This window comes from Pseudomonas cerasi (assembly GCF_900074915.1).
GTDB lineage: Bacteria > Pseudomonadota > Gammaproteobacteria > Pseudomonadales > Pseudomonadaceae > Aquipseudomonas > Aquipseudomonas cerasi.
The window spans coordinates 171,066-227,015 of the sequence record NZ_LT222319.1; the positions used below are offsets into that span (position 1 = coordinate 171,066).

Consider the following 55,950-nt stretch of genomic DNA (forward strand, 5'->3'; position numbering starts at 1 on the left):
TCTTTCAACTGATTCTTGAGCATGATCGAGTCCTGTTCCGGGATGACTGCCAGTCTAGGCAGACGCCACAGTCCAGGATGCTGAAAGCAGGATAACGGCAGCGTCCGATGCTGAAATTTGCCTGCGGACGGCAGCCTCTACTGCTTCAACGACCCCAGCAGGCTCTGCAGAAACCGCTCGCCCGCGTCCATCTGGCTCTCGTCGATAAACTCGTCCGGCTTGTGTGCCTGCTCGATGGAGCCTGGCCCGCAGACCACCACCGGCACATTCAGGCGCCCGGCGAACAGGCCGCCCTCGGTGCCATAAGAGACCTTGATGTGCTGTGTGCCCGGTTCGGCAAACGCATGCAGCATGCGCACCGCCTCAACGCTCGGATGGGTCTCCAGCGCCGGGTATTCGTTCATCACCTCGATCTCGATGTCCGCCACTCCCGACAGCTGTCGCGCTTCACGTACCAGCACTTCGGCACGCTCGCGCAGCTGCTCCAGCAATAGATCGGGGTTGTCGCCCGGCAGGTTGCGGAACTCGAATTCCATGGTGCACAGGTTGGGCACGATGTTCAGCGCCTTGCCGCCATCGATACGGCCGATGTGCAGGGTGCTGTAGGGAATGTCGTAGCCCTCGTCACGCGCGCCCTGCTGTTCGATCTGCTTCTGGCTCTTGCGCAGCTCGGCGATGAAATCGCTGGCCAGATGAATCGCGTTGACCGCTCTTGGGGCCAGCGAGGAATGCGCTTCCTGGCCTCGACAGAAGGTGCGATAGGACGCCTTGCCCTTGTGACCGACAGCGAACTGCATCAGGGTCGGCTCGCCAACCACGCACAGGAACGGGCGTACCGGTGCCAGATGCAGGACGTCGAGCAGACGCCGCACACCGACACAGCCGATCTCTTCGTCGTGGGACAGCGCCAATTGCAGCGGTCGCATCAGGGGCATGTCCGCGGCATTGAGCATCGCGTCGATAGCCAGGGCGATAAAGCCCTTCATGTCGCAGGTGCCACGGCCGTAGATGCGCCCGTCACGCAGGGTGGCCTGAAACGGCGGCATCGTCCACGCCTGACCGGCCGCAGGAACCACGTCGGTGTGGCCGGACAGCAGCACGCCGGGTACATCACGCGGGCCGGTGCTGGCGAACAGGTTGGCCTTCTTGCCGGTCTCGTCCTTGACGATCAGCGACTCGATGCCTTTGCTGGCCAACAGTTCACGGACGTATTCGATCAGCGCCATGTTCGGCTCCGACGACACGGTGTCGAAGGCGATCAGGCGCTTGAGGATTTCCAGTGCGCGTGGGCTCATGAGGCTTTACTCGTCTGTTCAGTGAGGTTGTCCACAAGGCTGACATCAAACCGGCGAATGTCGAACGGGCTGATCGAGGTGCTGGTCGCGCCGGTGCTGATCAGCTCAGCCATCACGTCGCCCACGCCCGGACCGAGCTGGAAGCCGTGGCCGCAGAAGCCGAACGCATAGAACAGGCCGTCGACCTTGCCGCTGCGACCCATCACCGGCAGCGAATCCGGCGTGTAGCCTTCGATGCCGCTCCACACGCGGATGATGTTCAGGTTGCCGACGCCGGGCAACAGGCGACGCATTTGCTGCACCTGATTGATGATGCTGCGCGGCTCGACGTAGGCGCGGCGGTTGATCATGTCCGGCTTGCTGCGAAAACCACCACCGATGACGATGTTGCCGCGTGCGATCTGCCGGAAGTAGATCACTTCGTGAGGGATTTTGGTGAACACACCGATCACTGTCGGCAATGCATACGGCACCGGCTCGGTCACGGCCATCTGCGGACCGTGGGTGTCCAGCGGCACGGACTCACCAAACTGCGTGGAGAGTTTCTGTCCCCAGGCGCCAGCGGTGATCAGCAACTGATCGGCGGTGAATATGCGCCCGTCAGTGGTGGTGACTTCGAATTCGTGACCGACCTTTTCCACATGGGCCACTTCGGTACGCTCTTCGATCCGCGCCCCGGCCCGAATCGCCGCGCGGGCGAAAGCCGGTGCTGCCAGACGCGGGTTGGCGTGGCCATCGTGTGGCGCGTAGGAGCCGCCCTTCACGTCCGGCCCGAGAAACGGAAAGCGCTCGTGCAGTGCTTTCCCGCTATAGATTTTCAGGTCCAGCTCACGGGCTTCCGGGGCCGCTGCGTAGGCTTCCAGTTCGGCGATTTCGTCCTCGCGATAGCAGACGCGCATGTGGCCGCTGGGTAGGAATTCCAGGTCTTCACCGATCAGCTCCGGCAGCCGCTGCCATAACGCTCTGGAACGGTTGGCGAGTTCCAGCTGGCCAAGATGCCGCCCCTGACGGCGCACGTTGCCGAAGTTCACGCCGCTGGCGTACTGGCCGATCACGTCGCGCTCCAGCAGCGTCACCGACTTGCCGCGCTGGCGCAGAAAGAAGGCTGACGCCGAGCCCATGAAGCCACCGCCGACAATCAGCACATCGACTCTCGGCTGCCTCATGACACCACCTCGTCGATCAGCATCGACAACGGTTTGACCGGCGCCTGACCGCGCTGGCGACCGACCTGTTCGACCGGCACACCGGCTTCGGCCGCGATCACCTCGGCCCCGGCCTGCGAGCAGTAGCGGCCCTGGCAGCGGCCCATGCCGACGCGACTGAAAGCCTTGGCGCGATTGACTTCGCAGGCGCCCTTTTCACGTACGACGCCGCGCAACTCACCGGCGCTGATCATCTCGCAGCGGCAGACAATGGCGTCATCGGGCAAGGCAGCGGCCTGGGCCGCAGGCCACGGAAACGCCTCGGCCAGCCCGACCCGAAAGCGATCCATTGCCACCAGGCTCTTGCGTACTTCTTCCTGACGCGAGTTATCCACAGGTCGCCCGAGGTCCTCCAGCAGTGCCATCGCCACCAGTCGACCGGCCTGTTCAGCGGCATCGGCGCCACGAATCTTCGCGCCGTCGCCTGCGGCGTAAAAACCTTTGACCGAAGTACGCCCCTCCTCATCGACTGCCAGCACCCATTGCCCGGACGCTTCGTCGAAGCGTAACTGGCAGCCGGCCAGATCAGCCAGTTGGGTTTCCGGACGCAGGTGGTAACCCAGCGCCAGAGCATCGCAATCGACGTTCAGCGAGGTGCCATTGGCCAGCTGCACGCGCACGCCGACCACGCCGTCCTGTTCGCTGCCGATGATTTCCTCGGGCTGCACGCCCAGATGCACCGGCACCCCGGCGCTGTACAGTTGGCCCAGCAGTTTCATGCCGTTGAACAGCAGACCGGGACGCGCCAGCAATTTGGGCATCGCACCGACGCGTTTGCCGAACGGTGAGGTGTCGAGCACCGCAGCGACATCGGCACCGGCTTTGACGTACTGGCTGGCGACCAGGTACAGCAGCGGGCCGCTGCCCATGAACACCACGCGACTGCCAATCGAGACCGATTGCGACTTGAGCGCAATCTGCGAGCCGCCGAGGCTGTAGGTGCCTGCCAGCTGCCAGCCCTTGATCGGCATCAGGCGGTCGGTGGCCCCGGCACACAGGATCAGTGCGTCGTATTCGACCACGGTGTGCACGCCCTGACTGGCGCAGCACAGTTCGCCGTGGGTCAGGTTCCAGGCCAGCGTGTCAGGGCGGTAGTCGATCTGCATGCGCAGGCGATCGAAGCTTTCATGCAGGTCACGCGCCTTGGCCGCTTCGGTGCCATACAGCGCTGAATAATCGCGCTTGAAGCCCTCTGGCTGACGGCGATAGATCTGCCCGCCGTCACGCCGGTTTTCGTCGATCAAAATCGGTTTGATGCCTGCAGCCAGCAAGGTTTCGGCGCAACGGGTACCTGCCGGGCCGGCGCCGATGATGACGACTCTCGGGCTACCAGGGTTGCGAACGTCTAACCGTGAAGAAGTGGCCATTTCGCCTCCGGTTGGGTGGTGACGATGTCGAGTCCGTCGCGGACCTCGTTGGAGCAGGCGCGCAGCCGCTCGCCGCTGCGGGTCCAGACCCAGCAGTCCTGGCAGGCGCCCATCAGGCAGAAACCTGCACGGCGCCCGGTGTCGAACTCGGACTGGCGTAATGTGGCCTTGCGGGTCAGCAACGCCACCATCAGGGTATCGCCCTGCAATGCCTCGATGGGCGCGCCATCGACCATCAGGCTCACGACCGGGCGTTCGCGTTCGCCCAGTCTCACAAAACGGCCATTCATGCGTAAGCTCCGACGGTTTCAGGGTTCAGGTTTTCTTGCACGGCTTGCAGCTCGTCGCTGTCGCGGTGGCAAAGGATCTCGCTGCCACCTGCGATCAGGCGACGACCCGGCGCGGTCTTGTTGCACAGGCCTTCGATGCGGGCCGGGCAGCGATTGAGGAAGGTGCACAGCTCCGGATTGTTGGCCGGTGCGCTGATGGGCGGCAGCTTGCCGCTGGTCACACCGCAGGTTTCCAGCCAGCCCTGACGCAATTCCGGCACCGAATGCACCAGCAGATCGGTGTAAGGATGGAACGGCACTCGGCTGAAGGCTTCGCGGCTGCCCTCTTCAACCTTGTGGCCGCTGTACATCACCACGATGTCGTCGGACAGCGCGCGAACGGTGGAGATGTCGTGGCTGATGAACAGGTAGGAAACCCCCAGCTTGCGGCGCAGTTCGCCGAGCAGTTCGAGGATGCATGCACCGACCACGGTATCCAGCGCCGAGGTCACTTCATCACAGAGGATCAGGTCCGGCTTGGCCGCCAGGGCGCGGGCCAGGTTGACGCGCTGTTTCTGCCCGCCCGAGAGTTCGTTGGGGCGCCGCTCGGCCAGCTCGCGAGGCAGGCGCACCAGGTCCATCAGCTCATCGATGCGCTCGCGCAGGGCCTTGCCCTTCAGGCCGAAATACATCTTCAGCGGGCGGGCCAGAATCGCGCTGATGCTGTGCATCGGGTTGAGCGCGGTATCGGCGTTCTGAAACACCATCTGAATGCGCCGGAACTGTTCTTCGGTACGACCCGCCAGGGTGCCGGACAAGTCGGCACCGTCGAACGTCAGGCTGCCATGCGCCGGGTCCAGAAGACCGGCGACCACACGGGCCAGCGTCGATTTGCCCGAGCCCGACTCACCGATCACGCCGATGGCCTGACCACGGCGGATGGTCAGGTCGATGTCTTCCAGCACGCGAATCATCGGCATGCCTTGCAGATCTTTTTTGCCATACCCCGCCGTCAGGCCTTTGATGGTCAGCAGCGTGCTGTCCTTGACCACTTCGCTGGCCGGACTCAGTACTTTATCCGGACGCGCCGCCGCCAGCAGGCTGCGGCTGTAGGCATCCGCCGGGCCTTTGAGCAGCTCGGCGGTGCTGCTCTGTTCGATGATCCGCCCGCCATTGAGCACCACGATCTGATCGGCCATCTGCGCCACCACCGCAAGGTCGTGGGAGACATAGACTGCCGTGGCACCCCGGTCGCGGACGACTCGCTTGAATGCGCGCAGCACGTCGATCTGCGTGGTGACGTCCAGTGCGGTGGTCGGCTCGTCGAGGATCACCAGCAACGGATCACTGATCAGCGCCATGGCCGCCATGACGCGCTGCAACTGGCCACCCGAGACCTGATGCGGGTAACGCCGGCCGATGCTTTCCGGATTGGGCAGGGCCAGGTCGCGGAATAGCTCGACAGCCTTGGCTTCCAGTTCCGCGCGGCTGCCCAGGCCATGAATCAGCGCACCTTCGATCACTTGATCGATCAGCTTTTTCGCCGGGTTGAAGGCGGCTGCGGCGCTTTGTGCAATGTAGGAAACGCGGTTGCCACGCAGGCCCTGCAATTGGCTTTCGGGCAGGCTGAGCATGTCGTGCTCGCCCACTTGAACCACCCCGCCAGCCAGCTTGCAACCGCGTCGGGCGTAACCGAGCAGGGCCAGCGCGATGGTGGTCTTGCCGGAGCCCGACTCGCCGATCAGTGCCAGCACTTCACCTTTTTCCAGCGAGAAGCTGACGCCTTTGACGATCTCCAGCTCGCCATGGTCGCCCTCGGCAACCACACGCAGGTCTTGCACACGAATCAACTGGCTCATCTCAATGCCCTCCCGAACGACGGCCGCGCCGCGAGGCCAGCCGGTCGATGAACAGGTTGACGCCGATGGTCAGGGTGCCGATGGCCAGTGCCGGGATCACGATAGCCGGAGCGCCCTGGCTGAGGCCGCCGATGTTCTCGCGTACCAGCGAGCCAAGGTCGGCGTCAGGCGGTTGTACACCGAGCCCCAGAAAGCTCATGCCGCTGAGCAGCAAGACGATGAAGCCGAAGCGCAGGCCCAGGTCGGTCATGACCGGGTTGAGCATGTTCGGCAGGATTTCCCGGCAGGCAATGTAGATACGGCCCTCGCCGCGTGTGCGCGCCACTTGCACGTACTCCAGCGCCTCAATGTTCACCGCCAGGCTGCGGGCGATCCGAAACGCGCCTGGCGTGTAGCTCAGTACCGCCGTGCAGATGAGCAACACTTCGGACGAGCCGAACGCCGAGACCATGATCAGTGCCAGCATTTTGCTGGGGATCGAGATGAACGCGTCCATCAGGCGGCTGATGATTTCGTCCAGCCATTTTGGCGCGACCACCGACAGCAGCGCACACAGGGTGCCGATGCCGCTGGCCAGCACGGCAGAAATCAATGCCAGACCGACGGTGAAGCGCGCACCGACCAGCACGCGGCTGAGCATGTCGCGGCCCAGGTAATCAGTGCCGAACGGGTAGGCTGCGCTCATGTTTTCGAACATGTTGTCGGAGACCACTTCGCCCACCGGATGCGGCGCGAGCCAGGGGCCGAACAGGGCGACCATCAACCAGATGAAGCACACCGTAGCGCCCAGCAGGCCAAGCCATGAGGTCGGACGGGACGCCTTTTTGCGCAGCACCGGTTGCGGCGCCGCAGGCGTCGATTTCGCAATGAATTGAGTCATTGGGTTCTCAGCCTCGGATTGGAAAGAATTGCACATAGGTCGGCCATCAGCACCAACCCAAGGTAAGCGGAGCAGAACAGCATTGTGCAGCCCTGCACCAGGGCCATGTCACGGTTGGTCACGGCATCGACCATCAGGCTGGCGATGCCGGGATAGTTGAAGATGGTCTCGACGATAACCACCCCGCCGAGCAGGTACGACAGGCTCAGTGCCACGGCGTTGACGATCGGCCCGATGGCGTTCGGCAAGGCATGGCGCAAGACGACGCGCACCGGGCTGACGCCCTTGAGGCGCGCCATTTCCACATACGGGCTGTCCAGCTGGTCGATGACCGCAGCGCGGGTCATGCGCGCCATCTGCGCCACGATCACGCAACACAGGGTCATCACCGGCAATGCATACGTGCGCATGAACTGCCACGGCGAGCTGACATCGGCGCCATAGGACAGCGCGGACAGCCAGCCCAGGTTGACGGCGAAAATCAGCACCGCCAGCGTCGCCACCAGAAACTCGGGCACCGCGACCAGTGACAGGGTGATGAAATTCAGCGCGCCATCGAGGCGACCGCCACGGCCCATTGCGGCGCCGATGCCCAGTGCCAGCGCGACCGGCACCGATACCAGCGCGGTGGTGGCCGAGAGCATCAGGGTTTTCGGGAAGCGTCCGGCAATCAGCTCGGAAACCGGCATCGCGTTGGAGACCGATTCGCCGAGGTTGCCGCCGAGCAGGTTGGTCAACCAATGCAGGTAACGCACCACACCTGGCTGATCGAGGCCCAGTTGGGTACGCAATGCCGCGACCTGTTCAGGCGTCGCGAATTGCCCAAGGGCCTGTTGCGCTGCGTCTCCGGGCAACACCGCCGTGATGGCGAAGACCACGATGGAAACGATCAACAACGTCACGATCGCCGCGCCGAAGCGCTGCACGATCAACCAGAGTGTGTTGCTATTCATCTGCATCCTCCTGCTCGGTTCAGCGTTGCATTTATGCGTCCAGCCACACCTGCTCGCTGAACATGTAGCCCATGAAGCCGCCCAGCGGGTTGCTGGAGTAGCCCTGGATACGCTTGTCCACACCGTCGATGTTGCTGATGAACACGGGGATGCCGATGCCGCAGTTCTGGCTCACCAGAGCCTGCATGTCGCCATACATTTTGGCGCGCTTGGCGTCGTCGGTTTCGCCACGGGCCAGCAACAGCAACTGGTCGAACTGGTCGTTTTTCCAGCCGGATTCGTTCCATGGCGCTGTGGACTGGAAGAACTGCGAGAAGATCACGTCGGCATTCGGGCGCGGGTTGATGTTGCCGAAGCTCAGCGGGTGTTTCATCCAGTGGTTGGACCAGTAGCCGTCGCTTGGCAAACGGTTGACGTTGAGGGTCAGCCCGGCCTGTTTGGCGGACTGTTGCAGCAGCACGGCGATGTCCACCGAACCCGTGGCGGCAGGCGATGCCGCGACGGCCATGGTGATCTTTTCCATGCCGGCTTTCTTGAGCAGGAATTTGGCTTTTTCCGGGTCGTAGGCGCGCTGTGGCAGGTCGGCGTTGAAGTAGCGCGAGCCTGGCGAGATCGGATGGTCATTACCCACGCGCGCGTAGCCACGGAACACCGCCGATTTGACCTGTTCACGGTCCAGCAGGTACTTCATGGCCTCGGTGAATTCCGGGCTCTTGCCGGGCATCTGGTCCTGACGAATGATCAGGTCGGTGTAGTTGCCGGACGGTGCATCGACCACGCGGTGTTTGGCGCTGGCGGCAATGCGTGTGGTGGAGCGCGGATTGACCTCGTTGATCATGTGTACGTCGCCGGAAAGCAGCGCGTTGACCCGCGATGGCTCGTCGCTGATGGCGATGAATTCGATCTCGTCCAGGTACGGCAGGCCCGGCTTCCAGTAGTTGGGGTTGCGTGCACTGACCGAGCGCACGCCAGGGTTGAATTCCTTGACGGTGAATGGCCCGGTGCCGATGCCTTTGCTGAAGTCGGTGGTGCCTTCGGGCACGATCAGCAGGTGTGAAACGGCGAGGATCGACGGCAGCTCGGCGTTGGGCGAACTGAGGGTGATCTGCACTTCCAGCGGGCCGGTGGCCTTGATCTCGGAAAACTGTGCCATCAGTGGCAGGACTTTCGAGCCGGTGGCCGGGTCCTTGTGGCGCGACAGGGAGAACACCACGTCGCCAGCGGTCAGCGCCTTGCCGTTGTGGAAGGTCACGCCTTGGCGCAGGGTCACGGTCCAGACGGTCGCGTTGTCGCTTTCGATCTTCTCGGCCAGCTCCATGTGCGGGACCAGATGGCTGTCGAAACGGGTCAGGCCGTTGTAGAACATGAAATGACGCACGTAGTCGGTAGACAGCGCGCCTTTGGCCGGATCCAGCGTGTCGGCGGTAGAACTGGACATGCCGGCAACGCGAATGCGGCCGCCCGGCTTGCCTTTGACAGGGGCATCCGCGTCATCGGCAAAGACCTTGCCGGCCGCGCCGAACAGGCTGGTGGAGCCCGCCGCAACCACACCTGCAACACCCAGCATGCGCAACGCATCGCGCCGCGACAGGCCACGATTGAGACCTTCGAAAACCCGCAGGCTGTCTTGGCCTGTGATCAACGCGGAGTCGGTTTTGTTATCAGCCATATCAGTTCTACCTGTCGAAAAGGGGAAATTCCGAATTGCTCACGGTTGGCCGGAGCGTCCTTCAAACACACACGACGACGGTCAAACAAACACTCAGTGGCGGCTGTCCTGGTAGCGGTAATACGCGCCTACCAGCGGCAGAAACCATGGCTTGCCGAAGTGGCCGGGAATGGCTGGCCAGCTCAAGTCCTTCCACGGATTGGCCTGTGCCTTGCCTTCCATGACGTCGGCCATCATCCGCCCCATGTGCACTGACATCTGTACACCGTGGCCGCTGTAACCCATCGAGTAGAAGACCCCGTTGTGTTCGCCTGCACGCGGCAGACGGTCCGAGGTCATGTCCACCAGTCCGCCCCAGCAGTAGTCGACCTTGACGTGTGCCAGTTGCGGAAACATCTGCACCATGGCCGCCTGCAGTACCTTGCCGCTCTTGGCGTCGGAGCTGCTGTTGGACATGGCGAAGCGCGCCCGCCCGCCGAACAGCAGGCGGTTGTCCGGCGTGAGGCGGAAATAATTGCCGATCAAACGGCTGGTCACGTAAGCGCGCTGGTGGGGGAACAGTTGGTCGATCAGCGCTTGCGGCAACACTTCAGTGACGATGACGAAACTGCCGACCGGCACGATGCGCCGGCGATACCAGCCCAGTCCGCCATGCTGGCAGGCACCGGTCGCCAGCAGCAGCTGGCCGGCCTGGATCGAGCCCTTCGAGGTGTTGACCACAAAGCCGCCACGGTTGGCCTTCCAGTCCTTTACCGTTGCGTTCTGATAGACCCTTGCGCCATGACGCACCGCCGCGTCGGCGAGACCCAGACCGAAACGTCCGACATGCATCTGTATGCCGTTGCGCTGCAGCAGGCCGCCGTGAAACTCGTTCGAATCGATTTCGGCGCGCACGTCCTGGGCGGACAGCAGCTCGACGTCAGCATCGACTTCACGGCGGATCAGCTCGCAGGTGCGCGCCAGTCCTTCGTAATGCCCTGGCTTGGCCGCCAGCTTGAGCTTGCCGTTACGCTTGATGTCGCAGGCGATGTTTTCCTGCTCGATCACGGTCACGACGCTCTGCACCGCGCTTTCGTAAGCCTTGTAATACTCGCGTGCCTGATCGGCACCCAGGGTTGCGCTCAGCGACGCATAGTCCTGGGCCACGCCGGTATTGCACTGTCCGCCGTTGCGGCCCGACGCTTCGCCGATCACCCGGCCTGCTTCCAGAACCACCACGCTGGCACCTTTCAAGGCCAATGCACGCGCCGCCGCAAGGCCGGTGAAACCGCCACCGACCACTACCACGTCAGCCTGCCCCTCCACTGCGCCGTCCTGCGCGCCGGTAAAGCCTGGAGCCGTATCGAGCCAGTAAGACTCACTGCGCATCTCGTTCCCCTTGTCACTCATCGAAGAGCACCTTGAAAAATGCCGGTGCCAGGCGCCGGGCCTGGCTTACAAGCCGACCAGCCCGGCCAGTCCGCCGATATCGGGAATCTGGTGGTATTCGAAGCTGCTGTTGGCTGGCTGCTCATGACCACGCGCCACGAATGCCTTGTTCCTGATCTTCATGTCATGCGCCGAGAACAGGTCGTAACGGAAGCTTGAGGACACATGCAAGATGTCTTCCGGGCCGCAACCCAGGTTGTCGAGCATGAACTCGAAAGCAGCCAGACGCGGTTTGTAGGCCTTGGCCTGTTCAGCGGTGAACACCTTGTGGAACGGCGCGCCGAGCTTTTCGACGTTGGACATGATCTGGCTGTCGCTGGCGTTGGAGAAAATCACCAGCGGGATCTTGTCGGCGATTTTCGACAGGCCGGCGGGCACATCGGCGTGCGGGCCCCAGGTCGGCACGGCGTCGTAATACAGTTGGCCTTCTTCGCGGTATTCAACGTTCCAGCGCTTGCAGGTGCGAGCCAGTGCGACCTTGAGGATTTCGTCGTACGGCATCCAGTCACCCATGACCTGATCCAGACGATACGCCGAAAAATCCTTGACGAACTGATCCATCTGTTCAGCCGCAACGCGGTCGGCAAACAGCTCGCGCGTCATGGCGCCCATGTGGAAATTGGTCAAGGTGCCGTAGCAGTCGAACGTAATGAATTTTGGTCGAAGAAAGCTCATTGTGTGCGGTCCTGAAAGTTCGTTGAGGTCATGGCATGACGAGCAATCCGGCCTGATGTCCAGGGGCGGTGATGCACGCTGCAGCACAACCTCATTACAACACCGTGAAATCAGCAGATGGCGTTAAAAGTGATGGCTGCTTGATAGAAACCACCGTTTTGAGGTGCGCGCTCAGCAGACTTTGCGGGGCGCTCCAGCCTTGGGCAGACCCCGGTTTTCGGCGCTTTTATGACCCTTTTCAGGGCGCTCGGGCTCAAACCCGCGGGTTTGCGCCGCAGAAACTGCGCCGCGCCAGCGCTTGGCGGGCGACAAACTCCGAGCCCTATATAAAAGGCTTGAACACGGGGTGAAAACCCTAAGCATTTGCTGCCGGAGGCCGCGCCGATTTAAGCAGTAACTGTGGTCTGGCGAACGGCACTTCGTGGAATCTGCCGAATGCGTGCAGCCCTCTTGTCACCGTCCGCAGCAGGTGGGATACAACATGCCTGACGCATCCTTTTATTGCCTGTGCATCCTTCTGGACGGAGACACGTCATGCTCGCTCAGCAACGCCTCGATTTTGAATTTCGCCCCATGACCGCAGCCGATGTGGGCAACGCGCATGAGTTATCCATCGCCTTGAAGTGGCCGCATCGGCTTGAGGACTGGGCCATGCTGCAACGTGTCGCCCAAGGCTTTGTCGCGGTACACAACGGGCGGTTGATCGGCAGTGCCTTTGCCTGCCATCAGGGCGAGTTTTCCACCATTGGTCTGGTGATCGTCAGCGACGACTATCAGGGCAAGGGCATTGGTCGCAAGTTGATGGAGCTGGCCGTAGGCTGCGTCGCGCCCCGCACGGCGGTCCTCAACGCCACACTGGCGGGTGCGCCGCTCTACGCGAAGATGGGGTTTGTCAGTTTTGGCGAGATCCAGCAGCGTCAGGGGCAGGCACAACCGACCGGAACCACCGAATTGAAGGCACACGAACGTTGCCGGGGGCTGAGCGAGGCTGACCACCCTCGCGTGCTGGAACTGGCCAACGCCGGTTCGGGCATGGACCGCTCGGTGACGCTGGGCGATGTGCTGAACAACCTTGAGCACGCCGTCGGCATCGAGCACGACGGCCAGTTACAGGCCTTTGCTCTGCTGCGCCCGTTCGGCCGCGGCCTGTGCCTCGGCCCTGTCGTCGCCCAGAGCGTCGACCAGGCCAAACACATGATCGGAGAACTGCTGGCCCGCGTGCCTTATGCCTTCGTACGTATCGACATCCCGACCGACAGCGGCCTGGCCGACTGGCTGGAGGACGCCGGCCTCAAGCGCGTCGATAGCGTGACCTGCATGAGCATGGGCGCAGTCCCGCAAGCCAGTCAGGGTGTGCGCCAGTTTGCGCTGATTACCCAGGCGATCGGCTGATCGCCCGGAAGAACATCATCGTGCCAATGCTCTGCGTTGGCATGCAGTTCTGGACGCTCTGCGTCCGGTCTTGAGCATGTGACGCAGAGCGTCACGAAAGGCATTACCACGCAGAGCGTGGGAACGATCAGCCACTCTTCAACTTCAGGAGCCCGACTCAATGCCCCACCCCACAGTCCTGCTATTGGCCCGCGCTGACCTCAGCCCGGTAGATACCGAATTCACCACCGGCCCCATTGATGCGCATGACCCGTTCGACAGTGGCCGCCGCACGGCATTTGTCGATGAACAGGGTATTGCGGCTGGCATCGTTCACTTCGGCATGTCACTGTCCTTGGCAGCCTACCCCTACACCGAAATGCTGGTGATGCATCGCGGGTCCGCCACTCTGACCTCCGGCACCGAGAGCATCACGATCAAGACCGGCGAAAGTGCCGTGATCGGGCGCGGCACTCAAGTACGTATCGAAGCGCAACCGGACAGCCTCTGGGCGTTCTGCGCGTCCACCCAGGCCAGCGGGCCAGACAAACCCGGCATCACCGCGCTCGACCGCCTCGCCATGCTCACACCGTCCTCACCGCCAGACCCGGCGATCATGATCAGCGCGCTGCCGCAGTGCCGCAGCAACAACCTGTTTGAAGACACCGCAAGCACTTTGCGCATCGGCGTCTGGGACTCCACACCCTACGAGCGCATCTCGCGGCCGCACAAGATCCATGAACTGATGAACCTGATCGAAGGCAGCGTAGTGTTGAGCCTGGAAAACGGCCCGAGCCTGAGTGTGAATACCGGCGATACCGTATTCGTCGCCCAGGGCGCGCCCTGCAAATGGACCAGCACGGGGTATGTGCGCAAGTTTTATGCGGTGACGTGAAGAAAGTTATTGCGCCCTTCAGCCTTGTAGGGCGCAATATACTTACATGTTTAGCTCTCGCCAGCGCAGTTAATCCAATGCAGCGCTAAAAGACAAGAATTAAAAATTTCTTTCGCCAATGCACGAAGAATCAGAAGTTTCCTACTTGCCTTCCGTGTCGCTTGTGTTAAAAAACAATAACTAATTTCAGCAAGTTAAAATTTGCTCCTGACGGGCCCATCAAGGCAGTCATGCGCTTTATGCATCGCTTAACCTTTATCTATCATGTTGACGGGAGATACTTTATCTGACCGACGCATTCACTGTGCGCACGACTTACTAACCCTCCGCGACACGCTATAAGCTGAACGATCCGTATGGGCACGAACGACCGCTACCCCGTTTCGTCTCGCGTTTACCTTATTCAAAATCAATATGAAATTACTCATTTAACTCAAGGATTATTCCCTATGAAAACCAACAAGACCTTATTGGCTTCCCTTGCTTTTGCAACACTGTGCACCAGCGTTACGGCGCAAGCGGGGCCAGCAGTTACTGTTACATTTAAAAACCTGGGCTCCGAGGTGGCGGAGTATAAACCCGTTACGCGTAATGAGATATCTGCCCGGCTGAATGCTAAATCACCGATTAACTCTGCAGTCCCCCCGGGAGGTTCAGATACTTACTCGATGCAAAGCACTCTCTCGCCGGATACCAGCTACGCCAGTGTTCGCTACGTCATGGGGTCCAAGATTTGCGTATTCTCGACCACCTTTATAAAGCTTCCCGGTGCAGGCGGGGCCAAGGTGCCGAAATGGAACCGGACTGCAAATTCTGAAGGCGGCGCTGTCTGCGCGGCGACGTCTCGCGCCACCAATCTGTCCACCTACGCGTGGGCTGCTGAATTCACCATGAAATAAGCCCCCGGAGCGTGCGTGTCGCATTTTGATACGCACGCTTTTCAGCGGAAAACTAAAGCGGTGTCTGGCTGGGCCGATATAAAGAGTGAATATAAAGCCATGGATTGGCCCCTGCCGCGAGGACGCAGCATGATTGATACAACATCCCTCACACACCTCACCCATAAAACTGCACTAACGACTGTCGAGAAAAGCACCTCCGCCACGACTTTAAACTCCAGCCTGAAAGAACTTGATTCTGCATCTGCTATTGACGGTGCCACCTTCTCGACATTGTCCCGTCAATTAAGTAGTAGTGCCGCACGAGCTCAGGCTCGCGACAGCAGTCTTGACTTCAAAAGCCTGGGGGGCTTGGCAAAAAATATTAGTGATAAAGTTGCAGGCAACAGCTATTACGCCAATAGAAAACTGCACGACGCAGAGATTCCGGATACGGACGACCCTGCATTGCTCGAAAGAGCCGTGCAAGCGACTTCGTTCAACAACGGGGCAGGAAAAAACCCATTCGCGGGTTTATCTCAGGATCAACTGAGGTTGATTATTTATGACGAGGGTGGCGACTTCACAATAAACGAAAGAAATGCTGCTTACTCCGAAAACTACTCTCAAGAGCAAGTATGGAAAAGGGGCATATGCCAAAGGTATACCGACGAATACAACGAAACCGGCAAAAGTACTCAAACGCTGGTCATGCTTCTCGCCCATTACGATCAGCTGCCACCCATAGAAAAAGCCCAATACCCCGCCCATTACGCCGCCAACATTACATCGGGGGACAGCTCGGCGATGGACATTTTCAACACGCTGAAAAGCCAGTCAGGCACTCAGGGGACTTGAGCGCCTGTGACGGAGCACGCGGGTTCGCGTGCCCTCTATGGCTGTCCGCGTTCTGCTGCATTGCGGTTCGCCGACACCGCTGCGGTGTAGCCACGTCATTGTTCTTTCAGGCCCAGCACATAGAACTTGCTGTCCACCGCGATCAACGGAAAGCTCGCAGGCAGGTCCTCCTTCGTGATCTCTCTAAAGCCGTGCTTTTCATAGAAGCGATGCGCAGCGTGAAACTTGTCGGTCGTGCCCAGGAATACTTCGGTGACGCCTTTGCGAGTTGATTCCTCGATCAGGCGCTCGAGCAGTCTGGCTGCAACGGAGAATTCCCGGCCGCGAAACGGCGCGGCGACAAACATCTTGCGCAGTGCTGCCTGGCCTGCGCCGATGTCCCTGAGGCCGATGCTGCCGATGACCTGATCGTCTTGTACCGCGACCCAGAAATCCCCTGTGCCGGTCTGGTAAAAGTCCGGAATCGCTTTCAGGTCAGGCTGGTCTTCGGCGGTGATGGGAATACCGAACTCTTCGCGCTGGATGGGCAGAATCATCGCCGATACACCTTGCTCGTCGCTCGGCACGAAACGCCGTATCTGAATCCCGGTTACCCCCACAACACACCTCCTGGCCATCGTTCTCAGTGGAAATCAGTATTCCAGACAAGCAAACGCCCCGACAAGTCGAGGCGTTTGCTTGAGCATTTTCGAGGGTCACACGGGCGTGTGACCCTGAAGATGTTTAATTACAACTTCGGACCCGCAGCCTTGATGGCGTCGCTCACGTCGAACTTCTTGAAGTTCTCCACGAACAGGCCAGCCAGTGCTTTTGCTGCTTCGTCGTAGGCGGCTTTGTCAGCCCAGGTGTTACGTGGGTTGAGCAGGCCGGTATCGACGCCGGGTACTGACTTCGGTACGTCGAGGTTGATGGTGTCGAGGTGCTCGGTTTCGGCACCGATCAGTGCACCGCTCTGGATCGCTGCGATCACGCCACGGGTGGTCGGGATGTTGAAGCGCTTGCCGACGCCGTAGCCGCCGCCGGTCCAGCCGGTGTTGACCAGGTAGACCTTGGATTTGAAGCCACGGATGCGCTTGATCAGCAGTTCTGCGTATTCGCCAGCCGGACGCGGGAAGAACGGTGCGCCGAAGCAGGTGGAGAAGGTGGACTTGATGCCCGAACCCGAACCCATTTCAGTCGAGCCAACCAGTGCGGTGTAACCCGACAGGAAGTGGTAGGCGGCCTGTTCTTCGCTGAGGATCGACACAGGTGGCAGTACGCCGGTCAGGTCGCAGGTCAGGAAGATAACGGCGTTCGGCTCGCCACCGAGGTTTTTCGGTGCGCGTTTTTCGATCAGTTCGCGCGGGTAGGCCGCACGGCTGTTCTGGGTCAGGCTGCTGTCGGCGTAATCGGCTTTTTTGGTAACCGGGTCGAGTACGACGTTTTCCAGTACCGCGCCGTGCTGGATGGCTTTCCAGATGACCGGCTCGTTCTTCTCGGACAGGTCGATGCACTTGGCATAGCAACCGCCTTCGATGTTGAACACCACGCCTTCGCCCCAGCCGTGTTCGTCGTCACCGATCAGGTAACGGCTTTCGTCGGCGGACAGGGTGGTTTTGCCGGTGCCGGACAGGCCGAAGAACAGGGTTACATCGCCCTCTTCGCCCATGTTGGCTGCGCAGTGCATCGGCAGAACGTCGGAAGCCGGGAGCAGGAAGTTCTGCACCGAGAACATGGCTTTCTTCATTTCGCCGGCATAACGCATGCCTGCGATCAGCACCTTGCGGGCTGCGAAGTTGATGATCACGGTGCCGTCGGAGTTGGTGCCGTCACGCTCAGGGTCGCAAACGAACCATGGCGCGTTCTGGATTTCCCACTCGTCCTTGCCAGCCGGGTTGTACTGTTCAGGGTTGATGAACAGGCAACGGCCGAACAGATTGTGCCACGCAGTCTCGGTGGTCATCTTGACGGGCAGGTAGTGCGCAGGATCGGAGCCTACATGAACATGGGAAACGAAGCGCTCGCGCTCGGCGAGGTACGCACCGACACGGTTCCACAGGGCGTCGAATTTCTCGGCCGGGAACTTGCGGTTGATCGGGCCCCAGGCGATGGCGTCCTGAGTGCTCGGCTCTTCAACGATGAAACGATCGACCGGCGAACGGCCAGTACGATGGCCTGTCTCCACAACCAGTGCGCCAGTATCGGAAAGTACGCCTTCTTTGCGGGCAAGGGCTTCCTTGACCAGTTCGTCGGTGCTCAGATCGGTGTACACAGCGTTGTTGGTTTGCGTCATGAGGTTCCCCGTCGGCCTGTGGCCGAGTGCTCCAAACGGTTTTGTAGTAAAAAAACAACCACTACTACAGCGTAAAAGTGGGCCGGATTATGCCAGAAATGCCCGGAAATGGTAGGACCCTCCTGTCAGAACAGCATTACAGGGGCCCACACCGTATTCTGAGGCCCTTTACGCGATGATTAATGGCGCGTGTCAGATGGCGAATCGACACCGCCGCCAGCAAACAGCTGCGCGACGTCAGTGGCATCGAACAGATAGCGTTCGTTGCAGAACTGGCAGTCGATCTCGATCGTACCGCTGTGCTCGATAACCAATTGCTGCGCGTCCTCCAGCCCGAGACTGACCAGCGCATTGGCAGATCGTTCGCGAGAGCAACTGCAACGGAAGCAGATCGGTTGAATATCGAACAGGCGAACCGGGTCTTCGTGAAACAGGCGATGCAGGATGGTCTGGTTATCCAGACTCAGCATTTCTTCGGCCGTGAGGGTGTTGGCCAGGGTGATGACATGCTCCCAGTTGGCATCACGCTCTTCAGCGTCGGTGATCTGCGCGGCAGGCAATTGTTGCAGCAGCAAGCCACGCGCACGGTGACTGTCAGCCTTGAGCCAGAAACGCGAACCCAACTGCTCGGACATCACGAAGTAGTTGGAGAGGCTTTCCGACAAGTCGACCCCGTCCAGCGCCACGATGCCCTGATAACGCTGGCCCTGGCGCGGGTCGACGGTCAGCGCCAGCGATCCGTCAGGCATCATGTCCTGAAGGCCCGCGCCGGGGTTGATCAGCGATTCGTCGTAGCGAGCGATGCCACGCAACTCACGCTCGCTGGAGCACTCGACCATCAGCAATGGCACTGCGCCGCTGGAGCGAGCCTGCAGGATCAACAGGCCGTCGAATTTGAGGGTGCCGACGAGCAGCGCAGCCGCCGCCATCAGTTCGCCGAGCAACTGCGCGACCGGCTCCGGATAGGGATGCTTGGCGAGCACTTCGGCGTAACTGCGCTCCAGAGCAACCAGTTCTCCGCGAACGTCGCTTTCGTCGAAGATGAAGCGCTGGGTGAAATCGATGTCCGGGAAATCATGCATAGGTAGGAAAGGTATCTGAAGTAATGACAATGGATGGCACGCGGCTGAGCAAACGCCGTCCGGCACTCGAAAGCGCCGTGGGCCATGCGGATTGACCGGCATTTTAGGAGCTATCCGGTGCGCTTCCAAGCTGGATGGCACTTCGGACTGATAGCCGGAGCTGCCCGGTGCAGTGTTTCAGTCGTTGCTCTGGCTGGCGCGGAAACCGAAAAGTTCCCGGCGTTGCTTCTTGGTCGGCTTTCCGTCGGTGGTTACTCCCAGGTTGCCGGCCTTGCGCTGAGCCGCCGCGTTCTCGCGTCTGGCGATGCTATCGGGCGTCTCGTGATACAGCGTTTGAGCCTCTGGCGCGCCACGCCGAACGATGGATAATGCCTCGACCACCACCGTGCGGTCGTCGAAGCCCATGCGAATCTGAAACTCGTCACCGATACGCGGCTCTTGCCGGGCTTGCAACGTTCGCCGCGACAGTGCACCTTGCCGCTTTCAATAGCCGCTTTGGCCAGCGCACGTGTTTTGAAAAAGCGCGCGGCCCAGAGCCATTTATCCAGGCGGACCTTATCGTCTTCTTCTGGCTTTTGCGCCATTTGAATTCCTCATCAATGTGACAGTCTGAACTTTACCAGGCCAGATAAACAAAGCGACGGCACACGCTGGCCCCCTTTTTCTGCGCCGCCATGAACATGAAGTAACCGATATGTACTTGTCAAAAACAGCTATTCATCTTTTTATTGCCCCACACCTAAATGGAGCGCGACGTGACCGATTTTCCAACTTCGTTGACCGCCCCTAGAAAAGGGTGTGCTGGATGCACTGGCAGTCCAGAGCTGGATTTCTCGTTTGACTACGCCTATCAGCCGATCGTGAACCTTCACGACCAGTCGATTTTCGCTCATGAGGCGCTGGTTCGCGGGCCTAATGGCGAGGGCGCAATGTCAGTCCTGAGTCAGGTCACCGACCAGAACCGCTATCGATTCGATCAAAGCTGTCGCACCACCGCCATTGCTGGTGCCGCGAAACTGGGCATGACCGAGCGTCTCTCGATCAACTTCTTGCCCAACGCCGTGTATCGTCCCGAGCTGTGCATCCGCAGTACGCTGGAGGCCGCCAGGCAACACAACTTCCCTATCGAGCGTTTGATTTTCGAAACCATCGAAAGCGAACATGTGAACAACAACGGTCATTTGAGCAACATTCTGCGCGAGTATCGCGAGTTCGGCTTCATGACCGCCATCGATGATTTCGGGGCCGGGTATTCCGGGCTGACGCTGCTCGCGGATTTTCAACCCGACCTGATAAAGCTCGACATGAACCTGATCCGCGACATTCACCGCAATCGCGCGCGTCAGTCCATTGTTCGTGGGGTTGTCACAATGTGTTCGGACTTGGGGATTAAGCTGATTGCCGAAGGTATAGAGCAGGTGGAGGAGCGGGACTTTCTCGCCGACTGCGGCATTTCCCTGATGCAGGGTTATCTGTTTGCAAAACCTGCATTCAAAGCCCTGGCCCGGATAAGTCCCGAGGCCTGGCAGAAGTCTTGAGAAGTACGGAATCACATTGAAGACATTCGATCATCTGACAGTCATCGGCCTGCGCGAGTGGGTGGCGCTCCCCGATCTGGGGGTGGCAGGCCTGCGGGCAAAAATCGATACCGGTGCGAGCACGTCGAGTCTGCATGCCACGGAAATCGAACCTTTTGAACGCGATGGCCAGAAATGGGTGCGCTTTAACGCGCATCTTGGCACGGTGGTGCAGTTGCGCCATCGTCGCTGCGAGGCGCAACTGGTTGCCATGAAAACCATTAAAAGCTCCAACGGTCAGGCGCAGGTGCGTTATGTCATTCGCACCACGCTGGCGCTTGGTGATCGTATCTGGCCGGTGGAATTCACACTGGCCTGCCGCAAGTCGATGCGTTATCGACTGCTGCTGGGTTCCAAGGCTCTGATCGACGGCCAGCTGGTGGTCAATCCGGGCATAACTTACGTACAAGACAAGCCGGTGTTCCCGGCCTCTACTTCCTCAGGTGTTGCATGAAGATCGCTGTGCTTTCGCGTAATCCGCGTCTGTATTCCACCCGTCGTCTGGTCGAAGCTGGCATTGAGCGTGGCCATGAGATGGTGGTGATCGACACCCTGCGCGCCTATATGAACATCGCCAGCCACAAGCCGCAGATCCATTACCGCGGCAAACCTCTGGAGGGCTTCGATGCGGTGATCCCGCGCATCGGTGCTTCGGTGACTTTCTATGGCTGTGCGGTGTTGCGTCAGTTTGAAATGATGGGCGTGTTTCCGCTCAATGAATCGGTCGCCATTGCCCGTTCGCGGGACAAGCTGCGCTCGTTGCAACTCCTGTCACGCCGGGGGATCGGCTTGCCGGTCACCGGTTTCGCTCACTCGCCCGACGACATTCCCGACCTGATCCAGATGGTCAACGGCGCGCCGCTGGTCATCAAGGTGCTTGAAGGCACTCAGGGGATCGGCGTGGTGCTGTGCGAAACGGCCACGGCGGCCGAATCGGTGATCGAAGCCTTCATGGGCCTCAAGCAGGACATCATGGTTCAGGAGTACATCAAGGAAGCGGGCGGCGCCGACATTCGCTGCTTCGTGGTCGGTGACAAGGTCATTGCCTCGATGAAGCGTCAGGCCAAACCGGGCGAGTTTCGCTCCAACCTGCACCGCGGTGGCAGCGCCAGCCTGATCAAGATCACGCCTGAAGAGCGCATGACCGCGTTGCGTGCAGCCAAGGTCATGGGGCTGAGCGTGGCGGGTGTGGATATCCTGCGTTCCAATCACGGCCCTCTGGTGATGGAGGTCAACTCCTCGCCTGGCCTGGAAGGCATTGAAGTGACCACCAGCAAGGACGTGGCCGGGATGATCATCGAGTACCTCGAGAAAAACAGCGGCCCGCACATGACCCGTACCAAAGGTAAGGGCTGACGGGTCCCGCACCCGTTCAGATTGCTCGGGCCGGCGTTCTGTCTGCGGACAGACTGGCCTGGGCTCTCAGCTACCGTACATCAGGTAAATAGGCCTGGTAGTCGAGTCCGGGTCTTTGCATCGCGTCTTTGTATCCGTATTCCCCTGTTCAGCTTAAGGCGACGTAATAGCCAGCTTCGCGCCGAATAGCCATCCTCCCGCGTGACATAAATCAACACATTTCTCCCGTATTTGTATGCCGATCATGCATGAGGTAGTCGTTTACGGCATTAGACGTATACGCGCGCCATGGGAATAGTTGCGACGTTTTTCGCCTGCTACAGAGCTGGGATGCTCGTCTGCGGTGACCTTCTCGGGACATTTCCAAAGGGAGCTTCTGCCCCGAAACTGCTGTGAAAAAGCAGCTCGGCGCATTGGTTTTGGACGTGCCCAAGCCACTTTGAACAAGGGTAATAATATGAAGAAGGCAAAGCTGAGTCTGGCCTGGCAGATTCTGATCGGACTGGTACTGGGTATCGCTGTGGGGGCGTTACTCAATCATTTCAGCGCAGAAAAGGCCTGGTGGATCACCAACATCCTGCAGCCCGCAGGCGATATCTTCATTCGTCTGATCAAGATGATCGTTATCCCTATCGTTGTTGCCTCGCTGATCGTCGGCATCGCGGGTGTGGGCGATGCCAAGAAGTTGGGGCGTATCGGTCTCAAGACCATCCTCTATTTCGAAGTCGTCACCACTATCGCGATTCTGGTGGGCCTGGTGCTGGCCAACGTGTTCCATCCGGGCACCGGCATCGACATGAGCACCCTGGGCACCGTTGATATCTCCAAGTATCAGCAGACTACGGCCGAGGTTCAGCACGATCACGCATTTATCGCGACCATTCTCAACCTGATCCCATCCAACATCTTCGCTGCCATGGCGCGTGGCGAGATGCTGCCGATCATCTTCTTCTCAGTGCTGTTCGGTTTGGGGCTTTCCAGCCTGCAGGCCGAGGTCCGTGAGCCGCTGGTGAAACTGTTTCAGGGTGTCTCGGAAACCATGTTCAAGGTCACTCACATGATCATGAACTACGCGCCGATCGGCGTGTTTGCCCTGATTGCGGTGACTGTCGCCAACTTCGGCTTCGCCTCCCTGTTGCCGCTCGCCAAGCTGGTGATTCTGGTTTATGTGGCCATCGCCTTCTTCGCCTTTGTGGTGCTGGGGTTGATCGCTCGTGCATTCGGCTTTTCGGTCATCAAGCTGATGCGCATCTTCAAGGACGAGCTGATTCTGTCCTACTCCACCGCCAGCTCCGAAACCGTGCTGCCACGCGTGATCCAGAAGATGGAAGCGTATGGCTCGCCGAAGGCGATCTGCAGCTTCGTGGTGCCTACGGGCTACTCGTTCAACCTCGACGGCTCGACGCTCTATCAGAGCATCGCAGCGATCTTCATCGCTCAGTTGTACGGCATCGACCTGTCGATTGGCGCGCAGTTGATGCTGGTACTGACCCTGATGGTCACCTCCAAAGGCATCGCGGGTGTGCCAGGCGTTTCCTTCGTCGTGCTGCTGGCGACCCTGGGCAGTGCCGGTATTCCACTGGAAGGCCTGGCATTCATCGCCGGTGTCGACCGGATCATGGACATGGCGCGTACCGCCTTGAACGTGATCGGCAATGCGCTGGCAGTGCTGGTCATTTCGCGCTGGGAAGGCATGTACGACGATGCCAAGGGCGAACGCTACTGGGAATCCCTGCCGCACTGGCGCAGCAAAGAGCCTGTACCGATGGGCCAGCCGACAGCGGACTGATCTTCGCCAATGTACTGACAAACCCCGGACCTCCGGGGTTTGTTGTTTTCAGGTCGCCGGTTAGACTGCCTGCCTTACCTGAGGAGTGACCATGACCGACGACATCGATAATGACGAAGAAGACTTTGCTGCCTCGACCCTGATCGAAGCCATCGAAAACCAGATCGAAGCCGGTAATCCGCCTGCAGCCAGAGCGGTCTTCAACATGCTGACCCTGGTGAACTATGAGCGTGAGGATATTCTGGAGATGATGGCCCACGTGCTGGCTATCGAGATCGATGCCTTGCTGGAGCAGGACCGTCCGTTCGACACTCAATGGTATGAAGCAGCGCTGCGCGCCCTGCCCGACCTGCCGCCGGAAAAGTAATCCTGCGCTCAGAGCATGCCAGCAAGATATATGCTGCAAACACCTCAGACGCTGACTACACTGCAAATGCCCCGCTGCCGCTTGATCCTCCGGGGCCACACGCCAAACCGGCTTTAACGGTCATCCAGAACCGACGAGCGCAGATCGGACACGTCGATTCCAGAGCACACCCACCAGCCGGTGAGGTCGTACTACTACAAAAAGTCTGGAGTACCTATGTCGTATACCCCTGAGTTGGTTGCCGAACTGGAAATCCTTGCACTGTTCAATCTGGGAAACACCCAGGAAGGCCTCAAAGTCCACCATGTAGCGGCACCCACGGCCGTCGCAGCAGCACAAAGACTCTTCGATAAAGGGCTGACGACCCAGGTCGATGGCGGTTATCTGACCAGCCTCGGGCTCGAGGCCGCCCAGCATGCCCAATCATTGCTGACCATCCTCAACGTCTCTAAACAAGCTGCCTGACAGGCGCAGGGCCTGCGCACAAAAAAGCGTGGCAGGCCCTTCACTTATTCGAGCGCCAGTCGATACAGGACGTTGGCGCCAGAATAACCATCCGACCGGATCCGCTTCCCTCGGCTGCAAACCTTCTCCGCCATCTTTCTCGGTAATTCACGCCTGCACAGGCCAGATGCCTTGAGTTGCGATGACGCGTAATCCTGAAATTCGCCCCGACCTGGATGAGGGCATCGACCGCAAGGTTCTCAGCCAGCTGCGTAACCGTTTCCTGTCGCTCAACGACGGGCGATACTCGCGTGCGCTGGAAGGTATGTCGACTCGCCAGCAAAGCGTTCTGACCCTGCTGCCGCTGTTCTTTCACGTCAATCATCCGCTGTTGCCCGGTTATGTTTCCGGCAGCACGCCTGCTGGCGTTTCGCATTACGAGCCGGACACGCTGGCCCTGGCCGAGGCGCAGCGGCTGACACGCTCCTTTTCCTACAAGGCCCGGCACGGCAACCCGCCCCAGCCGATTCATGGCCTGTTTCTGATGGGCAGCCTCGGCACACTGGCTCAGGCTGAACAAAGCGATATGGATGTCTGGGTCTGCCACGACAGCGAGCTGGACCCGGAAGCTATCGTCGAACTGCGCAAGAAATGCCAGGCACTTGAAGCCTGGGCTGCGACGATGGGCGCAGAGGCGCATTTCTTTCTGATCAACCCACAGCGTTTCAAGAGTGGCGAGCGCGATTCGCAGCTCAGCTCGGACGATTGCGGGACTACTCAGCATTACCTGTTGCTCGACGAGTTTTATCGCACGGCGATCTGGCTCGCCGGGCGCACCCCGATGTGGTGGCTGGTGCCGGTCTATGAGGAGCAGAATTACGAGGATTACACCCATACCCTGCTGAGCAAGCGCTTCATCCGCGCCAGCGAGGTGCTCGATCTCGGTCCGATGTCGCACATTCCTCCGGCCGAGTTCATCGGTGCCGGATTGTGGCAGTTGTTCAAAGGCATCGAGTCGCCCTACAAGTCTGTGCTCAAGCTGCTGTTGATCGAGGTCTATTCCAGCGAGCATCCTCGCGTGCAGTGCCTGAGTCTGCGTTTCAAGCAAGCGGTGTTCGCCAATCAACTGGACCCGGATGAGCTGGACCCTTACGTGGTCGTGTACCGACGTATCGAGGAGCACCTGCAGGCACGCAACGAGCCGGAGCGCCTGGAGTTGGTGCGGCGCAGCCTGTACCTGAAGGTCAACAAGAAGCTCACCGGGTCGACCCGCATGCGCAACGTCGGTTGGCAGCGTCAACTGCTGGAACGCCTGACGACGGAGTGGGGGTGGGACGAGCGACAACTGGCGCTGCTCGACAGCCGCAGCCAGTGGAAAGTCCGCCAGGTGGCCGGCGAGCGCCGCGCACTGGTCAACGAGTTGAATTACAGCTACCGCTTTCAGAGCCGATTCGCCAAAACGCAAAGCACTGCCGATGCGCTCAACGCCCGCGACCTGACCATTCTGGGGCGGCGCCTTTATGCGGCTTTTGAGCGCAAGGCGGGCAAGGTCGAGTTCATCAACCCGGGCATCGCCCCTGACCTTGCCGAAGATACGCTGACGCTGGTGCATTCCCCCGATAAGCGCGAGCCCGGCAAGCATCAGTGGGCCTTGTTCAACGGCAATCTGGGCATTCATGAGTGGCCGAATTTCTCACCCATCAAACGCAGCCGTGAATTGCTTGACCTGCTGACCTGGTGCCACCGCAATACCGTGATCGACAGCACCACCCGCGTGGCATTGCACCCGGGCGCCAGTGACCTGAGCGAGTTCGAGCTGTTCAACCTGATGGGCGCCTTGCAGCAGAGCATTCAACTGCCACTGCCCGAAGTCAGCGATGAGGCGTTGCTGATGCCCAGTACGCCCAGTGAGATCCTGCTGTTGATCAATGTCGGCGTCGATCCGCTCAGGCATCACCGCGACCTGAATATTCTGATGACCACCGAGCGCACCGACTCGCTCAGTTATGCGGGTGTCCGGGAAAATCTGGTGCTGACGCTGGACCAGATCACCCTCAATACCTGGAACGAAACCCTGGTCAGCCGCTACGACGGCCCGCACGCCCTGCTCGACTGCATGAGCGAACTGCTCGGCAGCCTGCCGCAGAGTGGTAAGCAGCCGCAGATTCACGTGCGCTGCTTCTGCCACAACCGCGCGCCCGCGATTGCCCAGCGTGTTGAAGAACTGATCGGCACGGCGCGTTTGTTACTGGAGAGGCGGCTCAATCACCGTTACCTGATTCAGGTGCAGCAGCAGTATCACGTGCTGGAGATGAAGCCGGGTCAGATCGGACATGTGGTGGTCAACAGCCTGCCGGGTCTGTTCAAGTACCTGGGTGAGGAACTGTCGTCCTACAGCCCGTTGCACTTGGACCCGCAGGCACTCGATGATCACGATCTGTCCCTGATCCTGCCGCTGGGTCAGCCGGAGTGCATTCAGGTGTTCTACCGGGTCAACGAGCCGGATGCTGACCTGTATGTACTCGACGAACACAATTCGCTCTGGCACCAGCGTCTGCCGTATCACGACGAACAAAGCCTGCTGGTGCCGCTGCAGCGCTTTCTTCACGCGCTGGTTTATCGCCGCGGCGCTTCATTGCCGCTGGATGATCCGTCCGCGCCGGTTACGCTGGAAACCCTTTACTATCAGATGCTGCCCTCCGGTGCTGGGCCTGCACGACGTGTCGAACATCGACTGGTGCCGATTGCAGCGGACAAGGCGTTTTACGACGTGCAGGCAATCATCGAGGAAACCTCGCCAGGGCAACTGAACGCCACCCTGTACTGCGACAACAGCGAGTTTTCAGAACTGGAATACGGCGATCGACTGTACGCCGCCGTCGCGCAGCAAATCCTCGGCAAACGCCTGGAGCCCCAGCGCTATCGCTGTTACATCACCGACCTGGATCTTTCCGGTCTGCTGGACGGCAAGCACGGGCAAAGCATCCTCTTCCTGCGCCACAAGGCCGAACTGGAAAAGCTGCTGAACGAGGCGATGGATCAGGCCTGACGTACACTTGTCCTTCCGCGCGCGCCTATCGTTCCGCACGCTCTGCGTCCGCATCCTGGATGCGGACGCGCTCTACGGATGCGGCGCCTTCGATTACTCGTACTCGCCCGCCGCTTCCGGCTGATACTCCACTGCCAGCAAGGTCAGTTTCAGGGTCTTGCCGCCCGGTGCAGGCCAGTCGATGTGTTGGCCGATTTGCAGGCCCAGCAGCGCCGAGCCCATTGGCGCCAGGACCGAGACGGTGCCGTCCGCGCCCGCATCCTGTGGATAAACCAGCTTGAGGTGGTAGTCCTTGCCGCTGACTTCTTCGCGGCAATGCACACGCGAATTCATGGTCACAACGCCCGCAGGCACTTCATCGTGGCCAACCACCTGGTCGGCGCGGTCCAGTTCGGCCTGCAACGCCTGGATACCCGGCGTGTCTTCGTCCTGGCTGGCGATAAAGCTCTCAAGACGCTGTACATCGAGTCGGGTGAGGATGATCGAAGGTGCTGTGGTCATGGTCTGGGCAGACTCCTTTATTCTCCCTGATAAAACAAAACCCCACCAATTGGCGGGGTTTGACGAGCCTCCTGATCTGCAGAGGCATGGCCTGACACTAACACAGCGCAATAAATACACAACCCGACGCGGTTTCAGCCTGCGGCCTGATCAACCTCGGCGCGGGCTCGACGCTGATCGGCCTCATGGCGAATCTGGCGGCGGCGGTCGTCATCGGCCGAGCGCCATTCGCGGATGTCTTCGACATGACGGAAGCACCCCAGGCAAACCTTCTGCTCATCGAGCCGACACAGGCTGATACACGGAGAGGCTACTGCCGGGCTGACGTTGCTGAAAAGCGGCTTGGGCGGTCGAACGGGGGACTGGCTCACGATCAGATCTCGTCGAAATCCAGTTCGACGCCGGCTTGCTCAAGGGTGATGCGCGCAAGCATTTCGCTGAGCAGCTCATCACTGGTGTCGCATGCCCAACGGCTGTTCTCTTCGTCATAATCGAAATGGAAACCGCCGGAGCGGGCTGCCAGCCACAGCTGACGAAGCGGCTCCTGACGACTGAAGATCAGTTGCGAGCCGTTTTCGAACTTGACGGTGAGGACGCCGGCCGAGTTTTCCAGATCGACATCCAGGCCGCTCTCGTCGAAAACATCTTCCAGCACCTGCTGCGTCGCATCGACGAGGTCGTGAAAACGGGCTTCGGTCAAACTCATTGCGGGAACCTCGATAAGTGTCTGCAAATAGCGCAGAGGGGCAAGATACGGACGCAGGCAGGCAAATGCAAAGCTTACTCATCATTGGCAACACACGATCGTATTAATCCGATCAACCACCGCTCTGCTGCGGCTTTCACGCCAAAGGCCCGCCAGACGGGACGCCGCTCGCATAGGCAAGGTGCCGGGGGGTCGGTATACTCGGGCGCAATTAATGCTTTTACAAAGGATTTCGCCATGAAGCGCCTGATCTCTTCGCTTGCTGCGCTTGTCGCGGTCGCTTGTCTTGTTACAGCCTGTGGCCAGAAAGGCCCGCTGTATCTGCCGGATGACACCAAGACCCCGGACGAACAAGCCAAATCGCAATCGCACAAGCACCTTTAAGGGACTCCAATGGACGCCTTCAACTACCGCGACGGTGAGCTGTTCGCGGAAGGGGTAGCATTGTCTGCCATTGCCGAGCGCTTCGGCACGCCGACCTATGTCTACTCGCGCGCTCACATCGAAGCGCAATACCGTGCCTACGCCGACGCGCTGAGCGGCATGCCGCACATGGTCTGCTTCGCCGTCAAAGCCAACTCCAACCTGGGCGTGCTCAATGTCCTGGCGCGCCTCGGCGCCGGTTTCGACATCGTCTCGCGTGGCGAGCTGGAGCGTGTGCTGGCGGCAGGTGGCAAAGCCGAAAAGATCGTCTTTTCCGGTGTCGGCAAGACCCGCGAAGACATGCGTCGCGCCCTTGAAGTCGGCGTGCATTGCTTCAACGTCGAATCCACCGACGAGCTGGAGCGCCTGCAGGAAGTGGCCGCTGAACTCAACGTTCGTGCGCCGATATCGCTGCGGGTCAATCCGGACGTGGATGCAGGCACTCACCCCTACATCTCCACGGGCCTCAAGGAAAACAAGTTCGGCATCGCCATTGCAGCGGCTGAAGACGTGTACATTCGCGCTTCGCAACTGCCGAACCTCGAAGTGATCGGTGTCGACTGCCATATCGGCTCGCAACTGACCACGCTCGAACCGTTCATCGATGCACTGGATCGTCTGCTGGACCTGGTTGATCGTCTGGGCGACTGCGGCATCCATCTGCACCACATCGATCTGGGTGGCGGCCTTGGCGTGCGTTATCGCGACGAAGAACCTCCGCTGGCGGCCGACTACATCAAGGCCGTGCGTGAGCGACTGGCCGGTCGCGACCTGGGGCTGCTGTTCGAGCCGGGCCGCTTCATCGTCGCCAACGCGGGCGCGCTGCTGACCCGTGTCGAATACCTCAAGCACACCGAGCACAAGGATTTTGCCATCGTCGATGCGGCGATGAACGATCTGATCCGGCCTGCCCTGTATCAGGCCTGGATGGATGTCACGGCGGTGCGTCCGCGTGACAGCGAACCTCGTGCGTACGACATCGTCGGGCCGATCTGCGAGACCGGCGATTTCCTCGCCAAGGGTCGCGAGCTGGCGCTGGCCGAGGGCGATCTGCTGGCCGTTCATTCAGCCGGCGCCTATGGCTTCGTCATGAGCTCGAACTACAACACCCGTGGCCGTGCCGCTGAGGTGCTGGTCGACGGTTCCCAGGCTTTTGAAGTGCGTCGTCGCGAAACCGTGGCCGAGCTGTTCGCTGGCGAAAGCCTGCTGCCGGAGTAATCCCCATGCTGCTGCGTTTTACCAAGATGCACGGGCTGGGTAACGACTTCATGGTCCTTGACCTTGTGAGTCAGCACGCGCATATCTTGCCCAAGCACGCCAAACAATGGGGCGACCGCCACACCGGTATCGGTTTCGATCAGCTTTTGCTGGTCGAGGCGCCGAACAACCCGGATGTGGACTTTCGCTATCGAATCTTCAATTCCGACGGCTCCGAAGTCGAACAATGCGGCAACGGCGCGCGCTGCTTTGCCCGTTTCGTACTCGACAAGCGTCTGACGGCCAAGAAGCAGATCCGCGTCGAGACCAAGAGCGGCATCATCGAACTGGATATCCGCAGCGACGGGCAGATCAGCGTCGACATGGGACCGCCAAGGTTTGTCCCCGAAGAGATACCTTTCGAAGCAGCGGAGCAGGCCACCTGTTACACCGTTGACGTCGACGGACAGAGTATCGAAATGGCGGCTGTGTCCATGGGCAATCCGCATGCCGTGCTGCGGGTCGATGACATCAATAACGCACCGGTGCATGAGCTGGGGCCGAAGATCGAGCATCACCCGCGCTTTCCGGCCCGGGTCAACGTCGGCTTTCTCCACGTTGTGGACCGTCAGCGGGCGCAGTTGCGTGTCTGGGAACGCGGCGCCGGGGAAACCCAGGCGTGTGGAACCGGTGCCTGTGCGGCGGCTGTCGCTGCCATCAGTCAGGGCTGGATGGATTCGCCACTGCTGATCGACCTGCCCGGAGGGCGCCTGTCCATCGAATGGGCTGGGCCGGGACATTCTGTCATGATGACCGGCCCCGCAGTCAGGGTTTATGAAGGCCAAGTTCGTCTTTGAGTGAGTAAGTACCATGACCGATCAACCTCCCGCTTCAACAGGCACCCCCTGCGAATCGCCTGTCGATAGCGCAGCGCCAGACCTTGAAGCAGAGGCGGTCATCGCCTTCCTGCTCGAGCACCCGGACTTCTTCGCCGAGCACGACGAGCTGCTGGTGTCGATGCGCATCCCGCACCAGCGTGGCGACACCGTTTCGCTGGTCGAACGTCAGCTCAAGCTGCTGCGCGAGCGCAATATCGAAATGCGCCATCGCCTGTCGCAATTGATGGACGTCGCACGGGACAACGACCGCCTGTTCGAGAAGACCCGACGCCTGAACCTCGCGCTGATGGATGCGACCAGCCTGGACGAGCTGGTCATCGCCGTCGAAGACAGCCTGCGTCAGGACTTTCAGGTGCCCTTCGTCAGCCTGATCCTGTTCAGCGACAGCCCGATGCCCGTGGGGCGCTGGGTCAGCGGTGCCGAAGCACAGAAAGCCATCGGCGGCCTGATTGGCGAGAAGATCATCTGCGGCGCCCTGCGTGAGCATGAACTGGCGTTTCTGTTTGGTGCAGAACAGGGCAAGGAAGTCGGTTCGACCGCCATCGCCAGCCTCAATCATCTGGGCCTGCATGGCGTGCTGGCCATCGGCAGCCGCGATCCGCAGCATTACAAAAGCTCGGTCGGCACCCTGTTTCTCAGCTATATCGCCGACGTGCTGAGCCGCCTGCTGCCGCGCTTCGCCCACTCATTACGCTCGGTTCGCTAGCCATGGAACAGCATCTGGACGCCTACTGCATGCACCTGCGCAGTGAGCGCCAGGTGTCGCCTCACACGCTGGAAGCCTACCGGCGCGATCTGGGCAAGGTTCTGGCGTATTGCCAGAAGGCCCGGTTGTCGAGCTGGAGTGACCTCGATATCCAGCACCTGCGCAGCTTCACTGCCCGCCAGCACCAGCAGGGCCAGTCCTCGCGCAGCCTGGCGCGGATGCTGTCGGCGGTGCGCGGCTTCTATAAGTACCTCAATCGCGAAGGCATCTGCCAGCACGACCCGGCAAACGGCCTGTCACCGCCCAAGGGCGAGCGGCGTCTGCCCAAGACCCTGGACACCGACCGCACCGCACAATTGCTGGACGGCGGCGTTGAAGATGATTTTCTGGCGCACCGCGATCAGGCCATTCTGGAGCTGCTTTACTCATCAGGGTTGCGATTGTCCGAACTGACCGGCTTGAACCTCGATCAACTGGACCTGCGCGACGGTCTGGTGCAGGTGCTGGGGAAGGGCAGCAAGACCCGCGTATTGCCTGTGGGCAGCAAGGCGCGTCAGGCACTGGAAGTCTGGTTGCCGTTACGCGCCCTGACCCATCCGCAGGACGATGCGGTATTTGTCAGCCTGCAAGGCAGGCGCCTGGGCCCGCGCGCGATTCAGGTGCGACTCAAGGCGGCCGGTGAGCGAGAGCTGGGGCAGAATCTGCACCCGCACATGCTGCGTCACTCCTTCGCCAGCCATCTGCTCGAATCGTCACAGGACTTGCGCGCCGTGCAGGAATTGCTGGGTCATGCGGATATCAAGACCACGCAGATATACACGCACCTGGATTTCCAGCATTTGGCTACTGTTTATGACAGCGCCCATCCCCGAGCCAAACGTAAAGGAGCTGCAGATGATTAAGCTGGTGACGTTTGATCTTGACGACACGCTCTGGGACACCGCTCCTGCCATTGCCGGTGCCGAGGTCACATTGCGTGACTGGCTGGGCGAACACGCGCCCAGGCTGGGGGCGGTTCCTGTCGAGCACCTGTGGGAAATCCGCTCGCGTCTCGTGGCTGAAGACCCGTCCTTCAAGCACCGCATCAGCGCCTTGCGCCGCCGCGTGCTGTTCCATGCACTCGAAGATGCCGGTTACGACCCTGACGCGGCACAGGACCTGGCCGACCGGGGCTTTGAGGTCTTCCTGCATGGCCGCCATCAGGTGCAGATTTTCCCTGAGGTGCAACCGATGTTGGAAATTCTTGCCAAGACCTTCACGCTGGGCGTGATTACCAATGGCAATGCCGATGTGCGTCGTTTAGGACTGGCAGACTACTTTGCCTTCGCGCTGTGCGCCGAGGACCTGGGCATCGGCAAGCCTGACCCGGCGCCGTTCGTGGAGGCGCTACGCCGCGCAAGGGTCGATGCCGGCTCGGCGGTGCATGTCGGCGACCACCCCAGGGACGATATCGCAGGCGCCCAGCAGGCTGGCATGCGCGCCATCTGGTACAACCCGCAGGGCAAGGCCTGGGATGCGGATCGACTGCCGGATGCCGAGATCCACAACCTGTCGCAACTGCCCGAGGTGCTGGCGCGCTGGGCCTGAAAGCGCACTGACAGGCGCGCATAGAAAAGCCCGCAGCGACGGCGGGCTTTCCTCATACAGCCATGCAGCCTCAGATAGGGCGGCTACCGTATTTGTTGTCAGGCTTCTTGGGCGGATCGGCGACCACGTTGGCCTCCACTTCCTGCACCTTGCCGCCACGCGCCAGGAATTCTTCCATGGCACGTGCCAGCGCATCACGTTCCTTGTTCTTGGCTTCTACGCTGGGCAGTTCATCGACCGAGACAGCAGCCTTGGCCTTGCCTTTTGCGGGTGCCGCCGGAACGTCGGAATCGTCTGGTTCGGCTGCTTCGTCTTCCGGGGAGGCAGCTGCGAGACCATCGTCTTCTTCGCCGTCCAGATCGTCTTCCAGATCATCCTTAATATCGTCGTCGTCGCTCATGTTGTACCTCATGACTTGCGAAAGCTGATTAGTTATAGCCCAACCGCCCGGAAATGCTAAGGCGATCGGAAAAATTCAACAACCGCTGATCTCAGCGGTGATGTCTACTCACCCTGAAGGGTGGCCAGGACGTTACGAGATCCACCAGCGTCTCGATGTTCGCCCAGGTAAATACCTTGCCAGGTGCCCAGCGCCAGTCGCCCAGCCGTAACCGGCAACAGCAACTGGCAGCCCAGCAGACTGGCCTTGAAATGCGCTGGCAAGTCATCAGGGCCTTCGTCGTCATGTTCGTAGCCGTCCACGCCCTGGGGCACCAGACGGTTGAAAAAACGCTCAAAGTCGCGACGTACCGCCGGATCGGCATTTTCGTTGACGGTCAACGAAGCCGAGGTATGTTGCAGCCATACATGCAGTAGCCCGACACGACAATCGCGTAATGCGGGCAAACCCGCGACTCTCTCGTCAGTCACCAGATGGAACCCGCGGGGCCTGGCCCGCAAGGCAATCCTGGATTGATGCCACATACCGTTCTCCGCACCTTCGGCGCGCATTCTAACTCGACTGAGAAAAAAGCAAAGCGCGCAATAAACCGGCTTCCCTGCAAGTTGACGAAGACTGTCGCAACCTCGTTACCTGCGCTGCGTCACGGTGCCGAAATCATTGACACGGGCAAGATCAATGACAGCAAAAAGCGGCGGTATATCCACAAACGTCAGACAAAAAAATGCCCGGAGACCGGGCATTCTTTTTTGCGTAGGCCGAAGCTTACAAGTTGTAGCCACGCTCGTTGTGTTGCGCAAGGTCCAGACCGACAGACTCTTCCTCGTCGGTGACGCGCAGCCCCATGACCGCATCCAGCACCTTGAGGATGATGAAGGTCACGATTGCGGTGTAGACAACGGTGAACGCAACGCCCTTGAACTGAATCCAGACCTGAGCACCGATGTCAGTCACGGTGCCGAAACCGCCCAGTGCAGGTGCTGCGAACACGCCGGTCAGGATCGCGCCGACGATACCGCCGATGCCGTGAACGCCGAACGCATCCAGGGAGTCGTCGTAGCCCAGCTTGCGCTTGAGGCTGGTTGCGCAGAAGAAGCAGATCACGCCCGCTGCCAGACCGATGATCAAAGCGCCCATCGGGCCAACGGTACCGGCGGCAGGGGTAATGGCAACCAGACCGGCAACCACGCCCGAAGCGATACCCAGAGCACTTGGCTTACCGTGAGTCAGCCACTCGGCGAACATCCAGCCCAGTGCGGCGGCCGCGGTAGCGATTTGAGTAACCAGCATGGCCATACCGGCAGTGCCGTTGGCTGCAGCCGCGGAGCCGGCGTTGAAGCCGAACCAGCCGACCCAGAGCATCGCTGCGCCGATCAGGGTGTAACCCAGGTTGTGCGGTGCCATCGGCGTGGTCGGGAAGCCTTTGCGCTTGCCCAGTACCAGGCAGGCCACCAGACCGGCTATACCGGCGTTGATGTGTACGACGGTGCCGCCAGCGAAGTCCAGAACGCCCCAGTCCCACAGCAAACCACCGACGCCGCCCCAGACCATGTGGGCGATTGGCGCGTAGACCAGAGTGAACCAGATACCCATGAACACCAGCATCGCGGAGAACTTCATGCGTTCTGCGAAAGCACCGACAATCAGGGCAGGGGTGATGATTGCGAAGGTCATCTGGAAGGTGACGAACACCGCCTCAGGGAACAACGCAGCAGGACCGGTAATGCTTGCCGGCGTGATGCCTGCCAGGAACGCTTTACCCATACCGCCAAAGAAGGAATTGAAGTTGACGACGCCCGCTTCCATGCCGGTTGTGTCAAACGCGATGCTGTAGCCGTAGACGACCCACAGGATGCTGATCAGGCCGGTGATGGCGAAGCACTGCATCATCACCGACAGAATGTTCTTGGAACGAACCATGCCGCCGTAGAACAGCGCGAGACCGGGGATGGTCATGAACAGGACCAGAGCGGTCGAGGTCAGCATCCATGCAGTGTCGCCAGAGTTCAGCACCGGCTCGGCCACTGGGTCAGCCGCCAGGGCAAGACCAGGTAATGCGAGGGACAACAGGGCACCGAGCCCTGCGAATTGACGCAGAGTCATATTGTTTTCTCCTGGGGCGTTGGGTTTGGCGGCTTAAATAGCGTCTGTATCGGTCTCGCCGGTACGGATGCGGATGGCCTGTTCCAGATTGACCACGAAAATCTTGCCGTCACCGATCTTGCCAGTGTTGGCAGCCTTGGTTATGGCTTCGATGACACGATCCAGATCCTTGTCATCGATGGCGACATCGATCTTCACTTTGGGAAGGAAGTCGACGACGTATTCAGCACCGCGATAAAGCTCAGTGTGACCCTTCTGACGCCCGAAGCCTTTGACTTCAGTGACGGTGATGCCCTGCACGCCGATTTCAGACAACGACTCGCGCACGTCATCCAGTTTGAACGGCTTGATGATGGCAGTGACTAGCTTCATGAAAACTTTCTCCCGAATTTGGTGGACTTGCCCCAGGAAAACAAACCCGACTCAAGTCTAAGCGCAGTGTCTGGCTTTGTAACGTGCTGGCCGCCTGATCAGGCCAGACCAACTCCAGAAAACCGCTTCTGACGAAACACTTCCCCGCTCCGCCTGCCGCACTGCATTCGTCACAGCGACTGCATCAGTGCATGGGTCATAAGCCACTAAGCAGAAAGCTTGCCATCTCGCGAATATTCATTGAATACAGGCTCTTGGGCTGGTTTTGCACGACCTTGCAGGGTCCATCAAGGAGCGAATGCACAGCAATGGTGCTCATGTGCCCGTCATCGCGCTCCATAAGCGTGCATCGCGCACCTGGGATTGACTATAGACACTGCGTGTTACACTGCCGGCCTCTGATTCAGGAAAATCACCATGCTCGCGCCCAAAGCCTTTCTTGACGCTCTCAGCGGCCACGCCTCTCGCCTGTTCAAAGGCGAAACGCCTGTACCGCGTAGCGAATTCGAAACCCAGTTCAAGGCCCTGCTGCAAAGCGGCTTCAGCAAACTGGATCTGGTCAGCCGTGAAGAGTTCGACAGCCAGATGGCCGTCCTCGCCCGCACCCGCGCCCGCCTGGAAGCGCTGGAGGCCAAGATGGCCGAGCTGGAAGAGAAGGCTGGCGGGGCGGCAGGGACTGAAAAAGCCGAATAAGCTTTCCTTGTTTTGCAGTCAGTGCGCTGCAGCGCTGAACATTGTCATGCACAGCGAGCCAGGCACCTGACCTGCTCGCGAATCTGAACGGCCTTTTCCATTTCTGTCTTGCCCAGGTGGTGAGTAAGTTGCAGGTTCAGCCAGCATTCGTTGCACGATTTGCAAGCGCCTTCAGGCTGCAGGCGGTGCCAGCTCAATGGTCCGGCAATAATCCATGAACAGGCGTGTCGCACGGGTTGGCTGGTTGTTGCGCAGGTAGGCCATGACCAGGGTGGAGGCGGGCATGTCGTCTTCGATATCGAGCTGCACCAGCAGCTCGCCGTCGTAGGTCATGTTGGTTCTGGGGCGCGTGACCAGCACCGAAAACCCCAGGCCCTGGCCGACCATACAGCGCACCATTTCGATCGATGGTGAACTGTACGCGACCACCGGCGCGTAGCCCTTTTCCGTGAAGATATCGATGAAGTAGGTCCTGCTGGGTACGGCGTCGAGCAGGATCATCGGTTCGTGGCTCAGTTCCAGCAAGGTCACGGTTTTCTTTCCGGCAAGAGGGTGGGCTGCTGGCAGCAGCGCATAGGGCTTGTGCGGTGCATTCAATTCCTCCTTGTTGATCGTGGTTCCCAGTTCCAGGTCGTACAGAAACGCCAGATCGAAGCGCCCACGGTGCAGCCCGTGCATCAGTTCATGTTGCTCGCCGTCATAGAGCTGAATGGTGACGTCCGGGTATAAGCGCTTGAAACCGGCCACCAGTCTGGGCATGTAAAGCGGGGCGGCCGATTCAAAACAGCCAATGGCGATAGTGCCGGAGACGTGTTTGTTTTCAGCCCGGGAGTTTTGTTCGAGCTCTTCGGAAAGTCGCAGCAACTCTTTGGCTTTCTCATACACTTTCCCGCCACCGGAAGTTAGCGAAACACCTTGAGCGTGGTGACGGACAAACAGCGGCTGATTGAAGGCTTCTTCGAGATTTTTGATGGCGACGGAAATAGACGGCTGCGAAATATGCAGCTGTCGCGAGGCCTTGGCAATGCTGTCCATTTCGACCGCTGTCACGAAATACTTGAGCTGTTTCAAGGTGAAGTGAGCCACGTGTTACCTCGTGCTGAGCAGACCCTGGACGGCTGCACTTGAATAGCTTTTACCTATGCTTAGCGAGGAGCGTGCCAGCCGCTTGCGTCTTGCGGTATTAGTCGAGCCCGCCGCTAGCCATGCTCATTCAGCAGCATCCCTAAATAATAGACGCTTGCCAGACAAGCCCGCAAATGCGGGCGGCGCACCTATTACGAGCGATTATCGCGGCGTCTTTATTCAATCGCCCTAAAAGTGTGCAATCCACTCGGTGTGACACTAAAGCATCACTAAGCCTTTTTAACGCGCTGCCGCCCTGGAGATGAATACAGGCATCTCTGCTTAGGATTTTCCTATGCTGCGGGCCAAAACTTACTATTTGGCGGCCGGACCTGGCATCAATCATGATGGCTTCAGAAGGGCAAACGGACAGCGTCCCGTTTCAACTTCAACAGGACGTCGCCCATCACTATTCAATTTGCCGAGCGAGCCGACAATGACGTTTGATTGGAAATACATGTTTGGCCTGTTCAGCGATACGGAATTCTGGATGGCCACCTGGACGGTCATTCAACTCAGTGTACTGACCTGGGTCATCAGTATTGTTCTGGGTTTTGTTCTCGCGCTGGCCAAACAATCATCTTTGCCGCTGATCAACTTGCCGGCCAAAGCCTATATCTGGTTATTTCGCAGTTTACCGTTACTGGTACTGCTGATCTTTGTCTACAACTTGCCACAGGCAGTACCCGCTACCTCGGCGGTGCTGGCCAACCCGTTCTGGGCCGGCCTGATTGCCATGGTGATGTGCGAAACGGCCTACGTCGCGGAAATTCATCGCGGCGGCCTGCTGTCCATCGCCAAGGGCCAGACCGAAGCTGCCCGGGCACTGGGCCTGCGTTTCGTGGGCACGCAATGGCGGATCGTGATCCCGCAGGCGCTGCGTGTGGCGCTGCCGTCGCTGACCAACGAATACATCTCCATCGTCAAACTCAGTTCACTGGTTTCAGTGATCTCGCTGACCGAGATCCTGATGGTCGGTCAGCGCCTGTATTCGCAGAACTTTCTGGTGATGGAAACCATGGCGGCCGTGGCGTTCTATTACGTGCTGATCGTGACCGTATTCGACTTCCTGCTCAAACGCCTGGAGCGCTATCTGGACGTCACGCAGCACAAGGTGACCCGCACGCCGGACGCCGAAATGCTTGAGCTGGCCAGCCGCAAATCGGCGGTTGTCGCTCGTCCTGTCATCGACTTCGAAGGGCCGGCACTGCAAGCGACGCGACTGCACAAGGCGTACAACGACATCGAAGTGCTCGGTGCGGTCAGCCTGCAGATTAATTCCGGCGAGGTGGTGTCGGTGATCGGCCCATCAGGCTCGGGCAAAACCACGCTGATCCGTCTGCTCAATGGCCTTGAGCAGATCGACAACGGCGACATCAAGATCAACGGCCAGCCATTCATTCACCTGGTTCGCCAGGGCGCGCAAAAGCCGCGTTACGTGGAGAACGCGGCCTACCGCCTGAACATCGGCATGGTGTTTCAGAGCTTCAACCTGTTTCCGCACCTGACGGTGTTGAACAACCTGCTGCTGGCCCCGCGTTATCACCGCCTGGCTCCAGTCCCCGAGCTCAAGCAGCAGGCCTACGAATTGCTGAACAAGGTCGGGATGATGGAGCACGCCTGGAAATACCCGCATCAGTTGTCGGGTGGCCAGCAGCAACGTGTCGCCATCGCTCGCGCCCTGATGATGCGCCCGCAAATCATGCTGTTCGACGAGCCCACCTCGGCGCTTGACCCGGAGAAGGTCAACGAGGTGTTGCAGGTCATTGAAACCCTGGCCCAGGAAGGCATCACGATGGTCATCGTGACCCATGAAATGAACTTCGCCTTCAAGGTCTCTGACCGCATCGTCTTTATGGAGAAGGGACGCGTGATCTGCGATGACAAACCCCAAGCGCTACGCGACGGCCAGCACCCCCGCGTTGAAGCCTTTCTTAAAGATGTCTCACTGGCCTGAGGCCTTGTTGAAGAGGAGAAGAACATGATCGAGCAATGGCAGATTGACCAGTTTCACGAGCAGGGTTTTCTGGTAGTGGAGGGCGTGCTGGCAGCCGATGAAGTGGCAGCGCTTCAGCAGGACTTCGACCAGTGGGTCGACGACAGCCGCAGTCAGAGTCAGGCCTGGGGGCAGACTCAGGACGGGCGTCCGCGCTTCGACATCGAAAGCGATCATCGGCCGGATCACCCGTCGCTGCGCCGCGTGGCTTCGCCCACGGAGATCTCGCCGGCCTACCAGCACGCGGCATTCCAGTCACGGATGGCAGCCATCGCGGCGCAGCTGATCGGCGGCAATGGCACCCGTTTTCATCACAGCAAGATCAACTCCAAGCTGCCGCACACCGCGACTCAGGTGAAGTGGCATCAGGACTTCCTCTTCACACCGCACAGCAACGATGACCTGGTTACCGCGTTGCTGATGATCAGCGATGTGACCCCCGAAAACGGCCCGCTGAACGTGGCGCCTGGCAGCCATAAGCAGGCGCTCTGGTCGCATTGGCAGAGCGAGCGTTTCACCGGTGCCGTGGAAGATGCGGTGGTTGAACAGCATTGCCAGCAACCGGTCGCCTGCTATGGCCCGTCGGGCTCGGTGTGCTTCATGCACACACGCCTGCTGCATGCTTCAAGCCCCAATGAAACCGAGTTCCCGCGCACGCTGTTCATCAGCGTCTATGCGGCTGAAGACGCATTGCCGTTCGGTGAGAACCCCTTGCCCAGCGAGCATGCCGGGTTGATGGTCGCTGGCCAGGAGAGCGGTCTGGTACGCAGCACCGAGAACCATATCCGCCTGCCGCAGAAACCCAAGGGTGCTTCATTTTTTGTGCAGCAAGCCGGAAAAGACGCCGCCGTTGCCTGATCTCCATGACTCCATGAGGAATACCTATGAAGCTGTCAGCTCTGATTGTTCGTCCCGTAGCCCTGGCTTTGCTGGGCGCGGTGGTTGCCATGTCCTCGTCTGCCGCTTCGGCTTTCCAGCAGCCCGGCAAGATCATCGCCGGCTCGGACATGACGTTCTTCCCCTATGAATACATGGACAAGAACCGTCCCGCCGGTTTCGAAATCGAGTTTCTCGACGGCCTGGCAAAGGTCATGGGGCTCAAGGCCGAGAACATCGACACGCGCTTTCCCAATCTGATCGGCGGGCTGCAGGGCGGACGTTTCGACATCACCAACTCGTCGATGTACATCACCGCCGACCGCCTGAAAGTCATCGACATGATTCCTTACCTGAAAAGCGGCGAGGCGATTCTGTCGGTCAAGGGCAGCGACTATCAGCCCAAGACGCCAGAGGACTTCTGTGGCCACAAGATCGGCTCCATGGCGGCCACTTCCTGGCTGCAACAACTGCAAAAACTCTCGACCGACTACTGCGTGAAGAACGGCCTGCAACCGATCGCCATCAGCGAGTACGGCACCGACCCACAGACCACCCAGGCCATGCTGGCCCATGCCGTCGAAGCGCAGATCACTGACGCAGCCGTCGCCCGCGGCGTGGTCGAAAAACTGGGTAGCCGGGTGGTGATTTCTTCCGAAACCCTGATTTACCCGGTGCTCAACGGCTTTGGCGTGAAGAAGGGCAACGACGAGGTCCGCAAGGCCCTGGAAGACGGCCTTGAGAAGTACAGCAAGACCCCGGAATACGCCGCGTTGCTGGAGAAATACAAGTTCCAGGCACCGACAGCCGATGACATCGCCGCCCTGATGCCCAAGCCCTGACAACCAAAGGACGTGCCTGGCAGGTTCGGCAGGCACGCTCGACCGGAGAGCAATTAGCATGGCCCTTAATTTCGAAGAGCAGACGCGCATAGACCTGGCCGCGACGTTCCGCATCATCGCCCATCTGGGTATGCATGAAGCGGTCGCCAACCACTTCAGCGCGGCCATTTCGGCGGATGGCAAACAGTTTTTGCTCAACCCGAAGTGGAAACATTTTTCACGCATACGTGCCAGCGATCTGTTGCTGCTCGACGCCGATGATGCCGACGCGGCGCATCGCCCTGATGTCGATGCGACGGCATGGTCCATTCACGGCCAGGTCCACCAGCGTCTGCCCGATGCGCGCGTGGTGCTGCACTTGCACCCGGTCTACACCACAGCCGTGGCGTGCCTGGCCAAGCCGCATATTCCGCCCATCGATCAGAACACTGCGCGCTACTTCAACCGCATCGCGGTGGACGAGCTTTACGGCGGCATGGCCGACACGACCGCCGAGGGCGCTCGACTGGCCGGTTTGCTGGAGGACAAGAGCCGCTTGTTGATGGGCAACCACGGCGTGATCGTCACCGCGCCCACCGTTGGCGAAGCCTTCGATGACATCTGGACCCTGGAGCGCGCTTGCCAGATTCTGGTGACGGCCTGGTCCACCGGCCAGCCGCTCAAGGTGCTGGCGGACGATGTCGCCGAGAAGACCGCCCGTGACTGGCAGAAGATTACGGATTTCTCTCATCAGCACTTCGAGGAAATGAAACTGCTGATGATTCAGGCTGACCCCTCTTTGGTCGACTGATCGCCCCTGCTACTGACTGGATGCGCGTCTGCGGATGGCGTAGGGCTTTTTGCGCCCGCGCATCGACGTTTCAACACTTTTCATTACGTCCAACAGGTCGTAAGCCACCTGTCGAGGGATGCCGAGATGACAGAAAAAATCATAGAAATCGATACGCTCGTCGTAGGTGCAGGACAGGCCGGAGTGGCCACCAGCGAACACCTTAGCCGTCTTGGCATCGAGCACCTGGTGCTTGAAAAACACCGCGTTGCCGAGGCGTGGCGCAGTGGCCGCTGGGACTCGCTGGTAGCCAACGGTCCGGCCTGGCATGACCGGTTTCCCGGCCTTGAATTCGCCATGGATCAGGACGGGTTCGCGGGCAAGGAGCAAGTGGCCGAGTACTTCGAGCGCTATGCCCGCAAATTCAATGCGCCGATCAAGACCGGCGTCGAGGTCAAGCGCGTTACCCGCAATACCGGGCGTGCAGGCTTTACCGTCGAAACCAGTGCCGGCACCTATGTGGTCAATCATCTGGTCTCGGCGACAGGGCCGTTCCAGAAACCGGTCATCCCGCCGATTGCGCCGGTTAACGAGGCGCTTCATCAGATCCACTCGGCGCACTATTTCAATCCGCAACAACTGCCCGAGGGCGGCGTACTGGTGGTCGGCGCTGGTTCCTCGGGTGTGCAAATCGCCGAGGAGCTGCTGCTCTCGGGTCGCAAAGTGTACTTGTCGGTCGGCCCTCACGACCGTCCGCCGCGCGCCTATCGCGGCCGGGATTTCTGCTGGTGGATGGGTGTGCTGGGGTTGTGGGACAGCGAAACCATGCAGCCCGGCAAGGAGCACGTGACCATCGCGGTCAGTGGTGCAAGGGGCGGCTACACGGTCGACTTCCGCCGGCTGGCTCAGGCCGGAATGAACCTCGTGGGCCTGACCGAAAGCTTCGTCGGCAACAAGGTGCACTTCCAGAACGATCTGGTGAGCAACCTCGACAGTGGCGACGCGAACTACCTGTCGCTGCTCGATGCCGCTGATGCCTACGCCGCACGCAATGGCCTGGACCTGCCGCTGGAGCCGTCGGCCCGTGAACGCGTGGCGGATGCGCCGTGCATCACCCATCCGCTCAGCGAGCTGGACCTGATCGAGTCAGGCGTCACGTCGATCATCTGGGCCACCGGCTATGCCCTGGATTACAGCTGGCTGCAGGTCGATGCCTTCGACAGCAAAGGCAAACCTCGTCACCAGCGTGGCGTGTCCTGCGAGCAAGGCCTGTACTTCGTCGGCCTGCCATGGCTGTCACGCCGCGGCTCCGCGTTTATCTGGGGCGTATGGCACGACGCCAAACACGTCGCCGATCAGATCGCCACGCAGCACAAATACCGTTCCTATGACGCCGGCAAACGTGCCACCCCCGTCGTGCCGTTGCGCAACGTCAACGGTTGATCATCGCGCTCAATGCCCCCAGGAGTTACCCATGACTACGCCGACTCATACTCGTATCCGCATGTTCAACACCAAGGACACCTACCCCAATCAAAGTCTGAACAACGACCTGTGTCAGGCGGTGCGCGCGGGCAATACCGTGTACGTCAGGGGCCAGGTCGGCACCGATTTCGACGGCAATCTGGTCGGCCTCGGTGATCCGGCTGCACAAGCGCAGCAGGCGATGAAAAACGTCAAACAATTGCTCGAAGAGGCGGGCAGTGACCTGTCGCACATCGTCAAGACCACCACTTACATCACCGACCCGCGCTACCGCGAGCCGGTCTACCACGAAGTGGGCAAGTGGCTGAAAGGCGTGTTCCCGATCTCCACCGGGCTGGTGGTGTCGGCGCTGGGGCAGCCGCAATGGCTGATGGAAATCGACGTGATCGCCGTGATCCCTGAATAAGGACTGTTGCCCATGACTTTTTCCATTGCCGCCCGCTGTGCCAAAACCGGCCAGCTGGGCATTGCCATCAGCTCGTCGAGCATTGCCGTAGGCGCGCGTTGCCCCTGGCTGCGTGCGGGCGTCGGCGCGGTGTCGTCGCAGAACATCACACTGCCGGCCCTGGGACCGCAAACGCTGGACCTGATGGAGCAGGGCATGTCTGCCTCTCAAGCGCTGGACCAGGTCATGAACGCCAGCCCGTTCAGCGAGTATCGGCAGATCACGGCGATTGATCATCAGGGGCGAGTCGCGCATTTCAGTGGCAGCGAAACACTGGGCATCAACAACGCGGGCAGCGGCGATCAGTGCGTGGTGGCTGGCAACATGCTGGCGAGCCAGGCCGTCATCGACGCAATGATTCAGTGCTTCGAGCAGGCAACCGGGCACTTGGCAGAGCGTTTGTTACAGGCGATGCAGGCCGGTCTGGCAGCAGGCGGCGAAGCAGGGCCGGTCCATTCGGCGGCGCTGAAAGTCGTGGGCGAGCAGTCCTGGCCCATCGTCGATCTGCGCGTTGACTGGGCCGAGCACGACCCGCTAGGCGAGCTGAAGCGTCTTTGGCAGGCCTACCAGCCGCAAATGCAGGATTACCTCGACCGCGCCCTGAACCCGGTTGGCGCACCAGGCTACGGCGTGCCGGGAGACGAGCGATGAGCTCCAGCCGCGAGCTGTTGGCGCGGCTGGTGGCCTTCGACACCACCAGTCGCGAATCGAATCTGGCCCTGATCGATTTTGTGGGTGAATACCTCGAGCGCTTCGGCGTCTCCTGCGAGTTGATCTACAACGCGCAGAAAACCAAGGCCAATCTGTTCGCCACCATCGGCCCGGCTGACGTGCCAGGCATCGTATTGTCCGGCCACACTGACGTGGTGCCGGTCGACGGCCAGCCATGGACGTTCCCGCCGTTCGAACTGAGCGAAGCGGATGGCAAACTCTACGGCCGTGGCACTGCGGACATGAAAGGCTACATTGCCTGCGTGCTGGCGCTGGTTCCGGCGCTGACCCAGGCATCGCTGCACATGCCGGTGCATATCGCACTGTCCTACGACGAGGAAGTGGGTTGCCTGGGCGTACGCTCGTTACTGGCATCGCTGCGGGCGCGGCCGGTGAAGCCGATGCTGTGTGTGATTGGCGAGCCGACGGAGTTGCAGCCGGTGCTCGGCCACAAGGGCAAGGTCGCGGTGCGCTGCGATGTACAGGGTGCTGCCTGCCACTCGGCCCACGCGCCCAGTGGCGTCAACGCCATTGAGTATGCGGCGCAGTTGATCGGTGAACTGGGTCGCCTGGGCGAAGCATTACGAGCAGTTGATGCCCTTGACGAGCGCTTTGATCCGCCGTTTTCGACCATTCAGACCGGCGTGATCAACGGCGGCACGGCCTTGAACATCGTGCCCGAGCAGTGCCGTTTCGATTTCGAAGTGCGTGCGCTCCCCACCCTGGACCCGCAGCAGATCGTTACTGCCATGCACGTATACGCCGAGCAAAAACTATTGCCGGCCATGCAGGCCGTCAGTGCCCGGAGCGAGATCCGGTTCACTGAACTGTCGAGCTATCCGGGACTGGATATTCCCCAGCACAGCCAGGCGGCGGAATTGATTGCCGGATTCTGTGGCTCCCGAGCGTTTGGCACAGTGGCGTTCGGAACCGAAGGCGGGTTGTTCGACCAGTCAGGCATTCCGGCTGTGGTCTGCGGACCAGGCAGCATGGAGCAAGGGCACAAGCCGGACGAGTTCATCAGCGTCGCGCAACTTGACGCCTGTGACGAGATGCTCAAACGTGTACTGGCGTTCGCGTCGCAGCCATGAATCGCCCCTGATTTCAGTGATACAGTTGCGCGCCGAAATACGCTAACGACTCGGCGCGCCAGTCATGGACTGGCCACTCTTCCCGGCTACTCGAACGTTCTATGGATGGAAGCATGACTGACAAACGTCCCCTTACTCGCTGGTCCCTGGCCGCAACTCTATTGCTGTGTGTTGGCACGTCGGTTTTCGCTCAGGACTCGGCACTGCATTCCGGCAAATACGAGCAGTTGATGCTGGCCGTGACGCCTGATCATCAAGTCGAGGGTTATTACTCGGAGACGCGCGGCGAGGCATTCAGCTGTGCGTTCTATCTGCAAGGCAAGGTCGAGGCCGGGAAGGGCGCAGCGGTGTCGTCCTGGCTTGATGACGTCTACCCAGGAACACTGAAGGCCTCGGCTGATGGCGTGGTTCTGACGATAGAGCAAGGCCGGCAGCACCCTGGCTGCATGAACGTGTTGGTACCGGACATCGTCACCGGCATGGATCTGACCCGGACCGCCAGCAAACAGTGGGTCGGTCTGGTGACCGTCACCGCGGACAAGGCCTGGCTGCAAAAAACACCGAATGCCAAAGCCACCCGAGGCGCCTATATCGTCAAGGATGACGTTGTCGGGGTTCTGGCATTCAAGGATGGCGCGGCTCAGGTCGAGTTCATCAATGCCAATGATCGCTCGTTTACCGGGTGGATCAGTCAGGACCAATATGCGCGGTTGGCCGCGCCCGGACGCTGATGCCGGACGGGGAGGTCAGCCAATCTGCCGCACTCTGCTGAGATCCGTCGAGGGCGGGCAGCCAAACTGGCGGCTGTACTCCCTGCTGAATTGCGAAGGGCTTTCATAGCCGACGCGATAGCAGGCGCTGGAGGCGTCCAGGCCTTCATTGATGATCAGCCGTCGAGCTTCTTGCAGGCGCAGCTTTTTCTGATACTGCAACGGGCTCATGGCCGTCAACGCCTTGAATCGGTGGTGCAGCGTCGAATTCCCCAGGTTGGCCATGCGCGCTAGCTCGTCGATGCGCAGCGGCTCGGTGTAATGACTGTTCAGCCAGTCGACCGCCCGCGTAACGCGATGCGTCTGCGAATCCCCGACCGCGATTTCGTAGAGTCGCCGCCCGTTGTTGCCGCGCAGCAGCCGGTAGTAGAGCTCCCGAAGTGCGAGAGGCGCGAGCATGCCGATGTCGCGAGGCGTGTCGAGCAGGCGCACCAGCCTCAACACCGTCTCCAGCAATGGCTGATCCATCGGCTCAAGAAACAGGCTCCGCTGCGGCTCGTCCGGAACGCCGTTCAGTGGCGCCTCCGCAATGAGCTGGGCAATGTGCGCAGGCTCGAAATCCAGACGAATACACAGATAGGGTGCCTCGCCACTCGCTTCAAGCACGCGCCCGGCGACCGGCACAGTCACCGCGACGATCAGGTAGTTGAGCGGGTCGTACACATACTGCTCATCGCCCAGCGCAACCTCCTTGCGACCTTGAACGATCACGCAAAGGGCTGGCCGATGCAGCGCATGAATCAGCTCGGACGGCGCGTCGCAGCGGGTAACGTGCAGCGGTGCAATAGCGGTTTCATAAACACCGGGTGCCGCAAAGCGCTGCGTCAGCAACTGGATGATTTCAGCCCGGCAAACATCGGTGCCCGGAGCGCTCGCGGCATTGTGTGTATCCATGAAGAACCCCGTCCCAAAGTCAGTGTTGCTGCACGCCTTTCCTTTGCATCGAACTCCATCATAGCGGCCATTGTGCGGCGATTCAGCGTAAGGCAGACCCACAGACAGGAATAGGCAAGTGTCGCGCAGGTATCGGCATGCGCGCAGTGATGAGCGACTCGTAGCATGGTCATCGCAATCAGTTTGAGCCGCGCGCTGAAACTGAGCCAACGATGACTCACGAGGAAAGCCAGTCATGTCGAACATTCAAGGCAAGGTCGTACTGATCACAGGTGCCAGCAGCGGCATTGGCGAAGCTGCCGCCCGACTCATCGCGGCCAAGGGCGCACACATGGTGCTGGGCGCTCGGCGCATCGAGCGTCTGCAGACGTTGGCGGCAGACATCGAAGCGCAGGGCGGCTCGGCACGCTTCCGCGCGCTGGACGTGACCGATGCGCTCGACATGCAAGCCTTTGTCGACTTCGCCACACACGCGTTCGGCAAGATCGACGTGATCATCAACAACGCCGGCGTCATGCCCCTGTCGCCGCTCGCCGCACTGAAAATCGAAGAGTGGAACCAGATGCTCGACGTCAACGTGCGCGGCGTACTGCACGGCATTGCCGCCGTGCTGCCGAGCATGCAAGCGCAAGGGCATGGCCAGATCATCAACATCTCGTCCATCGGCGGCCTCGCCGTTTCCCCGACCGCCGCAGTGTACTGCGCCACCAAATTCGCTGTTCGTGCCATCTCCGATGGTCTTCGGCAGGAAACCGACAAAATCCGCGTCACCGTCGTCTGCCCAGGCGTGGTCGAATCAGAACTGGCCGACTCGATTTCCGACGAGACCGCGCGCGAAGCGATGAAAGCATTTCGAAAGGTTGCGCTGGAGCCGGATGCGATCGCACGTGCGCTTGTTTATGCGGTCGAGCAGCCGGACGGGGTGGATGTGAGCGAGATTGTGGTGCGGCCTACGGGGAGTGCTTATTGAGCTGCAGGCTTGACTAAGGTGAGCAGGGCACCGTTGAGGACGGTGTCGTGATGAACAGTTCAAGTTTTATCTCGACCAACCTGACATTGTCTCGTTCGATCGTCTTGGTTTTGATCGGCTCTTTTGCGAACCCTCGCTGATGGTAAAAATCGATGGCAGGGGCATTGCTCTCCAGCACCCAAACGACAACTCTGGTGCGGCCAGCGGATTGAAAGAGAGGCATCACATGGTCGAACAGCTCTCGCCCAATGCCCTGGCGTGTTTGCATTGGGCTGACATAGATGGCCTGTATTTCCGAGACGCCGCGGTCTTCGGGATGTTCCCTGTCAGCCCCGGTTGCCATCCAGCCCAAGACCCGGTCTAACCTGTCGACTTTGACGTAAAGGTCCGATTCGCCTGAAGCGATCTCCTTGGTCCAATGGGACAGCCTCGCCTCGAGCGTTATCCGATGTAGGGAATGATGACCTCATAGGCACCTCTCCATGCTGACTACGCTGGTCTCAGCCGGCAATTAGATACTACTCAGTTCGCCTTTTTATGCCGTTCAGTTGCATGGCGCCGCGTATAGAGTTATGCCGGCTCATAGTAGTTTGAATAAACTTCTGGTCGGCAGCTCTGAAGTTTTATAGTTTGCGGAAAACCATCAAACTCTCTGCCAATTCTTCCCTGCCGCCTTGCTGTGCCGAAGAGCGCATCGAGCGAAACGCCTCTGTGCGTATAGCTTCAAATCCGCATGTGGGAGCAAGCTCGGTCAAAATTTCAGCTACGGGAATGTGGATATTCGCGTAAAGGCTGTCTCCCACTACCGCCCAAATTTCACCGTGAGCGGGCAATCGGCTAGCTAAAGCGTTCATCACCCCCGACATGTCAGCAAAATAGCCATCAACCATGTTTGGAATCCAGCGACTCCACAAAACTCCACGGCTAGCATGCAGCTTTTCAGATACGGCATCCAACGTGTTGGAGCCGATCGGACGCGGTGCATAGGTGCGCAGAGTCTGTACATGCGAAGCCAATGTAGATTGCCGCAGGTTTTTGTTATCTGCGGAGTCGTTAAGGTATCCCAGAGTCCATAGCTCAATATTGTAAACGTCGGTGTAATCGAATGAGTTGGGGTACGGTGGGGAAAAGACAGCAAGATCCGCCATGGGCGCTTTCGAGATCGTTTGACGGCAATCACCGCGAATTAGCGTGTACTGCGAAACGGGTCGGGAAGCGTAGCGAGCGATCTCATACAATGCTTTTTGTACCCTTGTCAGAAACTGCTGATCGACCGCGTCGGCCGTATGCTTTCTCGACTGCCAGTTCTGCCTGTAGCGGCGACCTTTGCCACTGATTAGGACATTGCTCACTTCAACCAGAAACCCACCCAAAATTGCTCTGAAGAACATTTGATGGACTGGGTTGTATAGGCCGGCAATTGCCATTCGGTACGACTCGATCTTTTGAGCAACTTCATATTCGAAAAGCCAGCGGTTATTAACTCCTGGCGCGACGAATGTAGCCGGCAGCCAGCTCAGATCGTGATTTCCTCGCATACGACGAACCGCGCGAATAATCTGGCCTAAGTCATGAGTCAGCGATGAGCCGTCATATGGAGAAAGTTTGGCTTCAATAAGGTCGGCTAGATAGGGATTGACCTCCATCGTAACGGGCTCAACTCCTAGGAATTGACAAGCCAATGCAGTCGTTCCTGACCCACCAAAAGGATCAATACATGTGCGAACAGGGAGGTGGCTTTCTCTTACCGCTCGCGCAACGAGCTCAGGCGCGAATGCTTCCTTGAAATGACGCCATGTCTGAAAAGGGAGCTTTTCTGCGCCGGCATTTGTCCCTAACGTGTTGATCTTGCGGCCTTTAGTCCATTGATCGAAAGCGATCTGCATATCCGTCCCCTATCATTTCAAGCGAATTGCAACAACTAGAAATTTTGTGCTAAATATACGCATATTTAAAAAAATATGCGTATATTTTTATGAATCGGAAAGATGCTGCAGAAGCTATCTGATGCTCACTTGCCGCCTTTTTCACTACGAAAGGCTTGACACAGGCACAGGTAGCGGAGTGCTATGGTGTCTCGCAAAGCTGGGTGGGCCGAATATACAAAGGCGAGTTCGGCATGCGTGCCGAGTCAGTACAGAAGATGTGCTGCGACGCCAATGTTCCGTTTTTGTCGCGCCAGCCGGCTCATGACTAGCCAGAAAAATCAACTAGACTTCGTCTCGCCCTTCTCTTGGACAGTGTCTGGGAGGGTACGGAAGAGGATGCGAAAGCTCTGACAGAAGCCCTGCGGGCCATTAAGCGGCTCCGCCGCTGCTGACAGTTGAGACCTCGCGTTAAGCAGCATATATATAAGGAGATAAATGTGCGTACCAGCATCAGCCTTCCCGTTATTGAACGATTGGTAGTCCGGAATTTTTCACTTTATCCAGGCAAGCACGGTAGCGGCATAGATATCATTTTTGACAACGGGATTAGCGTCATCGCAGGCATTAACGGCATAGGTAAAACCACGTTACTGACGTTATTGCTGAGGATGCTGTTGGGACCAAGCAATCCAGAAAAAGCCACAAAAAATGTGGGCCGTGTAAGCCAGCGACGTTTGGTTGAACCGAAGAAATTTGATTTTTTCTCGAGCCGAGTGCCCGAGAAGCTTGGCGAAGACTCTTTCGCCACGTTGCACTTCAGTGTTGGTGGAAGGAAAATAGAAGTTGCGCGATACATGCGGGATATGCGCATTAAAAGTGTGAAAATATCCGGTCGCAAGCATGTTCACAGCAGTGAAACCGACTTTATTGAAGAGTTAGCTGATATGAGCGGCGTACTCTCAGCGTACGATTTTCATATGATAGTAAGGTACCTACAGTTTTTTGGCGAAGATCGTCTTCCACTGCTTTGGGAGCCCGCAGCGCAGTTTGAATTCTTCAAAGTGCTATTTTTTGATAAGTCGACTGCCGAAACCCTGAACAGACTTTTCGCCGCAATTCAAAAGATAGATTCTGAATATCGCAACAGAACTAATATATTTAACCGGAAAAGAGATTCACTTCCTTCCCCAGCACGTCCCACTATCTCAATTGAGGCTGAGACCACAGAAGGCCAGTTGAAGGAGGCGAGAGAAACAGCTGCTGAGGCTGAGGTCGAGTACCTTAGGATAAAAGAAGAATATGATTCATTGTACAAAGAAGAAAGGCAGCTTTTGCTACAGAGCGACGATGGGGAAATTCGGCTTGCTGAACTAGAGGCTCAGTTTTCCCAAGCAGAGGCTAAGTTCATTTTAAAGTCATTGCCAACGCTGAAAGACAAAGAGCGTTTTTTGATGCAAGGCTATGCCACGGGTTGTGGTTGTTTTATATGTGGTACGAAATCTAAAAAGCAAATGCCCGGGATCAGTAAGAAAATTCGAAAGGGGCATTGTTTTGTCTGCGACTCTCAGACGGCAGCAACAAACTCTGCCAACGTCACACCAATAAGCTCCATCGAGATTCGCAAAATCGAAGATAGTATGGACTCAATTAGGCATAGTCTTTCGGCGAATAAAGATAAGTTGGCCGATATTGCGGAGCATATCACCCGAGTCACACCACTCATGAGGTCCGCCACAACGAAGCGTGCATTATCCATACAAGTTGTCGAGGCAATGGATACCCTCCGTCCAGCCGATCAAGGACAGCAAGCATATGACGTCTACTCGGAGATGGACAGAGAGCAGGCTGAATTGGACGAACTATCCAGGAACCGCAAAAACTACACAGCAGAGTATCGGGCTGCGGTTGATAGCGCACAGGAAAAGATGTCAGGTCTCAAAGCTGATCTCGAAGCTCGACTTACGAATTACGCAATGGAGTTTCTACAAGAGCAAGTAAGTGTGGCGTTCAGTCGTCAAACGCCCTTCAAAATCGCCACTGGCGCTGATCGCGTTAATATCCCAGCATTTACGATTAAAATGACCTCTAGTACGCATAAATTACTGAGCGAGCGCTCTAATAGCAGCAGTGTATCGGAGTCTCAGAAGGAATTTCTTGATCTCGCATTCCGCATGACCCTGCTAGATATGGTCAACAACCAAGGCAATAAGATGTTGGTGATCGAAACTCCTGAGGCAAGTCTGGATAGTTGGTTTATGCGGCGAGCGGCCGATTTGATGCGCAGTTTTGCACCAGAGGACTCTACAGCGCCGCGAAAGGTCATTGCAACATCCAACCTGAACGGCACTGAAATGATTCCGGCGCTCCTGGGGCTCGTGGATACAAATGGGAAAACGTCGAAGCTATCCAGCCTAAGATCAAATCATTTTATAAACCTTCTCGAGTTGACTCCATCACCTGCTGCGCTTGCCCATGGTCAGGCTGCTCAATTGTTAAGCGAAGAGCTTGGGAGATTTTTAAATGTTGAGTGATAAGACTCTGCTCAAACGAGACTATGAGAAACTGCAATTTTTAAGGTGGGTACTTTTTTTGATTACTGCGGCTGAAGCAGCAGGTTTGAACTCATTAAGTAGGGCTCGGCTGCATTCACTGTTGTTTATGTCTTTTGCCTCGGCACGCTTTTATGGGCTGCAGCCGTTACGCCAGCGAGCTCAGCGAACCACTCATGGGCCGTACTATCGGGCGGCACATTTGGCATTGGGGCATCTAGTTTTTGCCGACTTGGTCGTCGTTACTGATTTCGAGGCACATCCCTCTCCTAAGGATCTACAGTTCGAAGGTATGTTTAAGTTAACGAGGAATGGTTTACAAGTTTGCAATGTTCTTAGGCAGACAGATATGGGCATGAAGATTTATAGCTTCCTCTTGGATATTTGCTTAGGAGCCGTGCAGTCGCTGGAGGCCGAAGACATTCCAGAAGATAGGGAAGACGTGTCGCTTGATCGGATGCTTGTGCAAGATTTGACGTACGTTTCTGCCTTAAACAGACCGGGTGATATGCTAATTATTGAAGAGGAAGGAGACGAAAGTACGCCGACGGTAAAGGGGCTAAATTTGATTCAGTCTACTCTTGGCGAAAAGCTTCTTATTAATAAAAAGGATGTCTTAGGCGCCTACCAGTCAATCCTGCGGTCTCGAGCAGAGGTCGCTTAGATGACTAATGAGTCGATGTTTACGTCTTCCGAGAAAAGTCATCTCGAGGTACTAAGTCCTGGTAACTCTGGCAGCGCAGAGGACCAATTCATTCAGGAAGCCATCGAATTCTATCGTTATTGGCAAAGTGTGCGCTCGCCTGGCGACTATGGCTGCGCGGACCGGGCACTTTTGATTATTTTTGCAGAGACCCCAGATATCTACTGGGGATTCGAAGGCTATATCTCTGGGGGCGTCACCAAAGCCAGGAGACGATCAGGCACCGTCGGTGAAGGTATTCTCATATGTAATCAGAATTTCAGGACCATGCTAAGACTGTCCGAAACCTTGACCGTGGATGAAGCTTACGACTTCGTAGAAGCTTATCTTTCAGATGCTCATACCTTTGTCGTCGGAAAATTCGGTCAGCAGGCTATGCAGTTTCATCGTGCAGGTCAGCCATTAAGCGAATGGATTCATGAACCTGAAGAGCGTTTGATTAAAACTACAGATCACGCGGTCACCCCGAATGGGTTAGCGAAAGATTTACATGACTTTCATCATGAGTATCTGAGCACGTCTACTGCCATTGCGGCTCGCACCATGTGGGAGCTTAATACTGCGAAAACTCAGTATGATTTACGTACATCTCCAGAGAGGCAAATTCAATCTTTTTTGTTAACATATCTGAGGTCATTCTATCGCCGGTCTGGTGTATTTGTTAATGAAGAAATTAGCAATCAAGGCGGTAGAACTGATATATACACACAAAGGGAAACGAGTCCGGGCTCAAATGTTCAGGTTAATACTGTAATTGAACTTAAGGTGCTGTCACCTAAAAGATCTTTTGACAGCAACCTTAAATGGGCTAAGGAAGGGATTACCCAAGCTAAGGGCTATGCTAATGCAAACACAGATGTCTCGTTTACCTGTTTGTACGATGCGCGTCGGGTTAAGGATGCCATGACTGATCTTCCTCCATTTGCAACATTGAACTCTGTGAGGCTCGAACAATACGATATGGCTGTGCCTACCGTTAAGGCAAAGCGGATAACAAAGGCGTCGAAACCAAAAAAACCGTAATTGTCAGCGAAGTCAATGTAGGCCGTACTTTACTTATAAGTTTCTGTAGGTATGGCCCATCCAGTTTCCCAGGCTGAAATTAAGTTAAAATTTGAGAAAATCTACTCCACAGCTTAGCGACTTCTATCCTGGAGTGATGTCGGACAACTCTAGTTCTAATCCATTTGCCCTGAAACTTTGGGTTTGAGACTGCAGATCCGTTCGGCAGACTACTCAGTCCAGATAGGCATGAGTCTTAACAGCTGCACGTCAGTGCACTGAGTGGTCGTCACTCCAGTATTAGAGAGTGGGTACATACGCAACGATACTTAAGCTAAAGTTCACTGACCGTATCCGCGCCACGGACCCCACCGAGTATACCCTTGATGTAGGGTCAGATAGCGCTGATGTTCATGACATGTTCTCCACGTTTGGAAGGACAAGTATGGCTAAACCGAGCAACGCTTGATAGCCGGCCAAAAACGGTCATTCAAAAGGATAGGCTCCAGACTGATATCAGTCCTTTCTGGAGGGTCTGCCAAGCATTTCTAGAGTTGGTTGGCACCTCAAATTAAAACACGCGCGAGCAGTTAGTAAGCGCTGTCAAGGTACTGGGCTGTTGCCGCTGACCGAAAACTGACCCAGTAGAGGCTGTTCTGCCGACTGAAAACTGACCCAGGTGTTCAACTGCTTCTGCTCACTTTTTGAGCAGGAGAACACAGGGTGATC

At 58.7% G+C, this 55,950-nt stretch carries 56 protein-coding genes and 2 pseudogenes (1 of these 58 cut by a window edge); 31 read left to right on the forward strand and 27 right to left on the reverse strand.

The window, feature by feature from the left end; all coding sequences use genetic code 11:
* From PCPL58_RS03185 to PCPL58_RS03235, 11 genes are all read right to left on the reverse strand, one after another.
* A protein-coding gene (locus tag PCPL58_RS03185; RefSeq protein WP_065348804.1) for an NAD-dependent succinate-semialdehyde dehydrogenase crosses the window boundary here: on the reverse strand, positions 1-23 show its 5' portion. The gene continues 1,435 nt to the left of window position 1, outside the view; the window shows 23 of its 1,458 coding nt (coding positions 1-23); the start codon lies at positions 21-23; the stop codon falls past the left edge of the window.
* 114 nt (positions 24-137) lie between these two features.
* Positions 138-1,295, reverse strand: coding sequence for an acetylornithine deacetylase (gene argE / locus PCPL58_RS03190; protein WP_065348805.1), 1,158 nt, complete (start codon positions 1,293-1,295; stop codon positions 138-140).
* Complete coding sequence (locus tag PCPL58_RS03195; RefSeq protein ID WP_060708494.1) at positions 1,292-2,461, reverse strand: NAD(P)/FAD-dependent oxidoreductase; 1,170 nt, start codon at positions 2,459-2,461, stop codon at positions 1,292-1,294. Before PCPL58_RS03195 ends, argE (PCPL58_RS03190) begins: the two co-directional genes overlap by 4 nt.
* Positions 2,458-3,867: an FAD/NAD(P)-dependent oxidoreductase gene (locus tag PCPL58_RS03200; RefSeq protein WP_065348806.1), complete on the reverse strand. Its 1,410-nt coding sequence runs from the start codon at positions 3,865-3,867 to the stop codon at positions 2,458-2,460. Before PCPL58_RS03200 ends, PCPL58_RS03195 begins: the two co-directional genes overlap by 4 nt.
* Complete coding sequence (locus PCPL58_RS03205) at positions 3,846-4,157, reverse strand: (2Fe-2S)-binding protein (RefSeq protein ID WP_003367589.1); 312 nt, start codon at positions 4,155-4,157, stop codon at positions 3,846-3,848. The genes PCPL58_RS03200 and PCPL58_RS03205 overlap by 22 nt, the downstream gene beginning before the upstream one ends.
* Positions 4,154-5,995 (reverse strand): ABC transporter ATP-binding protein, encoded by a 1,842-nt coding sequence (locus PCPL58_RS03210; RefSeq protein ID WP_065348807.1) that lies wholly within the window; start codon positions 5,993-5,995, stop codon positions 4,154-4,156. The genes PCPL58_RS03205 and PCPL58_RS03210 overlap by 4 nt, the downstream gene beginning before the upstream one ends.
* A 1-nt stretch (position 5,996) precedes the next feature.
* Positions 5,997-6,875, reverse strand: coding sequence for an ABC transporter permease (locus PCPL58_RS03215; protein ID WP_003435052.1), 879 nt, complete (start codon positions 6,873-6,875; stop codon positions 5,997-5,999).
* Positions 6,872-7,828, reverse strand: a complete 957-nt coding sequence (locus tag PCPL58_RS03220) for an ABC transporter permease (RefSeq protein ID WP_065348808.1) — start codon at positions 7,826-7,828, stop codon at positions 6,872-6,874. Before PCPL58_RS03220 ends, PCPL58_RS03215 begins: the two co-directional genes overlap by 4 nt.
* A 31-nt stretch (positions 7,829-7,859) precedes the next feature.
* On the reverse strand, positions 7,860-9,497 hold the full coding sequence (locus tag PCPL58_RS03225; protein WP_003435048.1) for an ABC transporter substrate-binding protein: 1,638 nt from the start codon (positions 9,495-9,497) through the stop codon (positions 7,860-7,862).
* Between the two features lie 93 nt (positions 9,498-9,590).
* Positions 9,591-10,865 (reverse strand): NAD(P)/FAD-dependent oxidoreductase, encoded by a 1,275-nt coding sequence (locus tag PCPL58_RS03230; RefSeq protein ID WP_004663173.1) that lies wholly within the window; start codon positions 10,863-10,865, stop codon positions 9,591-9,593.
* Between the two features lie 66 nt (positions 10,866-10,931).
* Positions 10,932-11,600 carry a haloacid dehalogenase type II gene (locus tag PCPL58_RS03235; protein ID WP_065348809.1) on the reverse strand — a complete coding sequence of 223 codons (669 nt, stop codon included), beginning with the start codon at positions 11,598-11,600 and terminating at the stop codon, positions 10,932-10,934.
* A gap of 534 nt (positions 11,601-12,134) precedes the next feature.
* Here PCPL58_RS03235 and PCPL58_RS03240 point away from each other — a divergent pair.
* The 4 genes from PCPL58_RS03240 (at position 12,135) to PCPL58_RS03255 (ending at position 15,602) form a co-directional block, all read left to right on the forward strand.
* Complete coding sequence (locus tag PCPL58_RS03240) at positions 12,135-12,992, forward strand: GNAT family N-acetyltransferase (protein ID WP_065348810.1); 858 nt, start codon at positions 12,135-12,137, stop codon at positions 12,990-12,992.
* A gap of 160 nt (positions 12,993-13,152) precedes the next feature.
* The gene (locus PCPL58_RS03245; protein WP_065348811.1) at positions 13,153-13,866 is read left to right on the forward strand and encodes a cupin domain-containing protein; all 714 of its coding nucleotides are present in this window, start codon (positions 13,153-13,155) and stop codon (positions 13,864-13,866) included.
* A 449-nt stretch (positions 13,867-14,315) separates the two neighbouring features.
* Positions 14,316-14,765, forward strand: a complete 450-nt coding sequence (locus PCPL58_RS03250) for a hypothetical protein (protein ID WP_065348812.1) — start codon at positions 14,316-14,318, stop codon at positions 14,763-14,765.
* A 129-nt stretch (positions 14,766-14,894) separates the two neighbouring features.
* Entirely contained in the window at positions 14,895-15,602 is a 708-nt protein-coding gene (locus tag PCPL58_RS03255; RefSeq protein ID WP_065350988.1) for a hypothetical protein, read from the forward strand.
* A gap of 95 nt (positions 15,603-15,697) precedes the next feature.
* Here the strand turns inward: PCPL58_RS03255 and PCPL58_RS03260 are convergent, their stop codons facing one another.
* The 4 genes and pseudogenes from PCPL58_RS03260 to PCPL58_RS03275 all read right to left on the reverse strand — a co-directional run bounded on the left by PCPL58_RS03260 (position 15,698) and on the right by PCPL58_RS03275 (position 19,540).
* Entirely contained in the window at positions 15,698-16,201 is a 504-nt protein-coding gene (locus PCPL58_RS03260) for a GNAT family N-acetyltransferase (RefSeq protein WP_003435032.1), read from the reverse strand.
* A 128-nt stretch (positions 16,202-16,329) separates the two neighbouring features.
* The gene (locus tag PCPL58_RS03265; protein WP_003367573.1) at positions 16,330-17,874 is read right to left on the reverse strand and encodes a phosphoenolpyruvate carboxykinase; all 1,545 of its coding nucleotides are present in this window, start codon (positions 17,872-17,874) and stop codon (positions 16,330-16,332) included.
* A 179-nt stretch (positions 17,875-18,053) separates the two neighbouring features.
* Positions 18,054-18,956 carry an Hsp33 family molecular chaperone HslO gene (gene hslO, locus PCPL58_RS03270; protein ID WP_065348813.1) on the reverse strand — a complete coding sequence of 301 codons (903 nt, stop codon included), beginning with the start codon at positions 18,954-18,956 and terminating at the stop codon, positions 18,054-18,056.
* A 177-nt stretch (positions 18,957-19,133) separates the two neighbouring features.
* Positions 19,134-19,540, reverse strand: a pseudogene (locus tag PCPL58_RS03275) (RNA-binding S4 domain-containing protein).
* 171 nt (positions 19,541-19,711) lie between these two features.
* Between PCPL58_RS03275 and rimA the strand changes: the two are divergent.
* From rimA to PCPL58_RS03310, 7 genes are all read left to right on the forward strand, one after another.
* Positions 19,712-20,494, forward strand: a complete 783-nt coding sequence (rimA, locus tag PCPL58_RS03280) for a S6 modification regulatory phosphodiesterase RimA (protein WP_003367569.1) — start codon at positions 19,712-19,714, stop codon at positions 20,492-20,494.
* A 16-nt stretch (positions 20,495-20,510) separates the two neighbouring features.
* Complete coding sequence (gene rimB, locus PCPL58_RS03285) at positions 20,511-20,987, forward strand: retropepsin-like aspartic endopeptidase RimB (RefSeq protein ID WP_003367567.1); 477 nt, start codon at positions 20,511-20,513, stop codon at positions 20,985-20,987.
* Positions 20,984-21,889 carry a 30S ribosomal protein S6--L-glutamate ligase gene (rimK, locus tag PCPL58_RS03290; protein WP_003318100.1) on the forward strand — a complete coding sequence of 302 codons (906 nt, stop codon included), beginning with the start codon at positions 20,984-20,986 and terminating at the stop codon, positions 21,887-21,889. Before rimB ends, rimK begins: the two co-directional genes overlap by 4 nt.
* 457 nt (positions 21,890-22,346) lie before the next feature.
* A complete protein-coding gene (gene gltP, locus PCPL58_RS03295) occupies positions 22,347-23,678 on the forward strand; it encodes a glutamate/aspartate:proton symporter GltP (RefSeq protein ID WP_065348814.1) in 1,332 nt (443 codons plus the stop codon).
* Positions 23,679-23,769: 91 nt separating this feature from the next.
* Positions 23,770-24,045, forward strand: a complete 276-nt coding sequence (locus tag PCPL58_RS03300) for a hypothetical protein (RefSeq protein WP_003344493.1) — start codon at positions 23,770-23,772, stop codon at positions 24,043-24,045.
* A 216-nt stretch (positions 24,046-24,261) separates the two neighbouring features.
* On the forward strand, positions 24,262-24,510 hold the full coding sequence (locus PCPL58_RS03305; protein WP_003367562.1) for a TIGR02647 family protein: 249 nt from the start codon (positions 24,262-24,264) through the stop codon (positions 24,508-24,510).
* A 181-nt stretch (positions 24,511-24,691) separates the two neighbouring features.
* Positions 24,692-27,538: a class I adenylate cyclase gene (locus PCPL58_RS03310; RefSeq protein ID WP_065348815.1), complete on the forward strand. Its 2,847-nt coding sequence runs from the start codon at positions 24,692-24,694 to the stop codon at positions 27,536-27,538.
* A gap of 93 nt (positions 27,539-27,631) precedes the next feature.
* Here the strand turns inward: PCPL58_RS03310 and rnk are convergent, their stop codons facing one another.
* The 3 genes from rnk to cyaY all read right to left on the reverse strand — a co-directional run bounded on the left by rnk (position 27,632) and on the right by cyaY (position 28,745).
* Positions 27,632-28,039 carry a nucleoside diphosphate kinase regulator gene (gene rnk, locus PCPL58_RS03315; protein WP_003367560.1) on the reverse strand — a complete coding sequence of 136 codons (408 nt, stop codon included), beginning with the start codon at positions 28,037-28,039 and terminating at the stop codon, positions 27,632-27,634.
* A gap of 134 nt (positions 28,040-28,173) precedes the next feature.
* A complete protein-coding gene (locus PCPL58_RS03320) occupies positions 28,174-28,410 on the reverse strand; it encodes a DUF1289 domain-containing protein (RefSeq protein ID WP_003318094.1) in 237 nt (78 codons plus the stop codon).
* A gap of 2 nt (positions 28,411-28,412) precedes the next feature.
* On the reverse strand, positions 28,413-28,745 hold the full coding sequence (gene cyaY, locus PCPL58_RS03325) for an iron donor protein CyaY (RefSeq protein WP_002555818.1): 333 nt from the start codon (positions 28,743-28,745) through the stop codon (positions 28,413-28,415).
* A 237-nt stretch (positions 28,746-28,982) separates the two neighbouring features.
* Between cyaY and lptM the strand changes: the two genes are divergently transcribed.
* From lptM to PCPL58_RS03355, 6 genes are read left to right on the forward strand one after another with little or no spacing between them, the layout of a single operon-like run.
* Positions 28,983-29,129, forward strand: coding sequence for an LPS translocon maturation chaperone LptM (gene lptM / locus PCPL58_RS03330; RefSeq protein ID WP_002555817.1), 147 nt, complete (start codon positions 28,983-28,985; stop codon positions 29,127-29,129).
* Positions 29,130-29,138: 9 nt separating this feature from the next.
* On the forward strand, positions 29,139-30,386 hold the full coding sequence (gene lysA, locus PCPL58_RS03335; protein ID WP_003425829.1) for a diaminopimelate decarboxylase: 1,248 nt from the start codon (positions 29,139-29,141) through the stop codon (positions 30,384-30,386).
* A gap of 5 nt (positions 30,387-30,391) precedes the next feature.
* On the forward strand, positions 30,392-31,222 hold the full coding sequence (gene dapF, locus PCPL58_RS03340) for a diaminopimelate epimerase (RefSeq protein WP_044310515.1): 831 nt from the start codon (positions 30,392-30,394) through the stop codon (positions 31,220-31,222).
* Positions 31,223-31,235: 13 nt separating this feature from the next.
* Positions 31,236-31,970, forward strand: a complete 735-nt coding sequence (locus PCPL58_RS03345) for a DUF484 family protein (protein ID WP_003367552.1) — start codon at positions 31,236-31,238, stop codon at positions 31,968-31,970.
* Positions 31,971-31,972: 2 nt separating this feature from the next.
* The gene (xerC, locus tag PCPL58_RS03350; RefSeq protein ID WP_003367550.1) at positions 31,973-32,872 is read left to right on the forward strand and encodes a tyrosine recombinase XerC; all 900 of its coding nucleotides are present in this window, start codon (positions 31,973-31,975) and stop codon (positions 32,870-32,872) included.
* The gene (locus PCPL58_RS03355; protein WP_003435013.1) at positions 32,865-33,557 is read left to right on the forward strand and encodes an HAD family hydrolase; all 693 of its coding nucleotides are present in this window, start codon (positions 32,865-32,867) and stop codon (positions 33,555-33,557) included. The genes xerC and PCPL58_RS03355 overlap by 8 nt, the downstream gene beginning before the upstream one ends.
* 70 nt (positions 33,558-33,627) lie before the next feature.
* Here PCPL58_RS03355 and sutA read toward each other — a convergent pair whose 3' ends face one another.
* The 4 genes from sutA to glnK all read right to left on the reverse strand — a co-directional run bounded on the left by sutA (position 33,628) and on the right by glnK (position 36,432).
* Positions 33,628-33,957: a transcriptional regulator SutA gene (gene sutA / locus PCPL58_RS03360; protein WP_003367546.1), complete on the reverse strand. Its 330-nt coding sequence runs from the start codon at positions 33,955-33,957 to the stop codon at positions 33,628-33,630.
* 104 nt (positions 33,958-34,061) lie between these two features.
* Positions 34,062-34,481, reverse strand: coding sequence for a secondary thiamine-phosphate synthase enzyme YjbQ (locus tag PCPL58_RS03365; RefSeq protein WP_065350989.1), 420 nt, complete (start codon positions 34,479-34,481; stop codon positions 34,062-34,064).
* Positions 34,482-34,722: 241 nt separating this feature from the next.
* Positions 34,723-36,060 carry an ammonium transporter gene (locus PCPL58_RS03370; RefSeq protein ID WP_003435008.1) on the reverse strand — a complete coding sequence of 446 codons (1,338 nt, stop codon included), beginning with the start codon at positions 36,058-36,060 and terminating at the stop codon, positions 34,723-34,725.
* A 33-nt stretch (positions 36,061-36,093) separates the two neighbouring features.
* Positions 36,094-36,432 carry a P-II family nitrogen regulator gene (glnK, locus tag PCPL58_RS03375; RefSeq protein ID WP_002555808.1) on the reverse strand — a complete coding sequence of 113 codons (339 nt, stop codon included), beginning with the start codon at positions 36,430-36,432 and terminating at the stop codon, positions 36,094-36,096.
* Positions 36,433-36,849: 417 nt separating this feature from the next.
* Between glnK and PCPL58_RS03380 the strand changes: the two genes are divergently transcribed.
* The gene (locus PCPL58_RS03380) at positions 36,850-37,125 is read left to right on the forward strand and encodes an accessory factor UbiK family protein (RefSeq protein ID WP_065348816.1); all 276 of its coding nucleotides are present in this window, start codon (positions 36,850-36,852) and stop codon (positions 37,123-37,125) included.
* Positions 37,126-37,169: 44 nt separating this feature from the next.
* On the opposite strand, the pseudogene PCPL58_RS32530 reads toward PCPL58_RS03380, so the two are convergent.
* Both PCPL58_RS32530 and PCPL58_RS03385 read right to left on the reverse strand, forming a co-directional pair.
* Positions 37,170-37,274, reverse strand: a pseudogene (locus PCPL58_RS32530) (addiction module antidote protein, HigA family); the annotation flags it as partial.
* A 22-nt stretch (positions 37,275-37,296) separates the two neighbouring features.
* Positions 37,297-38,160 (reverse strand): LysR family transcriptional regulator, encoded by an 864-nt coding sequence (locus tag PCPL58_RS03385; RefSeq protein ID WP_065350990.1) that lies wholly within the window; start codon positions 38,158-38,160, stop codon positions 37,297-37,299.
* A 526-nt stretch (positions 38,161-38,686) separates the two neighbouring features.
* On the opposite strand from PCPL58_RS03385, the gene PCPL58_RS03390 reads away from it, so the two are divergent.
* The 9 genes from PCPL58_RS03390 (at position 38,687) to PCPL58_RS03435 (ending at position 47,196) form a co-directional block, all read left to right on the forward strand.
* Positions 38,687-40,207, forward strand: coding sequence for an amino acid ABC transporter permease/ATP-binding protein (locus PCPL58_RS03390; protein WP_065348817.1), 1,521 nt, complete (start codon positions 38,687-38,689; stop codon positions 40,205-40,207).
* A gap of 24 nt (positions 40,208-40,231) precedes the next feature.
* Entirely contained in the window at positions 40,232-41,104 is an 873-nt protein-coding gene (locus PCPL58_RS03395; protein ID WP_065348818.1) for a phytanoyl-CoA dioxygenase family protein, read from the forward strand.
* Positions 41,105-41,130: 26 nt separating this feature from the next.
* Complete coding sequence (locus PCPL58_RS03400; RefSeq protein WP_065348819.1) at positions 41,131-41,964, forward strand: transporter substrate-binding domain-containing protein; 834 nt, start codon at positions 41,131-41,133, stop codon at positions 41,962-41,964.
* 58 nt (positions 41,965-42,022) lie between these two features.
* Positions 42,023-42,754, forward strand: a complete 732-nt coding sequence (locus PCPL58_RS03405; protein ID WP_003367530.1) for a class II aldolase and adducin N-terminal domain-containing protein — start codon at positions 42,023-42,025, stop codon at positions 42,752-42,754.
* A gap of 126 nt (positions 42,755-42,880) precedes the next feature.
* On the forward strand, positions 42,881-44,176 hold the full coding sequence (locus PCPL58_RS03415) for a flavin-containing monooxygenase (protein WP_054082343.1): 1,296 nt from the start codon (positions 42,881-42,883) through the stop codon (positions 44,174-44,176).
* 31 nt (positions 44,177-44,207) lie between these two features.
* Positions 44,208-44,624 carry a RidA family protein gene (locus PCPL58_RS03420; protein WP_003408344.1) on the forward strand — a complete coding sequence of 139 codons (417 nt, stop codon included), beginning with the start codon at positions 44,208-44,210 and terminating at the stop codon, positions 44,622-44,624.
* Between the two features lie 12 nt (positions 44,625-44,636).
* Positions 44,637-45,314, forward strand: coding sequence for a DUF1028 domain-containing protein (locus PCPL58_RS03425; protein WP_065348820.1), 678 nt, complete (start codon positions 44,637-44,639; stop codon positions 45,312-45,314).
* Positions 45,311-46,465 carry an acetylornithine deacetylase gene (gene argE, locus PCPL58_RS03430; protein ID WP_065348821.1) on the forward strand — a complete coding sequence of 385 codons (1,155 nt, stop codon included), beginning with the start codon at positions 45,311-45,313 and terminating at the stop codon, positions 46,463-46,465. Before PCPL58_RS03425 ends, argE (PCPL58_RS03430) begins: the two co-directional genes overlap by 4 nt.
* Before the next feature lie 113 nt (positions 46,466-46,578).
* Positions 46,579-47,196, forward strand: a complete 618-nt coding sequence (locus PCPL58_RS03435; RefSeq protein ID WP_065348822.1) for a hypothetical protein — start codon at positions 46,579-46,581, stop codon at positions 47,194-47,196.
* 15 nt (positions 47,197-47,211) lie between these two features.
* On the opposite strand, the gene PCPL58_RS03440 is transcribed toward PCPL58_RS03435, so the two are convergent.
* Positions 47,212-48,129 (reverse strand): AraC family transcriptional regulator, encoded by a 918-nt coding sequence (locus PCPL58_RS03440; protein ID WP_065348823.1) that lies wholly within the window; start codon positions 48,127-48,129, stop codon positions 47,212-47,214.
* Between the two features lie 235 nt (positions 48,130-48,364).
* Between PCPL58_RS03440 and PCPL58_RS03445 the strand changes: the two genes are divergently transcribed.
* Positions 48,365-49,099: an SDR family oxidoreductase gene (locus PCPL58_RS03445; protein WP_065348824.1), complete on the forward strand. Its 735-nt coding sequence runs from the start codon at positions 48,365-48,367 to the stop codon at positions 49,097-49,099.
* Between the two features lie 13 nt (positions 49,100-49,112).
* Here the strand turns inward: PCPL58_RS03445 and PCPL58_RS03450 are convergent, their stop codons facing one another.
* Positions 49,113-49,544 (reverse strand): GNAT family N-acetyltransferase, encoded by a 432-nt coding sequence (locus PCPL58_RS03450; RefSeq protein ID WP_331716588.1) that lies wholly within the window; start codon positions 49,542-49,544, stop codon positions 49,113-49,115.
* A gap of 178 nt (positions 49,545-49,722) precedes the next feature.
* Positions 49,723-50,985 (reverse strand): DNA methyltransferase, encoded by a 1,263-nt coding sequence (locus PCPL58_RS03455; protein WP_065348825.1) that lies wholly within the window; start codon positions 50,983-50,985, stop codon positions 49,723-49,725.
* A 479-nt stretch (positions 50,986-51,464) separates the two neighbouring features.
* On the opposite strand from PCPL58_RS03455, the gene PCPL58_RS03460 reads away from it, so the two are divergent.
* Genes PCPL58_RS03460 through PCPL58_RS03470 form a run of 3 tightly spaced genes read left to right on the forward strand, consistent with a single transcriptional unit; the run spans position 51,465 to position 55,242 of the window.
* Positions 51,465-53,498 (forward strand): AAA family ATPase, encoded by a 2,034-nt coding sequence (locus PCPL58_RS03460; RefSeq protein WP_065348826.1) that lies wholly within the window; start codon positions 51,465-51,467, stop codon positions 53,496-53,498.
* Positions 53,488-54,180, forward strand: a complete 693-nt coding sequence (locus tag PCPL58_RS03465) for a hypothetical protein (RefSeq protein WP_058398452.1) — start codon at positions 53,488-53,490, stop codon at positions 54,178-54,180. Before PCPL58_RS03460 ends, PCPL58_RS03465 begins: the two co-directional genes overlap by 11 nt.
* Entirely contained in the window at positions 54,181-55,242 is a 1,062-nt protein-coding gene (locus PCPL58_RS03470) for a hypothetical protein (RefSeq protein WP_065348827.1), read from the forward strand.
* Positions 55,243-55,950: the final 708 nt, after the last annotated feature.

What these genes read in the sequence shown, in the direction of transcription:
- argE (WP_065348805.1), bottom strand. Translation starts at nt 1,295, where the DNA reads ATGAGCCCACGCGCACTGGAAATCCTCAAGCGCCTGATCGCCTTCGAC.
- PCPL58_RS03195 (WP_060708494.1), bottom strand. Translation starts at nt 2,461, where the DNA reads ATGAGGCAGCCGAGAGTCGATGTGCTGATTGTCGGCGGTGGCTTCATG.
- PCPL58_RS03200 (WP_065348806.1), bottom strand. Translation starts at nt 3,867, where the DNA reads ATGGCCACTTCTTCACGGTTAGACGTTCGCAACCCTGGTAGCCCGAGA.
- PCPL58_RS03205 (WP_003367589.1), bottom strand. Translation starts at nt 4,157, where the DNA reads ATGAATGGCCGTTTTGTGAGACTGGGCGAACGCGAACGCCCGGTCGTG.
- PCPL58_RS03210 (WP_065348807.1), bottom strand. Translation starts at nt 5,995, where the DNA reads ATGAGCCAGTTGATTCGTGTGCAAGACCTGCGTGTGGTTGCCGAGGGC.
- PCPL58_RS03215 (WP_003435052.1), bottom strand. Translation starts at nt 6,875, where the DNA reads ATGACTCAATTCATTGCGAAATCGACGCCTGCGGCGCCGCAACCGGTG.
- PCPL58_RS03220 (WP_065348808.1), bottom strand. Translation starts at nt 7,828, where the DNA reads ATGAATAGCAACACACTCTGGTTGATCGTGCAGCGCTTCGGCGCGGCG.
- PCPL58_RS03225 (WP_003435048.1), bottom strand. Translation starts at nt 9,497, where the DNA reads ATGGCTGATAACAAAACCGACTCCGCGTTGATCACAGGCCAAGACAGC.
- PCPL58_RS03230 (WP_004663173.1), bottom strand. Translation starts at nt 10,865, where the DNA reads ATGCGCAGTGAGTCTTACTGGCTCGATACGGCTCCAGGCTTTACCGGC.
- PCPL58_RS03235 (WP_065348809.1), bottom strand. Translation starts at nt 11,600, where the DNA reads ATGAGCTTTCTTCGACCAAAATTCATTACGTTCGACTGCTACGGCACC.
- PCPL58_RS03240 (WP_065348810.1), top strand. Translation starts at nt 12,135, where the DNA reads ATGCTCGCTCAGCAACGCCTCGATTTTGAATTTCGCCCCATGACCGCA.
- PCPL58_RS03245 (WP_065348811.1), top strand. Translation starts at nt 13,153, where the DNA reads ATGCCCCACCCCACAGTCCTGCTATTGGCCCGCGCTGACCTCAGCCCG.
- PCPL58_RS03250 (WP_065348812.1), top strand. Translation starts at nt 14,316, where the DNA reads ATGAAAACCAACAAGACCTTATTGGCTTCCCTTGCTTTTGCAACACTG.
- PCPL58_RS03255 (WP_065350988.1), top strand. Translation starts at nt 14,895, where the DNA reads ATGATTGATACAACATCCCTCACACACCTCACCCATAAAACTGCACTA.
- PCPL58_RS03265 (WP_003367573.1), bottom strand. Translation starts at nt 17,874, where the DNA reads ATGACGCAAACCAACAACGCTGTGTACACCGATCTGAGCACCGACGAA.
- hslO (WP_065348813.1), bottom strand. Translation starts at nt 18,956, where the DNA reads ATGCATGATTTCCCGGACATCGATTTCACCCAGCGCTTCATCTTCGAC.
- rimK (WP_003318100.1), top strand. Translation starts at nt 20,984, where the DNA reads ATGAAGATCGCTGTGCTTTCGCGTAATCCGCGTCTGTATTCCACCCGT.
- gltP (WP_065348814.1), top strand. Translation starts at nt 22,347, where the DNA reads ATGAAGAAGGCAAAGCTGAGTCTGGCCTGGCAGATTCTGATCGGACTG.
- PCPL58_RS03300 (WP_003344493.1), top strand. Translation starts at nt 23,770, where the DNA reads ATGACCGACGACATCGATAATGACGAAGAAGACTTTGCTGCCTCGACC.
- PCPL58_RS03305 (WP_003367562.1), top strand. Translation starts at nt 24,262, where the DNA reads ATGTCGTATACCCCTGAGTTGGTTGCCGAACTGGAAATCCTTGCACTG.
- PCPL58_RS03310 (WP_065348815.1), top strand. Translation starts at nt 24,692, where the DNA reads ATGACGCGTAATCCTGAAATTCGCCCCGACCTGGATGAGGGCATCGAC.
- rnk (WP_003367560.1), bottom strand. Translation starts at nt 28,039, where the DNA reads ATGACCACAGCACCTTCGATCATCCTCACCCGACTCGATGTACAGCGT.
- cyaY (WP_002555818.1), bottom strand. Translation starts at nt 28,745, where the DNA reads ATGAGTTTGACCGAAGCCCGTTTTCACGACCTCGTCGATGCGACGCAG.
- lptM (WP_002555817.1), top strand. Translation starts at nt 28,983, where the DNA reads ATGAAGCGCCTGATCTCTTCGCTTGCTGCGCTTGTCGCGGTCGCTTGT.
- lysA (WP_003425829.1), top strand. Translation starts at nt 29,139, where the DNA reads ATGGACGCCTTCAACTACCGCGACGGTGAGCTGTTCGCGGAAGGGGTA.
- dapF (WP_044310515.1), top strand. Translation starts at nt 30,392, where the DNA reads ATGCTGCTGCGTTTTACCAAGATGCACGGGCTGGGTAACGACTTCATG.
- PCPL58_RS03345 (WP_003367552.1), top strand. Translation starts at nt 31,236, where the DNA reads ATGACCGATCAACCTCCCGCTTCAACAGGCACCCCCTGCGAATCGCCT.
- xerC (WP_003367550.1), top strand. Translation starts at nt 31,973, where the DNA reads ATGGAACAGCATCTGGACGCCTACTGCATGCACCTGCGCAGTGAGCGC.
- PCPL58_RS03355 (WP_003435013.1), top strand. Translation starts at nt 32,865, where the DNA reads ATGATTAAGCTGGTGACGTTTGATCTTGACGACACGCTCTGGGACACC.
- sutA (WP_003367546.1), bottom strand. Translation starts at nt 33,957, where the DNA reads ATGAGCGACGACGACGATATTAAGGATGATCTGGAAGACGATCTGGAC.
- PCPL58_RS03365 (WP_065350989.1), bottom strand. Translation starts at nt 34,481, where the DNA reads ATGTGGCATCAATCCAGGATTGCCTTGCGGGCCAGGCCCCGCGGGTTC.
- PCPL58_RS03370 (WP_003435008.1), bottom strand. Translation starts at nt 36,060, where the DNA reads ATGACTCTGCGTCAATTCGCAGGGCTCGGTGCCCTGTTGTCCCTCGCA.
- glnK (WP_002555808.1), bottom strand. Translation starts at nt 36,432, where the DNA reads ATGAAGCTAGTCACTGCCATCATCAAGCCGTTCAAACTGGATGACGTG.
- PCPL58_RS03380 (WP_065348816.1), top strand. Translation starts at nt 36,850, where the DNA reads ATGCTCGCGCCCAAAGCCTTTCTTGACGCTCTCAGCGGCCACGCCTCT.
- PCPL58_RS03385 (WP_065350990.1), bottom strand. Translation starts at nt 38,160, where the DNA reads ATGGACAGCATTGCCAAGGCCTCGCGACAGCTGCATATTTCGCAGCCG.
- PCPL58_RS03390 (WP_065348817.1), top strand. Translation starts at nt 38,687, where the DNA reads ATGACGTTTGATTGGAAATACATGTTTGGCCTGTTCAGCGATACGGAA.
- PCPL58_RS03395 (WP_065348818.1), top strand. Translation starts at nt 40,232, where the DNA reads ATGATCGAGCAATGGCAGATTGACCAGTTTCACGAGCAGGGTTTTCTG.
- PCPL58_RS03400 (WP_065348819.1), top strand. Translation starts at nt 41,131, where the DNA reads ATGAAGCTGTCAGCTCTGATTGTTCGTCCCGTAGCCCTGGCTTTGCTG.
- PCPL58_RS03405 (WP_003367530.1), top strand. Translation starts at nt 42,023, where the DNA reads ATGGCCCTTAATTTCGAAGAGCAGACGCGCATAGACCTGGCCGCGACG.
- PCPL58_RS03415 (WP_054082343.1), top strand. Translation starts at nt 42,881, where the DNA reads ATGACAGAAAAAATCATAGAAATCGATACGCTCGTCGTAGGTGCAGGA.
- PCPL58_RS03420 (WP_003408344.1), top strand. Translation starts at nt 44,208, where the DNA reads ATGACTACGCCGACTCATACTCGTATCCGCATGTTCAACACCAAGGAC.
- PCPL58_RS03425 (WP_065348820.1), top strand. Translation starts at nt 44,637, where the DNA reads ATGACTTTTTCCATTGCCGCCCGCTGTGCCAAAACCGGCCAGCTGGGC.
- argE (WP_065348821.1), top strand. Translation starts at nt 45,311, where the DNA reads ATGAGCTCCAGCCGCGAGCTGTTGGCGCGGCTGGTGGCCTTCGACACC.
- PCPL58_RS03435 (WP_065348822.1), top strand. Translation starts at nt 46,579, where the DNA reads ATGACTGACAAACGTCCCCTTACTCGCTGGTCCCTGGCCGCAACTCTA.
- PCPL58_RS03440 (WP_065348823.1), bottom strand. Translation starts at nt 48,129, where the DNA reads ATGGATACACACAATGCCGCGAGCGCTCCGGGCACCGATGTTTGCCGG.
- PCPL58_RS03445 (WP_065348824.1), top strand. Translation starts at nt 48,365, where the DNA reads ATGTCGAACATTCAAGGCAAGGTCGTACTGATCACAGGTGCCAGCAGC.
- PCPL58_RS03455 (WP_065348825.1), bottom strand. Translation starts at nt 50,985, where the DNA reads ATGCAGATCGCTTTCGATCAATGGACTAAAGGCCGCAAGATCAACACG.
- PCPL58_RS03465 (WP_058398452.1), top strand. Translation starts at nt 53,488, where the DNA reads ATGTTGAGTGATAAGACTCTGCTCAAACGAGACTATGAGAAACTGCAA.
- PCPL58_RS03470 (WP_065348827.1), top strand. Translation starts at nt 54,181, where the DNA reads ATGACTAATGAGTCGATGTTTACGTCTTCCGAGAAAAGTCATCTCGAG.